Genomic DNA, 57,671 nt, shown 5'->3' on the forward strand with positions numbered 1-57,671 from the left:
TGCATTTGCAGCTGCCATAAGTGTAATAGTTATCATTCTAGCCTTAACGGTCTTCTTAATACAAAAATATGTTTCCAATCGAAAAGCATTTTCCATGAATTCCCTGAATCCAATTCAAGCGAAAAAGGAAAAAGGTTGGAAAAACTTCTGGGCTCATTTTTACGTGTATTTATATGTGGCTTTAGCCTTTTTGCCCCAACTGTATGTGATGTATACCGCTTTTTTGAAAACGAGCGGAAGAATTTTTGTCAAAGGGTATTCACTCGATAGTTTTAAAATGGCCTATGAACGTGGAGGCGATGCGATTGCAAATACCTTTATGATCGGCTTTTCCGCCTTGGCATTGGTCATTCTTTTAGCAATTTTAATCGCTTATGTCACCGTTCGTCGCCGCAATTCCATGACAAATTTGTTGGATATTATCGCGATGATTCCTTACATCGTACCTGGATCTGTACTAGGGATTGCTTTATTGCTCAGTTTTAATAAGCCACCAATTTTATTGAGTGGAACAGCTTTCATTATGATTATTGCGTTTGTCATCAGGCGTTTGCCGTATACGATCCGATCGAGTGCAGCGAACGTTCTCCAAATTAGTCCGAGTATTGAAGAAGCATCGATGAGTTTAGGGGCATCCAATTTTAAAACATTCTTTAAGATTACATTGCCGATGATGTTACCTGGTGTTATATCTGGAGCTATCTTGAGTTGGGTGACGATTATTAGCGAATTAAGCACATCGATTTTATTGTATACAGCTCGAACGAAAACGATGACCGTTGCTATATATTCGGAAGTGATTCGTGGAAATTACGGTACTGCCGCGGCCTTATCAACTATTTTATCTGTCGTAACAATCGTGTCATTAATCATATTCTTTAAATTAACTGGGAAAAAAGATGTCAGTATTTAAGATTGTTCGACAAAAAACTTTGATACGTTTTCTTTTTCACAATATGTTACATTAATAATGACTACGTATGTTTAATAGAAAAGAGCGAGAACAGAAGGAATGGACGCCTATGATTTATAAAAGAAAAAACTTTAAAGAGGAAACGAAAACCCTTTTTCTTAAGTATGCTTTTATACCGGTTGTTTTATTGTTCTTGCTCTTTTTTGTTTTCTTAGTTTTCTTTCTGTTTGCTAAGCTTGTGTATGATACGAATCAGGCATCTAAACAAATTTATGAGGAATTTACCACAGTATATGATGAATATCTCATTGAAGTAGAAAGGATGGCAACATTGCCAGCTGTTCAGGAATATTTACAAACGGGTAGGAACAGCAATCTTGTTTTTGAAGCCTTTTATGATTTTAACAATGAACAAATGATTCGCAGCGTATTTCACCTCGTTGATTCCAGCGGGGATTTTCTACTTTCATCTAAAACCCCTGAAAATGATACGACAGATTTTAATTTGACGAATTTTATCCGAAGGTTAAAAAACTATCCGGAGGAAATTTTAATTGGTACGGGAGAAACGGCGTATACCCACGGGGAAGTGGCTGTATTTAGTATAGGAAAGGCGATTATATATGGAGGGGAAGTCCGTGGTTTCCTTATTTTTCAATGGATGGAAAGTGACCTATTAGATCTATTATCCAAAGATTATTCGGACATTTCTGTTGTAACAGATCAATATAACAATATTATCGTTACGACAAATCGATTAGCGAAAAATTTTATTAATAAATTTATTCCTACTTATACTTCCGATCAATTCGTCGATATAAAAAATAGTAAATATTTCATTCGCCTCGTTGAAACAGACAAGTATCCTTTTAAAGTTTATTCTTTGAATATGCTCATTATTGAACCTTTATACATCCTTTTGTACATCGTATTTGCCGGTTTAATCGGATTGACCCTGTATTTTTTCTTGAATTATTTGGCGGAAAAAATGTCCTCCCAAAATAGTCGTTCGATTGAAAAGTTGATGGAAGGTGTCAATCGCCTGAAGGAAGGGAAGCTAGATTCGTATGTCCATTTAAAAACAGGGGATGAATTTGAAGTATTAGCGAACCAATTTAATAATATGCTTGACCATTTAAACTCATTGATGAAACGAAATGAAGAACTGTCGAATATTCGAAGAATTAATGAAATTAAATTTTTAGAAAGCCAGTTCAATCCCCATTTTTTGTTTAATGCTTTAGAAACGATTCGTTATACGATGTTTATGGATACGAAAAAGGCAGAACATATTATCTTAACCTTATCGAAATTGTTGCGATACAGTATTAATAAAGATCAGCAAATCGTTTTGTTTAAGCATGATTTGGATTATATTGTTGATTATTTAAGTTTGCATAAACTGCGATACAATGAACGGCTAGAATATGAAATCCGTGTGCCAGAATCTATCCAATATTCCTTCGTGCCGAAATTATTGTTACAACCAATAATTGAAAATTCGATCAAATTTGGCTATCGAACGAAATCCCATTTAAAAATTTCGATTGAGGGGATTCAAGAGGGAAATGAAATTCTTTTAAAGGTAATCGATAACGGGAGCGGGATTAGTCAGGAAAAAATGGAAGAAATTCAAAAGATTCTTTCTGGTAAGAAAAAATCAGGCGAACATATCGGTTTGTTAAACGCACATAAACGGCTTGCTTTACAGTATGGCGAGCATTACGGACTTACCATTCATAGTGATTTTGGGAAAGGAACGGAAGTAATATTAAAACTCCCATTTAAAAATAGTATGTGAGTCCAACAATTGAAACCAGATTTAACGATCAACTGTTCATCGATTAATGCAATCAATCGAGGATTCGAGTCAAAAGGACAAAAGTGAATGCCAAATCAGGTAGGGGGTTAAAAATGTTTAAAATCGTTTTAATTGAAGATGAAGACATCATTCGAAATGGATTAAAGTTCTCTATCGATTGGGCAGCCCTCGATTGTACAATCGTTGGGGAAGCGAAAAACGGGGAAGAAGGAATTTCTGTGATCGAGGCGTGTAACCCGGATATCGTTTTTTTAGATATTAATATGCCAGTTAAAAACGGTCTTGAATTATTAGAGGACTGTGATGGAAAGTTTTCCTTCAGTACTATAATCATATCCGGTTATAACGATTTTAAGTATGCACAAATGGCCATTAAGTTTGGAGTGACTGAATATTTATTAAAACCGGTGGATCGAACGGAACTGGTGGATGCATTAAATCGGGCAAAGTCAATCGTCGAATTACGCAAAAACTACCGTTTAGTTGAAGAAAATATCAAAAACCCAGAAAGTATAGAAGTACTTCAAAAAAAATGGCTATTACGTGAACACAATCAAACTTCTAAATACGTTGCGGAAATTATTCGATATATTCAATCCAATTACGATCAAAAAATTAGTATGAACGATTTGGTCGAACCACTCGGAATGAGCATCACATTTTTAAATCAAAAATTTAAAGAAGAAACAGGAATTACTTTTAACGACTTTTTAAATCGATATCGGGTTCATAAAGCGATGGAGATTTTAAAAAAAGGGAATATGAAAATTACAATTTTAGCTACGGAAGTCGGATTTAGTGATTATCGATATTTCATTCAAGTTTTCAAAAAATATACCGGAATGAATCCGAGCGACTTTGTGGAATATTTTAAAACGAAGAATGATGAAAATCGATCTTTTTTTTAAAAAACCTTTACAAAATAAGAAATGTCATTTATATTAGAAGTGTAGAAGGTGGTTATAACCAAAAATAACTACTATAGTAGGAGGTAATTACCATTTTACAAAGGGGAAGTAAAGTTCCTTTATATTATCAGTTAATGGAAGATATAATTAAAAAGATTGAAAATAAATTTTATAAAGAACATGATCAATTGCCATCTGAACGGGATTTATGTTCAATGTATGGAACGAGTCGAATCACCGTTCGCCAAGCATTACAAGAATTGGAGCGAGAAGGATATATTTATAAGATTCAAGGAAAAGGTACGTATGTAGCTTCAAAATCATACAATCAAAAGTTGATTAAATTATATAGCTTTACCGATGAAATGAAAAAACTAGGGAAAAATCCGTCGACGAAAGTTTTATCTTTTACAATTATGTCCGTCGATGAATATTTAGCGGAGAAAATGAACCTGTTACCGAAAGAGGAAGTTTTTAAAATTGTTCGTTTACGGCTTGCTGATGGGGAACCGATGATGTATGAAACCACTATTTTACCGAAAAAATGGTTTCCACATTTAACTGCGACAGACCTAGTACAAAGACCGATGTATGATATTTTCTTACACGATTACCAAGTGAAGGTAACGAGGGCAATTGAACAATTTTCTGCAACAACCGTTCGCCAAGAAGAAGCAGAATATTTAAATTGTCGTACCAATCAACCAGCCTTGTTCCTTAAACGGTTTGCTTACTCCAACAGGGAATTGATCGAATATACAAAAAGTGTAGTTCGGGGTGACAAGTTTGTATATACTGTAGAGTTAACATAAGTATATACACCCCTTTTTTGTACAAACTGGTTATGATAACATTACCAAAAAAGGATTAAATGGAGGGTCAGCGATGTTTAACTTGACAATGGAAGAGTTAACGGAGAAAAAAGGAATATTTACAGCTAAGGAAATCGTTCAACAACCTGAAGTGTGGAGGAAAGTTTACGAAGATTTTATCGTCAAAAAAGAGCTTTTCAAAATGTTTATGAATGAAATTATAGAAAAACATGAGCGTATACGAATCATCTTTACCGGGGCTGGAACATCTGCCTTTATTGGCGACACTATCGTCCCGGAATTAAGGTGTCAAGGTCAAAGTCAATATGAATTTGAAGCGATTCCGACTACCGACATTGTTGCATCTCCAAAAAAATATTTAGTTGAGACGGATCCAACAATTCTCGTCTCCTTTGCACGATCGGGCAACAGTCCAGAAAGTGTGGCGGCAGTAAAAATCGCAAAAGAATATATTAATGATTTGTATCAAGTGGTTATTACATGCAATAAACAAGGGGAGTTAGCAAAAAATACCGTTGATGATCCAAAGAGCTTTCTATTCCTTTTGCCAGATGAAGCCCATGACAAAGGATTTGCCATGACAAGTAGTTTTTCAGGAATGGCATTGGCTGCATATTTACTGTTTTCGAGCGATTCTTCTTTTACGGATGAGGATATTGCACGACTTATTGAATCTGGAAAATCTATTATTCCCATTGTTGCAAATACGGTGGACGATCTTTTATCTTTCGACTTTAAAAGAATCGTATATTTAGGATCGGGCTCGTTCGGTCAGTTATCCCATGAAGCTGCTTTAAAAATGCTTGAGTTAACGGCTGGTAAGACTGTAGCGATTCATGAGTCATCCCTCGGTTTTCGCCACGGACCAAAGTCGATTTTAAATGAAGAGACGCTTGTCGTTCTATTTGTATCCCAAGACGAATACACAAAAAAATACGATTTGGACATGTTAAGAGAAATTAAAGGTGATGGAATGGCCAAAGTAGTTGTGTTGATGCCTAAAAAGGATGAAGAAATGGAGACATTTGCAGATTGGTTGATCCCGATTGAGCCGAAAAATGATAAGTGGAAAAATGATTTCCTATTAACAATTCAATATATTATTTTTGCTCAAACACTCGCTTTAAAAAAATCCCTTTCCCTAGGTATTACCCCAGATAACCCCAGTCCTGAAGGGAGAGTAAATCGTGTTGTGAAAGGTGTCACAATTTATCCGTGGGAAAACTAATCGGAGTTTTTTATAACTTGCAATTTTCTCCTGTTTTTCAAAAGTAGGAAGAAAATTAAGAAAAAATGTTTTCAAAACTGAAGTAAACTGGGACTTTCGACTGGTTAATTGATGGCGAGAAATACAATCTTAGGAACTGGAAGACTTCAAGTAAATCGTATGGTAGTCACCGATGGTAAGATGAAAAGGTTAAATTTTCAATGTGAAAACTATAAGTAAATGGTACTAGCTAAGAACTATTAGGGGGAACGAAATAATGGCTTATTTAATGAATTCGAAAGATCTTTTACGAAAAGCACAGCAGGAACGATATGCGGTTCCAGCGTTTAATATTCATAATTTAGAAACGATACAAACCGTTGTTGAAGCAGCAGTGGAACTTCGGTCTCCTGTTATTTTAGCAGCGACTCCCGGGACGATGGATTTTGCTGGTAGAGCGTATATACAAGCGATTGCAGAAACAGCGGCAAAGTTGAATGATATCCCAATCGTTTTGCATTTAGATCACCATCATACGTATGAATCGATCGAGGAATCATTAAAATTAGGAACGAAATCTGTCATGATTGATGCGTCTCAAAAAAACTTTGAAGAAAATATTTCTATTACAAAAATGGTTGTAGAAACTGCCCATAAATACGGTGCAACGGTAGAGGCTGAATTAGGAAAATTAGTTGGACAAGAAGATGATTTAATCATTGATGATTGTGATTCAGCTTATACCGATCCTGATTTAGCCGTTGAATTTGTCGAACGAACGGGTGTGGACTCTCTAGCAGTGGCAATTGGAACAGCCCACGGATTATATAAATCGGAACCAAAACTTGACTTTGAAAGATTGACGAAGATTAGGGAGAAGGTTAGCGTTCCTCTCGTTTTACATGGTGCATCCGGCGTTCCCAAAAAAGATGTTCAAAAATGTATTGAATTAGGCTGTACGAAGGTGAATATTTCAACCGAATTAAAGATTCCTTTTTCTTCCGGATTACGGGAATATCTTATCAATCATCCAGAAGAAATGGATCCGAGAAAATATATGAAACATGCAAAACAAGAAATGAAAAATGTCGCGATTGAGAAAATCTTGATGTGTGGAAGCGCTGGAAAAGCATAATTTTTACAAACGGTGGGGACAAAAATCTCCACCTTTTTTATCAATTAATATGTAATTAGGAGTGAGTTATATGATTTTAACTGTAACGTTGAATCCCTCTGTCGATATTCGATACATGTTACCGACGTTTTTATTGGATGAAGTGAATCGAGTAGACAATATATCGAAAACAGCAGGTGGGAAGGGATTGAATGTTAGTCGAGTATTAAAAATGTTAGGGGAAAAAGTTTCAGCGACCGGTTTCCTTGGCGGTGAATGTGGTGAATTTATAAGAAAAAATATCGTAAAAGAAGGAATAATAAACGATTTTGTACCTATTTCATCAGAAACTCGCAATTGTATCGCAGTAATCCATGAAGGAAAACAAACGGAAATTTTGGAATCGGGTCCTGTTATTACCGAAAGGGAATTAAATATGTTTTTAGAAAAATTTTCTTCCATCATTCATGATTTCCGCATCGTTACGGTTTCAGGGAGTCTCCCAAAAGGGATGCCTGATGATTTTTACTCGAAAATAATCGAAATATCGAATAAAGAAAATATACCGGTTTTATTAGATATTAATGGCCAATTGTTACAAAAAAACTTAGGGGGCAAATACAACCCAATTTTAATTAAGCCAAATAAAAAAGAACTAGAAGACTTTATCGGATTTCCAATTTTAAAGGAAAATGATATTTATAAAGCGATTCGAACACCGATTCTAAATAATATTGAATGGATTGTCGTTACTCTCGGTGCTGAAGGGGCCATTGTTAAACATCGGGATGCATTGTATCGAGTATATCCTCCGAAAGTAAATGTAATCAATCCAGTCGGTTCCGGTGACTCTGTTTTGGCCGGTTTTGCCTCTGGAATTAGGAAAAACTTAGAAGATATACCGTTAATCAAATATGGAATAACAATGGGCGTGTTAAATGCGATGGAAAAGGAAACCGGTCGAATTAATCTGCATAAAATTGATTGGTGTATCCAAAATATGCGAGTCGATCGAATAGATGGATCATTGGGCCGGTAAGGAAAATTGAGGTTTTTCTCCAGTAGGATTATGCTAATGATAATTCGCTTTTTACATCCAATTGTGATAGAAATGTTATTTTGTCAGATAAACTCTTTTACGGTAAATGATTTAGGCAAACAGTTTACCATATTTGTCCATCGAAAAAAGTGCCATTATTCACTAGGAAATAATTTAGTACAAAATTTTCACACATTTGATCCTTTAAATCCAACTTATGGATGCGTAGCCGATTATTTTATCGAGGATTGAATTCGATCTTTTATTAACGTGTTCCGAAATAGGGGGACACGTTTTATAGTGAAAAAGTAATCTTTCGCATCATTTTTAATTTAGTGAAGGGGACAACCCTTCATTTCTTTGTAAATATAACGTTTGTTAAAAAATAAAAGATTTTTCGCTTAGACAAGCATTTCCTATTTATTTTTTCAAAAAAATATGATAATGTAATGAAAAGTTTTAATATGATATCTATAATTTTTTTAATTTTAAAATTTATTTCAAACTGACTTTTTTGGGATGAGGAGGATCTTTCTTAATGGAAAATCGAAATGTTACGATGACATCTTATGTTTTTATCGGAATTATGCTCTTTGCTTTATTTTTTGGTGCAGGGAATTTAATATTTCCAGCCACGTTAGGTCAACATGCGGGAATGAATGTGGGAATTGCACTCCTCGGTTTTTTAATTACCGGCATTGGATTACCCTTTGTTGGGATTATGGCAATCGGCGTTTCAAAAAGCGATAGTTTGCAACAATTGGCGAGTAAAGTCCACCCAATTTATGGTGTTCTTTTTACCGCCTTATTATATTTGACGATTGGACCGTTTTTTGCCATACCGAGAACAGGAGCGGTTGCTTATGAAATCGGGATTGTTCCGTTTATTGGCGATGGGGCAGGTACCTTGGCTTTATTATTATTTACTTTTTTATTTTTCGTTGCTACATTGTGGTTATCTTTGAGCCCTGGAAAACTTGTAGATCGGATTGGAAAATGGATGGCGCCAGTAATTATTGCTCTAATTTTTATTTTAATCGTCCTTTCCCTTCTAAAACCAATGGGTTCGCTCCAAAATCCCCAAGGAACCTACATGGACGGTGCCTTTTTAAAAGGATTTTTGGAAGGTTACAATACGATGGATGCACTCGCTTCCTTAGTTTTTGGTATTGTCGTTATCAAAGCAATTCGCGATTTAGGGATTACTACTGGAAAAGGTATTTTGTTGACGACGATGAAATCGAGTTTGTTAGCTGTATTGTTATTAGGAGGAATTTACTCAGGTATCGCATATATTGGGGCAACGAGTGTGGAAAAATACGGTATATTTGATACAGGTGGTCCGATTTTAAGCCATGCATTTGCCCATTATTTTGGTTCCTTTGGGATGGTCGTTTTAGCAATCGTCATTATTCTCGCTTGTTTGACGACAAGTGTTGGACTAATTGTTGCTTGCAGTGAATATTTTGAACAATTATTTCCGAAAGTTGGATACAAATCCTTTGTGTTTTTCTTTACGATTTTTTCTTTCATCATTGCCAATTTCGGATTGTCGAAAATTATATCCTATTCCATACCGATGTTGATGTTTCTATATCCCCTTGCTATCGTATTAATGATTTTGGCCTTTTTATCGCCTGTTATTCATTCATCGCGATTCGTTTTTTTTACAACGATTTTTGTAACCTTTGCCGTAAGTATCATCGATGGATTGAAGGCACTATGTAAATCTTTACATTTGGAATATTTCGATTGGTTGGAGGCAGTGATGTCTTTTTATAATCGTATTTTACCCTTTTATGAGGCGGGACTCGGTTGGCTCGTGCCTGCGATGATTACCATGATTTTTACAACAATGATTGTAAAGATACAAGATGTAAGAATAGAAAGGAAAGTAATCAATAAAATTTAACTGTATTGATTAAAGAGAAGATGTCGCTGATCAATGGACATCTTCTTTTTTTTATCCATCCATACGCTTCTTGTGTAAAAAAATTAAAAAATAAACCTAACTGTATCAACATTTTCGGCATATTTTTCAATATCGATAACAAAAAAGTTTTGATACAATAGTACATAGTTTGTTTAGTCTTTTTTCGAAACGGTGAAAAAAGTAGGAACGTTTAAGGGATTATATGGGGGCGTTGAATATGGGGATGAATCGTTTGTTACAACTCATGATAACAATGGTCACCGCATCTATAGGTGGATTTGTTTTTCATATTTTACATACACCCCTTCCTTGGGTGCTAGGTGCTTTATCTTTCGTGACGATTTGGCAAGGGTTTTTAAAACAGAAAGTATATTTTCCCATTTTCTTAAGAAACATCGGCTTTATCATTCTCGGATTGTATTTTGGCATGTATTTTACGACAGAAACTTTTCTATCGGTTAAATCGTATTTTATTCCATTCTTTCTTTTGACGTCCATTTTAATTTTTACAAGTATGAAATTAGGGAGCTTCGTTTCGAGATGGATTCCAATCGATGAAATTACGAGCGTTTTTTCCAGTATTCCCGGTGGTCTTTCAGAAATGACGATCGCAAGTGAAGATTTGAATGGAAAATCTTCCTATGTGGCGATTTTCCAGACGATTCGGCTGTTGACCGTTTTATTTATCGTACCTTCCATTATGATGACATTTTATTCTGGAGAGGGAGGGGAAGTTCTACAGGGAAGTATAATCACCAGTTTTGAAGGGAGTCGTTGGAACTATCTTTTTTTCTTTCTCCCCATTTTAACCGCATTATTTTTACAGAATCGGATTCCCGCGGGTGTCATTATCGGGTCTCTTGGTGTAACGGCGATTCTTAGCATTAGTCCGATCTCTTTGCCCCCGATTCCTTCTCCAATTGTACATATGGGTCAAATTTTCATCGGCATAGGGATCGGAAAAAATATTTTCATTGAAGATTTAAAGAAGGCGGGTAAATACGGTTTTGTTTATTTCGGAATTTCTTTGATCATTATTATGATTTCATTTGTTTTTGGAGGAGTTATGGCTTCTTTCAGTTCTTTAGATATGAAAACATCCATATTAAGTTTTGCTCCTGGTGGCTTATTTGAAATGGTTTTAACGGCATATAGTATTGGAGGTGATCCGGCGATTGTCAGTTCACTACAGTTAATTCGAGTTCTTTTAATCATCATGGCAATTCCCCCCCTGTTACGCATTTTTTTCAAAAAAAGATATATCCTTTACGATGAACAGAAAAGAATGGATAAATAAAAAATGCTGCAAACCAACTGCAGCATTTCAAATCGTCATCGTACTGTTTTTAATGATTTTGGATCTTCTGTATCGTTTGATTTCGACAATTCAGCAACCGTTGTTCCTGCAAGTGCAACAAGGGTAAGGACGAAGAAAATTAAGCCGATTGCATAGGAATGGTTGAGACTAAAAACATAGAATACAAAGGAAAAAATTAAAGAAAGCAGGAAAAATGTTCTCAATTTTGCCACCTCTTTTCCGTTTAATCAAATAACCGCCAATTTATTGACACATAACCGACACATTTAATTTATTATTTGTCTTTATTTTAAAATTTAGTGACAAAATTGTAAAGGTATTTGCTCATATTTTAGAAAAAAATGTCCATTTTTTATTTGCGTTTTTTCTTTTCAGGGAGGAGATGATAGTAATAAAGGAATGTTTCAATCGAAGCATCTTCCTTTGATATCGTTTCGATTTTTTTCAATGTCTTTTTAAATTGATGGAGCTGTCGTAAACGTAGTTGAGGGCATTCTGGATTCGTCTTCATCCAGGCATATTCTTCCCCTATGTAAAGGGATGAGTGGTTGTTACAAATGGGGCAGGTGGAAATGGTGTAATTTGGATCAATTTCCCGGAGAAGTAGCTCTTGGTAGTGTCTGTGAAATTTCCCACATTTATCACATTTATATAATTTATTGTATTCAGCCAGCTCAATTTGTTTTGTATAGATCGTATTGGTTATTTTATAACCGATGGATAAAGCGAAAAATACGGATAGTATAAGCCACCACATATGTATTACCCTCCAAGTAAGGAATTCTTTTTCGTTGAAAAATAGTTCCCTATCCTCTATACGATTGGCAAAGGCAAATTGTTTCGGGATTCTTTTTTTACTATACGAAATTAGGTATAATAAAGTCACTTGAAAAAAGTGGATGGTGAAAAGGGTGGGGATCATTCATCAATTCTGTTGATCAAATCGACTCTTAAAAAAATCGTTTTCGGAAGGATGGATAAAGTGAAAATCATCGAGTATGAAATGGAAAAATTAAACGATCCGACTGGAATTCTAGCCGGGGATCGTTTTGAGTTTTTATTGGTCGTACAAGTATGTGAAGACGATGAATTGTATTCAGAAAATGGTTTATACATCAAATTGATTTATTCGTGGGAAGAAAATTTTGGTCGAATTGCTCAATACCAAATTTTTGAAAAAGTGACAGACAAATACTTACCGTATTCATTAGAAGAGGATGAACTTGAAGCAATTAGGCAGTTTTGTAAAAGGGCAATTGGTAATGAATCCGTATAATGGTTTTTCCATTTTAGAAAACCGTTTATTTTATAAATTCTTTTTTTTTTAATATATTTTGCCAATGATTTTAACATGTTTTGGGAGTGAACGAAATGAAATTAAACTTAAGTCCAGCAGCAATCCAATGGTTTAAGAATGAAATGGAATTACAAAAAGGGGATATGGTGAAATTTTTTATCCAAATATACGGATCATCTCCTGTTCAAAAGGGCTATTCCCTTGGCTTTACGAAGGACAATGAACCGATCGATATTGGTGTCCAATATGAAGCGGATGGAATCGTATTTTATGTGGAGGAAAGTGATCTCTGGTTTTTTGATGGTCATCATTTGAATGTGGATTACAATGAGGAAAAGGACGAATTGGAATATACGTATGAAGGGGTCAGTCCCCAAAAGCGATGAAATAGTTTTTTCCTGGTCCACTCAATTTTCCTTTGAACAGTTTCTCCTCTAATTTTGCGATGGCACGGGCAATTTTCCCGATATTTTTCGGGTTGGTTGGCTGGGATGAGTGACCGCCAGTTCCCTCAACTGTCAAGGTCGCTGTGGCAAATCCCTTTTCAGAGATTCCGACAACCCCAACTGGTTGCTCTATCCCAGGAACCATTTGTTCGACAATTGCGCCACCTTCATCTAAAAGGAATTCAAATCAAATGCCCCTTGATTTTAAGGTTTCGGCTATAGCCTTTGCCCTCATTTCTCCACCAATTTCTTCATCGAATCCGAACATAAAATATAGGTCCCTCGCCGGTTGAAAGTTTTCATGGAGTAAATATTGGACGGTTTCAAAAAGGGCGATGACACTTCCTTTATCATCTAATGTTCCCCCACCCCAAATGATGCCATCTTTTACTTTTCCACTAAACGGCACTCTTCCTAATCGGCTTCCGTCCCTTCTAAAACGGGAACCACATCGTAATGTGCTGTAAGCCAAATCGGTTTTTTCACCGAATCTTCCCCTTTCCATTTGAGAAGTAAAGCATATTGATTAATCATCTCTACTTCCAATCTTTCAAAACAAGGGGGTAAGTATTTTTTATAAAATCTAGGAATTGTTTAAATGGTTCGGGTTCAAAAAGAGTTTGATCTTCATAAGAAATGGTTTTATATGTAATTCCCTCTGATAAGTGGGAAACGGCAGCGTCGTCATCTAAAAAAACAGTTGTTTAAACGGGAGTCGGTTGTTTAGAATGAACTGTTAGGGCATTGAAAAGGGTAATGCTGAAAAAGATACCGATTATAGCAAGGATAGAAAAAATCGCTATTTTCATCAGATTTCATTCTCCCAATCATTCATTGATTTAATCGATTCTACAATTTATGAAGGATGAAAAAAACAAAAATATGCGTGGAAAACAAAATGAAATTCATAATCGATTTAGTTGCTAAATATTGATCTTGCTTCTAGATGATTCGTCCTTTCATCCATATTAAAGGATTAATGAATAAAAAAAAGAAAATTTCTAATTAATAAAAATTGTACGTCTATGTTTTTTCTTGTCAATAAGTTCATTCATGAATGGGAGAAAGTAATCGTTTTATTCAGCCCGATTTAATAAATGATTTAATAGCCTTTCATGATCCTCAAAAAACTGTTTCATTAATCGATAATGTCCGGTTTCCTCCAAAGTCGTTTCCACAATTCCTTCTTCTGTAAATTCGATTATCGTTGAATTGGGATAGGCCATGATGATCGGTGAATGGGTGGCGATAATGAATTGGGAGCCTTGTTGGACGAGTTCATCGATTCGTGCAAGCATGGACAATTGACGAGGGGGAGAAAGGGCTAAAGTGGGTCAAAGGAACCGAAGTGGGTCAAAGGAACCGGAACCTCGACCCACAATTTTGTAAAAAAAAGATTAAAACGGTTAACTCTTTCAACTTGATGTGGTATTCTAAACAATATTCATTTGAAATGCTCGAAGATTTAAAGACAAAAGGAAGTATATAATAATGAAAGAAATAGTCGTGTTCCGATGCAATGAGGAAATCGATGCACCGATCGATGTCGTTTTTCAATATTTAAATGAAGATGAAAAAATAAAATTATGGAATCCATTACTAATCGAGAACTTATATGAAGAAAATCGAAATGATCAGGCACAGCCAAAGCCTTCGGGAAAATTTAAAACTGTACAAAAAATTGGAAATCATAAAATTACGGTAGATGTTGAATTAAAGGAATATAACCCACCCTATAAAGTGGTACTCCAATCCCATTCGAAAGAGGGAATTAGTATTACGAAATATTATTTATCCAAAAAGGATACGAAAACCCATCTATTTGTGGAAGAATCGATTATTCCGAGCAATTTATGGTATAAACTTGTGGCAAAATTGTTTAGTAAAGCAGGGCTTATTCCTTTTAAAAAGCAATATAAAAATTTAAAACTGTACGTTGAAACACTATGAATCACTCTGTACATACATAGGGATCCATTGTTTATCCATTCTAGTCAAAAAAAAAGTATCACACTTTCAGGGGGAAAAGAGGATGAACGAACAATTTTACGTAGGATGGGGTACATTAGCATTAATTAATGCAGGTATTGCACAAGGAAAAAACCGTAGTGGTCTAAATTGGTTTTTGCTTTCATTGTTATTAGGACCGATCGCGACGTTTATTTTAGTTGCCTTTATGGAGAAAAAATGAACGGGTAATGGTTGAAAAAGTGTTGTAACATAAAAATTGAATCACTAATGAATTGAAAAATATACATCCCCACTCTGGACCGTTTTAGTAACTCCACATTTTTTGGACATCATTTGTAATTAGAACTTCTACACCGTGGGGGTGTTTCTTTTTTAATTTTCCAAATACGCGGGCACTCATATCAATTTTTGGAATCAGATCTTTCGCAATCTCTTCATCAACGGTTCCAATCAATTGATAGTTGCTGTCATACACCCCAACGGTAGCGACCTTATTTCCTTCTTTCATAATATGGTCGATATAAACATATAGTCGATCGTTCACATTCATTTTCGCCAATTGTTCCGCTTTTAGATCCTTCGATATATCCTTTATATGAACGATTTTGTGTACATACGGTTCCGTCAAATTCCATCCGCAGTTATTACAAAGTTTATGAAGACTATTTTTGTTCACATAATTTCGTTTACGGCAACGTTCACAAGTCATGTATGTGTAGTCTGCCTGTTGTATTTTTGAATTTGGATTTGAGAAAAGTCGGTTCGTTGGATCATCCACTGCTTTTTTCCGTTTTCTGATGAAAATCATCGTTATAAATACAATAAGAAAAACAATGAGAATACTGACACCTACGATATATTTTGTCACTTGACTCCCCTCCTAACACATTTATTTTCTATATGTAATCGTGCTAAAATCGATTTACATTTTTATTAAAAGAAACCGTTTTCATTATATACTTATTATAACATGAAAATAAAATTGACAAAGGTTTCCTTTTCATACAATTATGTGAAAAGAAAATGGAATATTGAAAAAAACCAAAAAACACCATAATTTGGAATAGAAATCCAGTGATACCATCCTTTTTTAAACGAAAAAATCGGTAGCCCCTTTTGATTTGGAAAAGATCCTGATCCTATTTTGGACTTAGCTAAATTTTTAAAAAATACATGTTCATCCTATCTTTGGATAAAATAGACATGATTGAAGCTAGTTGAATGGAGGGGTAGTCAATGGAAGAAATCGAAATTGGTGAAGTGTTTACAATTACTGATGAAAATGATGAAGAACAGGAAGTGGAAGTGATCGCAAAGGCAACGATTGATGGAACCGTTTATGTCGCTGTTAGTTTTGTTGAGGACCTCGATGATGAAGATTCAGATGAAGATATTGACGTATTTTTCTTGAAAATGGATGAAGAAGGAGATTTGGAAGAACTAGATACGGAAGAGGAGTATGAAAAAGTATTTCAAGTGTTTGATGAAATGTTTGAAGATGTTGAATGATTTTCAAAATATGGAACCTTTTTCAGTGGAAATGATGTAACCTGAAAAAGGTTCTTTTTTATCCCCTTTAGGAGACGCAATTTCTTTTGTTTCATGCACTTAGAATTGGCATACAGTTATGAAATTTTTAAGTATATGTATATTGTGTACATTCGCTCATTTTATTCGATTCCTTGTTAAAATAGATAAAAAGGAACTTCAGGGGAAATATACGTTGCAGGTTCATTTGAAGGTAGTGAAAAAATGGCGGTGTTTTCTTTTATGAGTGGGAAGTTTCATTCCTTGAAGAAACTAGGTGACCGAGTAAACGAACATTCACCATACAAAAGGGAAGATATATACATTTGATTCCTATTCAATCGAATTGTTTCCAAAAAATATATGGTTTATTGTTACTTTAGATATCCAAAAAAATGATAAAGTTCAGTACTATTGTAATATACGCATGTTACCTGTTTTTTCAAACAATGAAATAAACTTGATTGTGATCTCCGTACCGTCGATGGTTAATGGTTAATTGTTGTAGATGGGTCTATTCAGTGCAAAGAAAATTCCATATCCTTTAAAAAACGCGTAAAAAATCTTTAAATGAGCTTCTATAAAAATAGAAGAAAATCATTTTCCTTTCACACATATATGAAAAGAATAGGAAATGGAAGGATTAAGAAATAGAAGGGAGGAAAATATGTTTAAGAGTCGTTTTAAATTTGAATTGAAATGACCAAGATTGTTCTTGGAGACCGTACGATTTATAGATCCATTGACGGAACGAAGGGCACGATTAAACATTCCAATTTTTGTCCAAAACGTTATACATAGGAAGAAACAAAAATATTATTGATCCGTTATAAAACGTTCAAGGGAAGAAGAGTCTTTTTATTTTAAAGGAAGTGAAATCATGGGGAAAAGGAAAACGAAGTATTATGTAGTCTGGGTAGGGAAAAAGACAGGTATTTTTTCATCTTGGGATGAATGTAAACAACATGTATTAGGAGTATCCGAAGCAAAGTATAAGTCATTTTCATCTTTGGAAGAGGCAAAACAAGCTTACCATAATGGTTGGGAGAAATACTACGGGGTTTCAAAGGAGAATAAACGATCGCAACAAATAGCTGTTCCGGAAAATAAGGAGAAGACATATATTGAAGAGAGTATATGTGTAGATGCGGCATGTAGCGGGAATCCCGGACAAATGGAATACAAAGGAGTATACACGAAAACTGGAAAAGTATTGTTTCACTACGGCCCGATTCTTGGAACAAATAACATTGGAGAATTTTTAGCAATCGTTCACGCCCTATCCTTTTTAAAGAAGTATAGAAAAGATAATCCGATTTATTCAGACTCCGTAACAGCGATGAAATGGGTGAGAGCGAAAAAAGCAAATACTACCTTAATTAGAAATAAAGATACCGAACGGGTATGGAAACTTATTGAAAGGGCAGAACTATGGCTCCAAACGAACGACTACAATAACCCAATTCTTAAATGGGAGACAGACATATGGGGTGAAATTAAGGCGGATTTCGGGCGGAAATAGAATCTACATTCAATTTAATTATGATTTAAAAATTCGTTCTAGTAATATAATGAATGTAACAAGATTTGAAAGAGGTGTATTCAATGACTATACCAGACTATCAAAGTTTTATGCTACCTTTTTTAAAAATTTTAGGAGATGGACGGAAACATAGTTTGAGGGAAATAAAAACGATATTAGCTAAAGAATGTAATCTTTCCGAAGAAGATATAAAAGAGTTATTACCTAGCGGAAGACAATCAAAATTTGAAAACCGCGTTGGTTGGGCAAGGACATATTTAAAAAAAGCATGTCTTCTAGAAAATGTTGGGAGAGGAGAGTTTGTTATAACTCAACGAGGGCTAGATGTTTTAAAAAGTAATCCTGAATATATAGATGTTAAATTTCTAGAGCAATTTCCTGAATTTATTGAGTTTAGAAATATTAAACATCCAAATAAACAGAATGGGCTGAAAGAAACGAAACCAAATATTCATGATATAGATGAAACTCCTGAAGAAATTCTTGAATCAAGTTATCATACTTTAAGACAAGAATTAGCAAACGAATTGTTGGAACGTGTAAAACAGTGTTCCCCATCATTTTTTGAGAAACTCGTCATCGACTTATTAGTGGCAATGGGATATGGTGGTTCAAGAAATGATGCGGGTCAAGCCATTGGAAAAAGTGGTGATGAAGGTATAGATGGTATTATTAAAGAAGATAAACTTGGATTGGATGTGGTTTACATCCAAGCAAAGCGTTGGGATAATTCGGTGGGACGTCCGATTGTCCAAGCATTTGCAGGCAGTTTGGAAGGTAAAAGAGCAAGAAAAGGGGTTTTTATTACTACGTCAAGATTCACAAAAGAAGCAAGAGACTATGTAAAAGTCATAGAGAAAAAAATCGTTTTAATTGATGGAGAAAGACTTGCTCAATTAATGATCGATCATGATATTGGTGTTTCTGAACAAGCAAGATACATTATTAAAAGAATTGATACGGACTATTTTGGTGATGATGTTTAAATTGTAATAATCTTTAATCTATGTAATCATAGGAAAAACTAAAATTCGAAAATTATTTAATCATTGTTTGATGTACGTTATAGAAAGGGATTTTAGATGCATATGTACTTACTATATTTTAGGATAAAAAATAATTCATTTTAAGAAATGACCAATGAATGTTTATTTACCATTGGCATTGCAAAACATTTAAAAAAAGAGCCTGTATTGATTATACTTCAAATTTTGGAATGTGAAGTGTGATAAACATAAACGAACTTTCTTGCGGTAATCTGATTGGAAATGGTTTTGTTGAGGTTATCATGTTTTTCTCTGGAAAATATGGTGATAAACCTTAAATATAAGGAGGTGATTTAAATGGCAAACAACCGAAAACCAAACCAACTGATCCATGAAAAATCCCCTTATCTTTTGCAACATGCGTATCAACCTGTCGACTGGTATCCATGGGGGAAAGAAGCCTTTGAAAAGGCAAAAAGGGAAAATAAACCACTACTTGTGAGCATCGGCTATTCAACTTGCCATTGGTGTCACGTGATGGCCCGTGAAACCTTTGAAGATGAAGAAGTGGCAAACATATTAAATGAACGGTTTGTGGCGGTAAAAGTTGATCGGGAGGAGCGCCCGGACATTGATTCCATCTATATGAAAGTATGTCAAATGCTCACCGGTCAAGGAGGTTGGCCCCTTCACGTATTTATCACACCGGATCAAAAACCGTTTTATGCCGGTACGTATTTTCCAAAGGAGAGTCGTTTCGGTCGTCCAGGGTTTGTCGATGTGTTGTTACAATTGTCTCAAATTTATCACCATGAACAAGAAAAGATCGAAAAGACGACAACAAGAATTGTGGAAGCAATCCATCAAAAGGCGAACCGAAATAAAAAAGGGGAGCTGAAATCCTCAGTTCTTCATCAGGCATTCCATCAACTATCCAATCTGTTTGACCCAATTTATGGTGGCTTTGGTCAAGCACCGAAATTTCCCACACCGCATATGTTACAGTTTTTACTTAAATATTACGTATGGACAAAGGATGAACATGCCTTATATATGGTGAATAAAACACTTATGCAATTGCGTAAGGGAGGAATTTGGGATCATATTGGCTTTGGGTTTTCAAGATATTCGACAGATCCCATGTGGTTAGTTCCCCATTTTGAAAAAATGTTGTATGATAACGCCCTTTTACTGTATACATTTTCAGAGGCTTATCAGCTGACAAAAAATCCACAATATCAAAGGATTGCCGAACAAATCATTACATTTATTGGAAGGGATATGCAACATGAATCGGGTGCTTTTTTTTCTGCAATTGATGCAGATTCCGATGGGGAAGAGGGGAAGTTTTACGTTTGGACAAAACAGGAAATCATCGAAATTCTCGGGCAAGAACTCGGTGAAACCTTTTGTCACGTGTACGGTATAACGGAAGATGGGAATTTTGAAGGGAAAAATATACCGAATCTAATTTTTACGAATAAAGAAAAATTGGCAAAATACAATCAAAAATCGTTGAAAGACCTCGAATGGAAACTGGAACAAGCGAGGAAACTCCTTTTAGAAAAACGAAGTCAAAGACCGTTCCCCCTTGTGGATGATAAAGTACTCACTGGATGGAATGCTCTCATGATCGCTGCCCTTGCAAAAGCTGGAGCGGCTTTCGATCAGGAATCCTATATCCAAATGGCGAAAAGGGCGCTCGATTTTATCGAGCATCGGTTAATTGTCGATGGAAGGGTCATGGTACGTTATCGGGATGGTGAAGTGAAACAAAAGGCGTTCATCGACGAGTATGCATATCTTCTTTGGGCGTATATCGAAATGTATGAAGGGACATTTGATATAACGTATTTGCATAAAAGTAAACAACTTGTAAAAAAAATGATGGATCTTTTTTGGGATCAAGAAAGTGGTGGCTTTTTCTTTACAGGTACTGATTGTGAGACAATGCTTGTTAAAGAAAAAGAAATTTATGATGGTGCACTTCCTTCAGGAAATAGTGTAGCGGCTTTTTCCTTTTTGAAATTGAGCAGACTAACAGGGAATATAGATTTATATAAAAGAGTTCAAGGAATGTATTCTGTATTTAAGGAAGAAGTGGAACAAAACCCAATTGGTCATACCTTTTTCTTACAAACTATTTTAATGGAACAATTTCCACCAAAGGAAGTTGTCATTATTGGTTCGAAACATTGTAATAAAAGAAAGAAATTATTGAAACAAATCCAGCAAGCGTATACTGTTAACCTATTTTCATTAGTAGTGGAAGATCCAAAAGATTTGGAACAGGTGGCTGAATTTGCCAAACATTATCGTCCAATCAATGAAAAAACGACGGTTTTTATATGTGAAAATTTTGCCTGTCAACAACCAACGACCAATATAGAAGAAGTTCGTACATTCTTGAACGTATAAAATGGGATGTTTTATAACTGCACTTGTTCAATTTCCATTTAATAGTAAATAAATGGAAATCTCGCCCTTGAACGTCAGCTTAGGGCAACTTTTCTCGTCATACAATGAAAAACAACTTGTATTGTCTTTTCAAATGGTGTACAATTTAAACATGAGTTCATTAAACAAACAATTGTTTAATGGCAAAAATCGGTTCGTTCGTTTTAAACGAACTAAATCCAACACGGAAGGGAAGGCTATGAACGAAAAGGAACGGCAAATATTCGAATTGATTCAAGGAAATCCGTATATTACACAAAATGAATTGGCACAAAAGTTGCAATTATCAAGGCCGGCTGTGGCAAATTATATTTCTTCTTTAATGAAAAAGGGATATATTGTCGGCAGAGCTTATATCGTCAAAGAAGATGGGAAAATCGTCTGTCTAGGCGGTGCGAATGTGGATAAAAAGATGGTCATTCAAGGGAAAATGCAAATGTACACGTCCAATCCGGTTAAGTCCTATAAAACGGCGGGTGGAGTCGCTCGGAATGTGGCAGAAAATTTGGGCCGGCTCGGCGTAAACGTATCCCTCATTACCGCTTTCGGAGACGATTCGGAAGGTAAATGGTTATTAGAAGAATCGGAAAGATGGATGGATATTACCCCATCTTGGACCGTTCCCAACGCATCTACTGGGAATTACACGGCTGTTTTAAGTAATGAAGGAGAAATGATTTTGGCCCTGGCGGATATGGATATATATGACCAAGTTGATTTTTCCTTTATCGACTCCCGTTGGAACTTTATCGGCTCATCTTCATACGTTTTTTTGGATACGAATTTTCCAAAAGAAACGATCGAAAAAACGATTGAACGATGTAATCAAGAAAACATTCGACTTTGTGTCAACCTCGTTTCGGCACCGAAGGCAAAAAAATTGCCGGATGAGCTCCATGGGATTACGTTACTGATTGCCAATCGGGATGAAGTAGAAGCAATCACCGGATTTAATCTCGAAATCCAATTGGAAGAAGCTGTATCCCAACTATTGAAAAGGGGTGTCGAACAGATGATTATCACCTTTGGAAAGGAAGGAGTTCGTTATTTTTCCCAATCTGAGGGTAGCGGCCACCTTCCTGCTCCAAATGTCGATGTAAAAGATGTAACTGGAGCGGGGGATTCTCTGGCTTCAGGTGTCCTTTATGCATTGAACAAACAAAAGGATTTAAAAACTGCTTGCCGTTACGGACTCGCTTCTTCCTACATCACGTTACAATCGAATGACACCGTTGCGAGAGAATTAAATGGAGCATATCTTGAAAAAATTTATACAGAGCTATTCGAAAAAAATGATTGATTGGGATTAAAGATTCATCCAATCGTGCAAAAGGAATCAAACCTTTCCTAAAGGAATAACACACTGAAGAAAGAAGGAGCATGGAAAATGGATTTGCAAAAATGGATCGTTTACTCAAAGGAAGTACAAGAAGCAAAAGAACAAGGTCGACCGATTGTAGCATTAGAATCAACGATCATCTCCCATGGGATGCCGTACCCCGCAAATGTGGAAACGGCTCTTGCAGTCGAAGAGATTATTCGCGAAAAAGGTGCAACACCTGCCACTATCGCAATTATCGAGGGGAAGATTCATATTGGCTTAACAAAGGATGAAATTGAATTTTTAGCTAATTCTTCAAACATTGAAAAGGCGAGTCGGAGAGATTTACCTTACTTACTTATGAAAGGAAAACACGGAGCAACAACGGTCGCAGCAACGATGATTTGTGCAGCACTTGCGGGAATTAAAATTTTTGCAACCGGGGGGATCGGTGGGGTTCACCGGGGCGCAGAAACGACGATGGATATTTCAGCGGATTTGGAAGAGCTGGCCAATACGAACGTTGCTGTAGTTTGTGCCGGAGCAAAATCGATTCTTGATCTCGGTTTAACGTTGGAATATTTGGAAACAAAAGGTGTACCTGTTGTCGGATACAAAACGGACGTTTTACCAGCCTTTTACACTCGGACAAGTCCGTACCCTGTCGACTACCGAATTGACTCTCCGATCGAATTAGCAAAGATGATCGAGACAAAATGGGGACTCGGATTAAACGGTGGAATTCTTATTACGAATCCGATTCCGGAAGAACATTCCTTGGAAGAATCATTCATTAATGGAATTATCGAAAAAGCATTGGAAGAAGCGAAAAAAGAAAAGATTCATGGAAAAAAAGTCACCCCATTCTTATTAAGTCGTGTAAAGGATCTAACGGAAGGAAAGAGTTTGGTTGCCAACATTGCGTTAGTGAAAAACAACGCCCGACTCGCCGCTGAAATTGCTGTCAATTTCACGAAGGAATGATAAAAGTATATGACCTGGTTTCTGTCAAAAAAACGTCCTCCGATTATAGTTGGAGGACGTTTTTCCCGTATAAACAATGGAAGGTTGAAAATTAATTAAGGATATTACGTAAAATTATTTCATTCCATTAATGATGATTTGGACAACTTGTTCAATTTCGTTGTCAATAGGTGTATCTTCATTGTTTTGGAGAAACATGTGGGTAAAGAAAAACCCGAAAATGATGGTAAAAGCCGTTCTTGTCAAAATTTCTGATGGAATAGATTGCGTGATTTCCCCTTTTTCTTGAAATCGCTTGATGGCATCATTAATCCGTTTTAATACATTTTGTTCAAACAAAACTTTTACCTCTTGTTGAAACGGTTCAGTATAAACAAATTCCTTTACTAATATTTGAAAATATTCCTTGCTTTCTTTAAAAAATTCATACCGATTTTTTATCAAAGCGCGGAAAAAGGATTCAGGGGAATCCCCGTATGAAGCTAACATTTCTGAAAAAACATCTTCCGAAAGTGGTGGCAACGATTCTTTTAAAAAAGGGAGAAGAATCGAACGCAATAATTTTTCCTTCGTCTGGAAATGACGGAAAATCGTTCCTTCTGCAACATCGGCTTTTTTCGCAATTTCGCTCGTTGATGTGTTTGCGTATCCCTTTTCTGCAAACAGTTGTGCGGCAGCTTGAAGGACCCGCTGTTTTTTATCCGTCGTTTTCGTTTTTTTAGAATATTTAACGATTTCTTCCATTAAGCTGTGATTCAAGAATGAAGCCCCCTTTTAAAGCTTTCGATATTTTTTCAAGGCGAATAAGTTTAACGTAATAAAAATGAAAGCAAACGCCAGTAAAATGAGAAGATCTCCTTGAATATCGGATAAACCATTTCCTTTATACATAACTTCTTTCAACGCGTCTCCTCCATAGTACATCGGGAAAAATTTTGCTAACACTTGTACCCATTCTGCCATCCCGTCAAAAGGAATAATGCCGGAGAAAAAGATTTGCGGGATGATTACGACAGGAATGAATTGAACCATTTGGAATTCCGACTCGGCAAAGGCAGATAAAAGTGTACCGAGGGAAAGGGCGACGAGTGCTAGAAGGACATTTATGAGCAATACGTCCCAAATCGATCCTACTAAAACGATATCTAAAACCGTTATACCATAAATGACGACAAACACCGTTTGTAAAACAGCAAAAATACCATAACCGGTTAAATATGCCGTTAAAATTTCCCATCTTCGAATTGGAGTAGACATCATTTTATCTAAAGTTCCGGATGTTCGTTCCTTTAAAAATCCGATTCCAGAGATTAAAAATACGAAAAAGAAGACGAAAAATCCAATTAAAATTGGGCTTAAAACATCGAAAAATTCTGTATCCTCATCACCAAAAATATAAACGGTTTCCATATTGAGTTGAGGGAGTTCCATATTGTTCATTTGTCCCATTGCTTGCTGTTGCGTGGAACTGGCCAATATTTGATTGACTTTTGCATAAAGTGAACGGGCGGTTAATGGATCATCATTGTGCAAAATTAACGTAAAGTTTGTACCGTCCATTTGAAGTAAGCCGTCTAAATCCTCTTTTATAACGAGATCTTTCAATCCCTCTGTCTTTTCGAATTCTTGAATGGAAAAATTTCCTTCTTCCTGTTCGATAATCTGTTCATTGACATTTACGACACCGAGATTTATGTCCGTCGATTCGGTGGTAAAAATGATGTACATAAGGGATAAAATGAGAAGGGGGGCGATAAAAAGAAGTGCCAATGTCCGTTTATCCCTGACCATTTCTCGTATAATTCTACGGATTAAAGCGGTAACCCTCATTTTTCATCCCTCCCTGCAAGTAAAAATACACGATCGAAATTTTCCGTCCTATATACTTGTTTCAGTTCCTTTGGCGTACCTTGTGCGATCAGTTTACCATTTCTTACCATTGTAATCGAATCACATTTTTCCGCTTCGTCCATCACATGGGTTGTAATTATAATCGTTCTTCCTTCCTCTTTTAACCGAAACAATTCATCCCAAATTTGTAGTTTTAATTCAGGATCGATTCCCACAGTCGGTTCGTCTAAAATCAACAAATTTGGATTATGAACTAGTGCGATAGCTAAAGATAGTCGCCGTTTCATCCCTCCGGAATAGGCTGACACCTTTTTTGAAAGGTCTTCCGTTAAGTTGACGAGATTTGCTACATAATCGATCCGGTCATTCATTTCTCCTTTTTTTAATTTAAACAAGGAACCGAAAAAACGTAAATGTTCCAAACCTGTTAAATTTTCATATAGGGCATCTGATTGGGCCATGAAGCCGATTTTTTGCAAAACCTGTAAATTAGGCATTCTTTCATTAAATACGTTTACAAATCCTCGTTCAGGTGTTTCCATTCCAGCGACGAGCTTTACAATCGTTGTTTTCCCAGCACCGGACGGACCGATTAATCCGTGAATTGCTCCTTCTTGAACAGATAATTGAATATGATCTAATACGGTTTTTTTTCCATATTTTTTTTTGACCTTTTCCATTTGGACAGCTTGATTCATGAAATCCCCTCCTATATAAAAAGTGAGTACTTACTCATTTAATTTTAATACCGTAGAAGTACTTTGTCAACACGGTAAAGTGTAAAGGCAGGTTCGGGTAAATCAAGTGTTCTTTATTCGGGAGATGGAAAGGGAATGATGTAATTTAAGGGAAAAAGGGAAATGAGCGTTTTGAATAAAAAAGATACCTTTTTCTTCTTACAAATCCAATAGTTTATATTTTTGAGCCATCTTCAGCCATTCGCTTTTATTTTTTGTACCGAGTTTTTTGCTAATGCTTCGTCTATGGTTTTCCACAGTTCGAATACTAATATGCATCGTTTCTGCGATTTCCTTTTGTGTATATCCTTTTACCGTTAGAATGAAAACTTCCTGTTCCCTGGGTGATAAAGGAAATTTCCAATTGTCATCTTCTTTTATCGGTTGATTGGTATACAATTTTCCATTAACAATTTTCTCCCCTTTAAGAATCGATTGAAGGTAATGAATAATTTCATCGCTTTTGAATCGTTTCACTAAATAACCATCTGCTCCGTATTCCATCGCTTTCATTTGGTATTCCACTTCATCGTACATGGAAAAAATAACGATTTTTGCTTTCGGTAGAATGCCTCTTAATTCTTTTAACGTTAGGAGACCGTCCAGTCCATCTGGCATGGAAAGATCCAGTAAAACGAGATCGAAGGAATTTTGAAATGCCTTTTGAATCGCCTCTCTACCTTCTGATGCAAATTTGAGCGATTGAATAGGGAAGGCATCTTTTAATAAGAGCGCCAGTCCTTCACGAACAATTTCATGGTCATCAACGATTAATACATTCATTCTTTAATCTCCTTTCTAATTGTAATAAATCCTTCCACTCGAGTGGGACCCCCTATTTCTGTTATCCACTTTATATCGCCCTCGAGCATTTTTACCCGTTCCAACATATGTTGCATGCCGAGTCCGTGGCCTTTCGAATGTTGTGGATGGAAACCACTCCCATTGTCGGAAATTTGGAAATAGATGTTTTCATCGTCAATGGTTCCGTAAAGTTCAATGGTAATTTCAGTCGCTTTTCCGTGGCGGACGGCATTTGTTACCGCTTCTTGGATGACTCGAAAAAGATGCAATGAACTTTCGTTATCCAATTTATCTTCATTGAGTACGTTATATTTTATATGAAAATTCACATGATAAAGCTTTTTCCAGTCGTCAATGGATGAACGTAAAGCCGCTTCGAAACTTAAATAATCGAACATATTCGGTCGCAAAATTTTCGTTAACGATTGGATATTTTCGACCGTTTTCTCCATTACCGAATATAATTTTTCTAGTCGTTCGCTTTTTTTCTCATCATCGATTTTCCGTTTTAATAAATCTAATCCTAGAAAAATACTGTAAATATTTTGCCCAATATGGTCATGAAGTTCCCGTGCAATTCGTTTTCGTTCCATTTCTTGCGCTCGAATCGTTTCGTGTATTAATAACTCTTGGGTTTTTACTTTTTCAAGATGACTTTCCAAACTCGGATTGGATATTTGGAGTACTTGATACGTATTTTCATCCATTTTCAATTTGGTCATTGACATGTCGAAATCCGCATCTGAATCCACGTAATTTGGCATATGGGAACGAAAGCTGGGCAATGGATTGTCGCTAGCGAGAATGCATCGTTCCTCTCCCTCTTGGACTTGTCGCAATTGGCAGTAGCTACAATAGGGAACGTTTCCCCCCTTTTTCCATCCAGTAATTTCAATCGCCTTTTGATTCATATAATGAATTTTTCGATTTTGATCCATGATGACGATACCGATGGGGAGTTGGTCGATTACTTGTCGAAAGTTCGTTCTGTCCATTTTATTCACCTTCGTATTATAAAAATCGATTCAATATTCATTTTATCAAAAGAAAGAGGCATAAGATATGAGAAATCAAGGGAAAGAACATCATTGTGGAAAATATTTGTGTACAGGAGAGAACATTATTTTTAACAGGTAAGTTTCTTTCATTTATAACGTCATGAATTCGTATATTTGTGATGAATTTTTACCAAAAAAAAGAGGATTCGAAAAGGGGAAATAAGCCCCTTTACAGAATCCCACGAAAATTAACAGTGGTCATTTGATAAACGGAATGAGCCTACTTTTCATGTTTAGGTGGAAATTGGGATACACGCAAGATTTTTGAATTCAATCGAATAAAACGATAAAATTGGTAAATTTTACATTTTCTTAAAAACAACGTCTTTTTCGTCGGTTTCATTTCATTGCTTAATTGCATCTTTCCAAACCTCCGATCTTTATTCTGGAATGAAACTCCAACCGGGATTACCTTTCATTTTATAAATAAACATCGTGTGTAGCGTTCGTTTAATCCATGCGCCAGCAAGTCCGATTTCTAAACCGGATGCTTTTAAATCACGTCCGTAATCTGGATATCTTTCATAATCTGGTACGACAGGATACATGATAATCGATGCGGCAGAACCGTTCCAAATCGATTTTCCAATGGAAGCGATACAAGCGCCGGGCATTTCTGCCATCGATTCCTTATGACTAGGCTCCCTTCCTTCAATCATATCTACGATGTTTAGGGCTGCAACTTTACCAATGATACCCGAAGCCATTCCCGTTCTAGGAAGTGTAGCGGTAATGACTGTTCCATTTTTCGTCGTGTGAGGCTTCGAAACAGATCCAGGTGGTGCAAAGGCAATCCCTGCTGCAAACATATTTTTGTAATAGGGGGATTGATACGTCCTCGGCCAATCGGATGCCTTTAACTCTTCCCAAGGTTTTCCGTAATTTCCGTCCACTTTTAAAAACCCTGCCGGATTGGTTAGTCGATCCGTTATATCCTGTCCATCCTTATCGATATATTTAATTTTCGTTCCTTTAAATTGAGGGATCAGCATCGCAAAATCAAATTCCGTTTCGCCAAATTCACCATCGTAATTTTCCCAGTACACTTTTCCTTTTTCTACTTTTTTCACGGCTGTCTGTACTTGATAGTAAATATTTTGTTCTGCAAAAAGGGATTTCATAAATTGTTCCGATTTCATAATGTAACCGTGTTTGGAAGCGCATACACCGCCAACCCCAAGATCTCCCAACTGAGGTTCATTGGAAATCCACATAATTTTCGCCCGATCCCGTAATCCACGTTTAACAAGATCGTTATGAATATTCGTAATGTATTCAAGGGCAGCACCTTGGCACGTTGCTTGTCCGTGTCCTGTTCCGACTAATATTTTTACTTTTTCACCTTTTTCCATTCGTTTTACTTGTTCTAAATATGCATCTCGAGCAAGTTTTGCGTGATGAATATTACAAATGGAATGGCTATTTCCTTCATCAGGACCTAATCCTTCTGTCCCTTCAAAATTTAAATGGGGTCCTGTTGCGTTAATCACATAATCGTAATCGACCTTTTGAATTTCTCCATCCTTTGTTTCAATCGTAACATATTGATCGTCTGGATGAATGGATCTTGCCCATGCTTGGATGAAATTAATCCCCTTTTTCTGTAATACAGGTGCAAGTTCAAACATCACTTTTTCCGGTTTCATCCGGTCGATACCTACCCATACGAGGGAGGGAATGTAGGTGAATCTCGGCCATGGACTGATCATCGTAACATTATGTTTAGCACCGAGTTTCTTTTTTAAGTAAAGGGCGGCGGTTTGACCGGAAAATCCAGCTCCGATCACTACTACTTTTGCCATAAATGCTCTCTCCTTTATTCGATAGATTAAATACCACATAGGGTATAAAGAAGATAAAATAATACATGTATTATTTCAAATACCTTACAATTAAAAAATAGCACGATTTTCAAAAATATAGAAAGAGATTTGTACTGTTTTTGAAAAAATTAGGGGATTTCACTTAATTAAAAATAGAATAATTGAAAAAATGATGGAAACTTTTTGACAATAACATGGCGATACCTTTGAATTCCTTTTTTCCATGGAATTTCGATGGAATGGTATAATGAAAAAGGATAAATAAGGAAAAGTCGTGTATATCATCGAATGAATAATGAATGTAGAGGTTTGGAGAATATGGAATACGGTCAAAATGAGGTTGGTACCTTTATGCATCGGGTGAACCGTTTTATAGCGGAGGTAAGTATTCGGGGGAAGATTGAAAGGGTTCACGTGAAAAATACAGGACGGTTAAAGGAATTGCTAATAGAAGGTGCAACGGTTTTATTAGAAGAGGCTGATCATCCGAATCGGAAAACGAAATATTCCCTCGTTACGGTGAAAAAGGGAGACAAATGGGTAAATATCGATTCACAGGCACCGAACATCGTTGTATACGATGCTTTAATGAATAAAAAAATAAAAGAGTTTTCTTCGCTGGACATTTTTCGCGTGAAAAAAGAAGTTTATTTTAAAAAGTCACGTTTTGATCTGTTTTTTCAAGGGGAAAAGACGAGAGGTTTTATCGAAATAAAAGGTGTCACCCTTGAAAATAACGGGGTTGCCATGTTTCCCGATGCACCGACTGTCCGAGGAACGAAACATATTTATGAAATGGTGGAAGCGGTGGAGGAAGGATATATAGGGATTTTGTTTTTCCTCATTCAAATGGATGGATGCCGTGTCTTTTCTCCCAATAAAAGGATGGACCCGTCCTTTACAAAGGCCTTACTTGAAGCAAGGGAAGCAGGCGTTCACATCCTCGCCTACGACTCGATTGTTACAGAAAAAGGATTGACGATTGGAAAATCCATTGGAGTTCAAATCGAATAAATTGAAATAGCCCCAATGCAATTAAAAAAATAATATTTAGTTATAAGAACCTTTCTAGTATATTTTTCCATTTCCTTCGTTTTCGTATATTTTTCTTTTTTCCGTTTATCATAATAAGCGAAGGGAAATACCGATAAAAAAATGGGGTGTTTGCCATAGACCATTTACTCGTTTGTAAAGGAAGTTTGAATGTAATCGATTGAACACTCCCATTGGAGTAAAAGGATCAACGAACGATTACCATTGAGAAAATGTTTAATCGAAGTTGAATCAAATCGATGCATCATGCGTCATCCCCATGATCCATTTCCCTTCATAGGAGCAAGGTCGAGTATGGCCTTGCTCTTTTCCTTTTTATCAGAAGGGAAAATATCAGCTCGTTATAAAAATATTCCTGATACAAGTAAGGAACACTTTAATCAGGAACATCGATGGAAAGGCCATTCCTTTCGTTCAGGAGAAGAATGTAATGGAATCTATCTATTTATGAAAAAAGATTGATCGGAGGAAGGCAGGAAATGGAGCAGAAACAGGAAGGGTCCACTTTTATATATATTCCTGTTCGATATAAATCTTTTACATTTTCACAATCGATTTGTTCGTATGGATTACATGCTTCCATTGAACAACTACAATCATCTTCATGTTTGAAAGCTAACAATTCTAAAATGGCACAATCCTTTTTCAATCCTTTGATTCGAAATAGAAAGGTTGTAAAGCAGTGGTATTTTACTTCATTGCAACATTTGCACCGAAATGTCGTTACCCCATCGGATTTAAATGGACATCCGTCCTTCGTATACAGGATAAAGGGAATTGTATTTTTTCGCTTTACACTCGGATTTAACAATTCGTTAATCGCAACTTCGCAACCATTTTTACAAATTTCTTCACTTTCCCTTTGATACTGAAGGATTTCCTTTAATGTATCCCTTACACATTCGTAACAACTGATCGGGGAATTTTTCATTTCCATAGACTCCTTTCGTTGCTTCCCTTTTTCAAATTAGACCGGATTTTCCGGATCATTCATTTTGAAAGAAGGAAGATTTATTAAACAATTGACAACATGAATGTGAATCGGTGCGAAGGTAAGTGGCACAAGTAATCATATCCGATTAGAAAGAGTCGATCCAATCGTTTCTATTTCGACATTTCCGTTTGGCGTCACAATGACAATGGCAATCACATCGTCGTTTTTTGCATTTTTTCTTATTGCAGTCAATCTTTTTATGTTTTTCTTCCATTAGGAGAATCATCACGATCTCTTTTAATATGATTTTTCGAAGGGTTTGATCAATGAATTCGAATAGTTGTAAAAGAGCCTTTTCGTCTTTATGGGAGGAGTTTTTAATCAGCATCGCTTCGGCTTCGAGGACTTTGGCTAGGGATTGTTCCATATTTGCAATGGATTTGATAAAAGAATGGTGATCGCTTTTATTCCTGTGCTTTAGTAGTGATTGATCTTCTAAGAAATCATCGAACAACTGACTTGGTTGGCGTTTTCGTTCGTTCATCCCATTTCACCTCAAAAAACTGGAATCATTGTATTGTATGCTTGGTGAAATAAGAACGTATAAACGGTTACCCCACATTTTGCAATGTCTTTCTTTACTGTCAAAACTCGAGTTTTTTTCACACATATATTGTGAATCATTCGGTTCTATAGAGAGGAATTTGCTGCAAACGATTGAATCAAATTGGCTTCTTGAATCCCTTGCTAGGCAAAATCGATGTAGGTGTCTAAAACGATCGGTTCGAATCATGGGATTTCTATCATTTAAAAAAGGAAGCCGACGGGAAAATATTTAGAAGGGGATTCCAAATTTATTCATAAACCAATCGTCATCATACGTTCGTTTTTCAAAATATCTTTTTCTTTGTTCCAGCACATCACTTTTTAATAGTTCGCGAATGATTTGGTCTGGATTGGAATGTTTGATCTGTTTTTTACATTTTTCGATTCTTTTTTCATTAAAATGACTATAGGCCATTCGCATGAAATTGTAATATACATCATCCCACGTGAAATGAAATGGAACCTCACTTCCTTTACGGAAAACGTGCTGAATTTTGACGTGGGGAATGACTGCACAACGATAGCCGAACAACCAAAGTTTCAAAGATATTTCATCATCATTTCTTCCCCAAACGCGAAACCCCCGATCAAAACCGCCAATATCATCAAAGGTACTTTTTTTCATTGCTAAGCATCCTGCAGCTAAAAGGGGAGATTCAAACATTTTCCGTTTTGGTCCGTTCCATTTCACCTCTAAATTTTCGTTCCACGTATACCCATAGCCAATTGCTTGAGGATTTTTCGCGTTGGCAATTCCCGGATTCGTCGCGTCTGCCAATTTTTTTTCAATGGGATACAGTAGGCGATCGATCCAATACGGTTCAAAAAAAAGATGGGCATCGCAAAAGATGACGAATTTTCCCTTCGCCCGTTCAGCCCCAATATTCCTTGCCATCGCAACCCCCACATTGTCAGTAAACAAAACGTGAATCCGTTCGTCTTTATTCTTTCTTAGAAAATCACAACATCCGTCTGTTGAATGGTCATCGACGACAATGACTTCAAATGGGTATCGGGTTTTTGATTCAAATAAAGATTGAATGGTATTTTGAATATGAATACCTTCATTTTTCACGGGGATAATGATTGAAACGAGACCTCTTTTTTGTTTTTGATTCAAAAGGACTCCCCCTTTTCCGTTCACTAGTTTCAATTACTAATGGATTAATAAGATTGTAAAATATCCTCAACCATCTTTACGAATTGTTTCACCCTTACTTCCGTGGAATGGTTTTTGCGTATAAATTCATAACCTTCGTCGGTAATCCTTTGTCGTTCTTTATCATTCTTCAAGTAATATTCAGCCTGTTCGAGGAAATTCGTTTCATCGATGGCGACAAAGTTTTTACCTGGGATAAAGCCTAAATCACGGAGTTCGTTACTATATGGAGCAAGCAGTAACGTTTTACATGCGGGAGCTTCGAAATATTTTAAAATCGGATATTGGAAGATGGAATCACAAGTAAAAAAGATCTTTGCTTTGTTCAATTCCCTAGCATATCTTTCCCTTACAAAACCTTTCTGTTTTTTATCCATATATCGGGATGGGGGAGGCGGATGGTAGGTAAAGTTCGGATTATCTTTCAACGTTTCTTTTATTTTATATCGAAGGGGATAGATCGATTTACTAATGGTTCCCATCATCAATAGATCGATTTCTTTCTTTTGATTGTAATCTTTATATAGATCCGTCGGTACATGCTGGGGTAACCATTTCATTCGATCGGAAAGTTCAGGAAATCGCCGATAAAAACTGTCTCGATAAACGGAAAAAATATGTTGTACATTGTCTTCCTTTACAGCCTTTCGAAATTGGTGGAGGTTGTGCAAGTCCATGACATAGACGCCAAAAGGGATGTGTAACGAATTTAATCCAGTAATTGGGGGACAAATTAACGGGTTAGACCGATAGTACATAATTAATATAAAATCCGGTTGAACTCGAAGTTTTTTTAAAATTTCATGGATGTTTCCCTCATTATGCCAAATGACAAGGTTTGTTATTTTAGCCAATTCTCGTGCGAAATAATATTGTTTCGGGTTGTTCCACTTACGAAAATCACGCATAATTAATAGCAAATTCAATTTTTTCAAATTCTATTCGCCTTCCTTTGTTTGTGAGTAGGGAGGGGATCTATTTCTTACAACATATCTAAATATGTTCTTTTGAATCAAATTGAACAAAGTTTAAGGAATAAATGAAAGCAGTGGGGAAATTAGATTACCAATGATGTTTTTCAATGGCTAATCTAACATTTAAACCGTTGCAAAAAAATGTTCCCATTCTTTCCAACAAACTTCTCACGCCCAGTTTTTAACAATGGTTTTTCGAATTTCAATGGCCATTTTTTCTTTTACACTTTGATGGCGCATGATATATTGGATTGCTTTTCGAAATGCTGCAGGAGTTCGATCGACAATCATTCCGTTTTGATATGATTTGATAAGTTCAGGAACAATTCCCACTTTTGTTGAGATAATCGGAACTCCGCATGCAGCGGCTTCAAATACAGGTAGTGGTATGTGTTCTGATCGGCTTGCACAGAGAAAACAATCAAGCCCTTGATAATACGTAATCATTTCATCTCGGGAAACGAAATGTTCTGTTTTTGTACGGATATCAAGTTTCACCGGGAGGCCTAATAATGCTTTTTCAACAATATGATAACCTTTCAATTCGTTATCTTTTGATGATCCAACCCATCCAACGGTGAAAACGGGATTCTCCTTCCGTTGCTTTAACGGTTTGAATTGATGAATATCCACACCGACCCGAGTTTTATGAACTGGACGATATCGGCTGAAACGTTCGACAAATTCATCACTAGCTGTATTGACTGCCCTTAGTCCCTTGAAAAACTGTAAAAATTTTTTTGACAATTGTTGATTTTGATTTTGGAAAAACCGAAATTGCCTTTCAGATGAGATGCCTGCTACGAGTTTATTCAAGGGGATTCCTTTCTGATAAAGGGAATGGGCCATAATCACCGCCATCGGATAAATAAATTCGTACTGGTTCGCATCTTCCTTTTGTACTTCATGTTGATATTTTATATCTAATTGAACCCGGTTAGAGGGCATGGCCATCATATCCCGAGCATGGTGATCAAACGCCCAACCTGGTACATCTGGAACGAGTAATATTTTTCGAATATTTTCCCTTTCCTTTGTCATCCTCTTCATCCTTTGCTATCCTTTTGTCTCGCTAGTTTATACTATTCAGTGGGTATAAGTTGTTGCAGTTCATTATCCCAAATCAAAGGAAAAAAGGCGGAAAATAAACGGTCTGATTGCGATCGATTCAAATAACAATTTTTTTCGATGAAAGATCTGTTCGTTGGAATCGATTTTGTTTGGCGAGTTCTTTCTTTAAGAGTAAAAAAAGGTGTCTCAACCCCCGAAAAGGGAAGGGAAAAGACACCTGAATATGGAGAACATAGTCATCATTCCTTTGAGCAAAAGTTCGATATAGGAGATAGATATTTATACATGTTTTTCTATTATTTCATTACTCTAAAGATAGAGCTTCATCTAATAGCAACTCTAAAATAATTTCTTTTTTTATAATTAAGCGTAAGATTGCTTCGATTTGCTCCGGTGTACCATAAGCATTCGCTGCTTCTAAAGCTGCAGCCAACGCCCCTTCCATTTGTGCAATTGCGTCGATTAAATTTTCCTTCCCATTCATCAGTTTTCTCTCCTTTTCATATAATCGAGTTGTTTGGAGTGGTAGACTTAAACTTTTTTAATGCATTTTTCGGATCGATAACCTTTCTTGCATGTTTCAAAATGAATTCGTACGGAAGCATTCGGTGATCGGTTAAGATTAATGTGCAATCCGACTCCTTTAATTTTTCCTCTGAAATGGTAGAGGAGTGGAGAAGGTGATTTTCAATATGAATAAAAGGAACATACGGATCATGGTACGTGATGGATGCTCCTAATTTGACCAAACGCTCAATGATTTCTATCGCTTTTGATTCACGAATGTCATTCACATCCCTTTTATACGTAACGCCGATGATAAAAAGCTTTGATTTCGATAACGGTTTGTTTAAAGCTGCTGTTACTTTATGAATGATGTAATCAGGCATTTCCTTGTTGATCATTTCTGCACTTTCAATCATGGTCAAACGTTTTCCAATCATCTCTGCTTTCCATCTCAAAAAAACAGGATCGACAGGAATACAATGTCCTCCTGCACCAATACCCGGTTCAAAAGGTGTAAAGCCAAAGGGTTTTGTTTTACATGCTTCAATGACTTCCCACGGATCGAGATTCATTTTTTCACACAACATGGCCATTTCATTAATAAATGAAATGTTGATCAATCTTTGTGCGTTTTCGATCAGTTTTGCCATTTCAGCAGCCTTCGGACTGGATACTGGAACGATTTTCCGAAAGACGGTTCGATACAATGATTGCGCCTTTTTTGTACAAACATCGGTTACCCCTCCGATGATTTTTGGAATCTCTTCAGGCAAATATGTTTTTTGTCCCGGATCGATTCGTTCGGGAGAATAGGCTAAATAAAAATCTTTACCGACAATAAATCCTCTGCTTTCAATTTTAGGCATAATGATTTCTTCTGTCGTTCCCGGATAAGTAGAACTTTCTAAAATCATCAGTTGATCTTTGTTTAAATAGGGTAAACAGGAACAGACGGCTTCGTCAATGTAAGAAATATTTGGTTCTCCTTCTTTTGTCAAAGGAGTCGGAACACATAAAATGATTGTTTCTGCCTCTTTTACAAAAGAAAAGGAAGAATCGACATGGAAACGGTTCGATGCCCGAATCGATTGAAGATCGTCACTTTCCACATCACTGATAAAACTTTTTCCTTGTTTGATTAAATTGATTTTATTTTTGTCTGTATCGATTCCATAGACGGTGTGTCCTTTTTTATGAAATAAAAGTGCCAAGGGTAAACCGACGTAGCCTAGACCGATAATGGCGACTTTTGCCAAATTGAGTTCACCTTCTTTCTTGGTAAACAATATATGGACATCGACATGTGAGGGAAACGGCGAAAGCGGAAGGGAAGATAGGCATGTTTTTAACGGGATGAAAAGATTAGTGAAAATAGGGAACCTCCCTATGACCATTCGTCCAAACCCCTTTTTGGAAAGGACATATTTTGTATTGAAGGGACAGATTTATAGGGGAGATTGCTTGAAAAAACGGAAAAAGAAGGAGAGTGACATATGGTTTGTAATGCGACATTAACCGGTTCCGTAGAGGGATTCCCCTTATCTGCAACCGTGACCACAGAAGTGATCAATAGTGGTCAAAGTATTCGGTTTGAAGTGACGAATTTGACGCCTGGAACGTTAATTGATGAGTTTTTTATTGAGTTGGATGGCCCCTTTTTGAATGGATTAATGATGGGGATTGGAACGGAGGAGGATTGGTATTTCGAGTCAGACCCGGACTTTATAACACCTGCTTCCTGTGGCCAGTTCCGTTACAAATTTGGAACGAATGTACCGGACGCGAGGATTGCCTTTAATCAAACGGCTACCTTTTTTTTAGCAGCACCGATTCCCGGGACGTTTACAGAAGATGTACTAGATGGAGAACAGGCATGTGTTCGTGTTCAACAAGTTGGACCAAACGGGGAATTAAGCGGATGCGCCTGTGGTCCGTACAATTGTCTAGAGCCGACTCCAACCCCCACACCGACACCAGCGCCCACACCAACTCCCACACCTAGTCCACCTATATTGGATTGTCCAATGATGGAATCCATTATCGATATGGAAGCTGCCCTAGCAGAAACGTTAAATATCTTTGTACAGTACGGCGATTTGGATGCCTTAACGAGAGTAACGAAATTAATCATCGAGAAGGAAATTTTACTAGGATTGTTAGCGAATCGATGCTCCCAAATGGAAGAAGATGGATAGGATGAATGTAAATAATTTAGTGAAGATGTATAAAAACGTTGAACCTTTGCAGCCTTTTATATGATTTTTTGAGAGAAAAGTTGACGGCTTATGGAATGTGATAAAAATTGGTGATCAGTTCAATTAGGCGGACATGCAAACATCATCATTTTAAAATGATCAATTTTGACAAATGAATTTGTTTTAAAAAAGTTTCCATACACGTGGATGTATATAAAAAATTCCAACCATTACAAAGAAAGCTAAGAATTTGGAGGAAATCTCATGGGAATCATCGTAACGGGTTGTGCGGGTTTTATCGGGTTTCATTTAACGAAGCGTTTACTGAAAGATGGAAATTGGGTAATCGGCATCGATAATATGAATGATTATTATGATCCTTCTTTAAAGGAGAAACGATTAGCTCAGCTTTTACCCTATGAAACATTCACTTTTTTTCAAATAGATCTAGAAAATAAAAAAGGTTTGGAAAACATATTCGATACATTTAAACCGGAAGTCGTCATTAATCTCGGAGCCCAAGCAGGTGTTCGGTACAGTTTGGAAAATCCACAAAGTTATATTGACTCCAATATGACCGGATTTTTAAATATTTTAGAAGAAAGTAAACGATTAAAAGTCAAACATTTGATTTATGCTTCCTCTAGTTCGGTATACGGATTGAATAAAAAGATGCCTTTTCGAACGAGTGATCGAGTTGACCATCCGATTAGTATCTATGCTGCAACGAAACGGGCGAATGAATTATTTGCCCACGCCTATAGTTATTTGTACAATTTGCCAACGACTGGACTTCGTTTTTTTACTGTTTATGGGCCGTGGGGAAGGCCGGACATGGCATTGTTCCGTTTTACAGAGGCAATCTTTCAAGGAGAGACAATCCAACTGTATAATTATGGAAATATGAAAAGGGATTTTACTTACATCGATGATATTGTGGAAGCGATCGTACGATTGATTCCTCAAGCCCCAGTCGAAAGAAAAGAAAAGGAATTATCAACTTCACAGGTCAGTGTCGTCCCATTCCGCTTATACAATATCGGTAATAATCAACCGGTGAAATTAATGGAATTGATTCATGCAATTGAAGAATATTTGGGTAAAAAAGCAATAATCCAATATTTGCCTTTGCAACCAGGGGATGTACCGGAAACATATGCGGATGTCGATGATTTGTATGAAACGATCGACTTCCGTCCCAAAACATCTGTCAAAGAAGGGGTTCGTAAATTTATCGACTGGTATTTGGAATTTAAAAGGGAGAAGAACATCGATCGTAACGACTAGTTGAATAGACACACTTAATTAATTAAGAGATGGTTAATAAAATTACCGAATAAAAAATGAAAACGTGTAAACAAAAATTGATAAAATGAAACAAACGAAACATTGATTTCAAGAGAATGGGATGTAAAAAGGCAAATTCCAATAATTTATATATAGGGGAGAGCCGATTTTTTCGGCGCTCTTCCTTTTTTTGGTTGGGAATAAAGAAACATAGAAAAATTAAGAAACAAATTGTTATTTTTCGAAAACGTGTTATGATGAATAACAGGGCAATAAATTGCGATTTAGGACGTTTGTGAAGTACGGGAAGGAGCGGTTTTTGAAATGATTATTTGAACATTAATTTTTCAAAAAATTAATTATTTTCCCCAAAAGGGAGGGATGATGTTGTTAGACGTGGTGAATTTATCAAAGAGGTTTAAACATGTTCAAGCGGTGAAAGAAGTGAACATGCATATTCAACAGGGTGAAATTATCGGGTTACTCGGACCAAATGGGGCGGGTAAGTCGACAACCATTTCGATGATTTCCACTTTACTGAAACCGACTGGCGGAGATGTATATTTTAATGGTAAAAGTATTATTAAAGACCCGAAATCCATCCGTAGAAAATTAGGTGTCGTCCCACAGGAAATTGCTTTGTATCTTGATTTGACAGCGGAAGAAAACTTGCAATTTTTCGGTAAAATAAATGGAATAAAGGGTAAGAAATTAAAATCGCGAATTGAAGAAGTATTAGAATGGATTGGCTTAGCGGAACGAAGGAAAGATGTGGTAAAAAAATTTTCCGGTGGTATGAAAAGAAGGCTGAATATCGGTGTTGCTCTTTTACACGAGCCTGAAATCATTATTATGGATGAACCAACAGTCGGTATCGATCCCCAATCTCGGAATTATATTTTAGAAACGGTTAGACGGCTCAATCAACAGAAAGGCATGACTGTTTTGTACACGAGTCATTATATGGAGGAAGTCGAATATTTATGTGATCGAATTTACATAATGGATCAGGGGGAAGTTATCGCTTCTGGAACGAATGAAGAATTAAAGGACATCCTTTCATCAGAACAAACGATTACTATTCAAGTAGAGCGATTACATAAATCCTTTATCGATGCTCTAATTGCTGATTCTGCATTAAAGAAAGTTGATAACAGAGATAAAACGGTAACGGTTATTGCTCCAAAGAAATACCCTTTCTTCAAAAAAATTACCGGTTATGCAGAACAAACAGAAACATCCCTCGTATCCGTGGAAGTAAAGGCACCGACTTTGGAGGATGTTTTTCTCCACTTAACGGGTCGTGCCTTAAGGGATTAAAAAGGAGGGGATGGACATGATCGGACAATTTATAAAAAAGGATTTGTTGATGCTCATTCGAAATCGAAATGAACTCCTCATTTTATTATTAATGCCCCTCGTATTAATTTCCATCCTCGGTTTCGCCTTAGGTGGTTTTATTAGTGGTGGAAATTCGACGTTTCATGCGAAGGTTGCCATTGTCGATTATGGAAATGAACAAAGGGATATGGAAATATTCAAGGAACAGTTGCAGTCGTTGCCATTGGCTAGTGAAGCGAAAAATGAAATTGCTGAAGGGTTGGAAAATTTTCGTCCGATACGAATATTAATCGATGAGATGTTCGGAAGTGAGGAGCTGAAGCAAATTATTCAACTAGAACAGGTTTCTCCTGAACAAGTGGATCGGATAAAAAAGGAAGATGAATATTCAGCAATTATTGAAATCCCCGAGAAATTTACATATCACGTCTTTACTTCTGCTTTTCTAGGTGAAAAGAATGAAAAGGCAAAGCTATTATTATATAAAAATGAAGGACGTCAAATTTCGTCGCAAATCGTTGAGGAAGTATTAGAACAATTTCAAAGGCAATTATCTAATGTAACGGTGATCGGAAAGAGCGGAATTGATCCGGAAGCGGTGGTTGAAACAGTTTCAGGATCGATTGAAACGGTATTAAAGAGGAAACCGATAAATTCCATTGCTTATTATACGGTAGGAATGAATGTGTTTTTTATTATGTTTGTTGCTTCTACCATTAGTTCATTTGCGTACCGAGAAAAACGATTACAAGTGTTTAATCGGATTTTATTAACGAATGTTTCTCGATGGTTTTATTTTTTCGGGATTGTTTTTTCAACAATTTTCATCGCTTTACTGCAACAAATTATCTTGTATGGCATATCGACAATTGTTTTTCAAGTACGCTGGGAAAATGTTTTAGCATTTTTGGTTATCAATATGACTCTTAGTTTTGCAATCGGAGGATTTAGTGCGCTTCTTACATCAATGAACTTCCGATTAGATTCTGAAAATGCATCTAATGTTTTCAACAGCATTATCGTGACGCTGTTCGCCCTTCTTGGAGGAAGTTTTTTACCGATTAGTAGTTTTTCACCAATGTTGAATTTGATAGGGAATTTGACTCCAAACGGTGCAGGCATGACAGCTTTATTAAAATTGCTGCAAGGATATGAATGGGGAGATATATATATTTATGTCGTATATTTATTGGTGATTGGATTCGTCCTTTTAGCTGTGGCGGTAATGCTTTTTCCTAAGAGGAGGGCTGAAATATGATTGCCATTTTACAGACAAAATTTCGATTACTTTTGAAAAAACCGCTCATGTTTATTGGTATGACTGGAATGGGTTTATTATTTGCCTTCTTTCTAGGTATGGGACAGTATTCAAAAATGATGGTACCCGTCTTTTCAAATATAGAGAATTTAGAAAAAACGGAGATTTGGGAACAACTACAGGAATCTGAATCCATTGCGTTCTACATTGTGTCTGAAAAAGAAGCGAAGCGGGCAGTTAGTGAAGGAAAAGTAGAGGCAGCCGTTTCCCTTTCAGAAGATTCATATGAAATATTCGTTGTCTCAGGAACTCCGAATGTTCAGTTCATTCAGCATTATATTCATTCGATTTATTCGGATATTTTATTGAAAGAAAATATTCGAAAAGAATGGAAAAATGATGAAGATGGTGCAGAAGCTTTAATTAATCAACTTGAACAGGTGCGAGAGAATCCCTTATTTCAAATTCAAACAGGGACGTTTCAAATGGAAAATAGTTTTGTTTATGACAATCGTTTACAGTCCCTTTTTGGCATGTCCCTTTTTTTCGTCATTTACACGATCGCTTTCAACGTGGTTCATATTTTACAAGAAAAAACGGAAAAAGTATGGGATCGAATGATTTTGTCACCCCTTCGGAAATGGGAAATGTATACGGGGAATTTGCTTTATAGTTTCCTAATTGGATACGTTCAAGTCGTATTGATCTTTACCGTATTTAAATATTTAACGGGTGTAAATTTCTACGGCGGTTTTGGAAAAACACTCCTTCTTTTAATCCCGTATGTGTTTGCGATCATCGCCCTGTCGATGTTTATCGTAAGTGTTGTGAAAAATATACAGCAATATAACGCAATTATACCATTCATTTCTGTAAGTATGGCGATGCTCGGGGGAGCCTATTGGCCATTAGAAATTGTTTCCTCACCGATTTTGTTGACATTATCGAAATTTGTACCGATTACATACGGAATGGAATCGTTGAAAGGAGCAACGGTTTACGGGGCATCTTTAAATGAATTGATTGAACCTGTCAGCATTCTTATACTCATGGGTGTCCTATTTATTAGTTTGGGTATCGGTTTGATCGAACGCCGAAGCGAATAAGCGAAGGTGGGTCGAGGTTCCGGTTCCTTTGGCCCACTTATTTACGAAGAAAGGGGCTGTACTTTTGACAGCCCCTTCGTATGTTAGTCGTTTGAAATAATGACTTTCATCGCTTCGTTTTTCGATGCATTTTTAAATACTTCATACGCTTCTAAAATTTGGTCAAAGGTAAAACGATGGGTAATTAATTGCTCCGGTTGTAATTTCTTTGAAGTGACGGTTTTTAATAACATTGGTGTCGTATTCGTGTTAACGAGCCCGGTTGTTAATGTAATGTTGGAGATCCATAATTTTTCAATATGGAATTCGACTGGTTTTCCGTGAACACCGACGTTGGCTAAGAATCCACCTGGTTTTACAATTTCTTGGCAAATGTCGAAGGTCGCCGGAATTCCGACCGCTTCAATAGCCACATCGACTCCTTTTCCTTCGGTTAATTCCATAATTTTTTCAACTGCTTTTCCATCGCTACTATTGACCGTTTTCGTGGCGCCAAATTTACGGGACATTTCTAGCCGGTTGTCATCTAAGTCAACCATAATAATTTCCGCAGGAGAATAGAATTGGGCAGTTAAAAGAGCAGCCATTCCAACCGGTCCTGCACCGATAATTGCAACCGTTTGTCCCGGTTGTACTTGTCCATTTAAAACACCAATTTCAAATCCCGTCGGCAAAATATCGCTTAACATAACGAGTGCTTCTTCATCAGCACCTTCCGGAATATGATAGAGGCTATTGTCACCGTGGGGGATTCGAACATATTCAGCTTGCGTACCATCGATCAAATGGCCTAAAATCCAACCTCCGTCTTCGCAATGGGCATATAAACCTTTTTTACAATTTTCACATTTTCCGCAGGATGTAATACAGGAAATGAGTACTCGGTCACCTTTTTTGAAGTTTTTCACGCCATCACCGACTTCTTCGACAACTCCGACTCCTTCATGACCTAGAGTTCTGCCTTTCGTAACAGCGGGAACGTCACCGGATAAAATGTGGAGGTCGGTACCACAAATGGTCGTCTTCGTTATTCGGACGATCACATCCGTCGGTTTTTCAATTTTCGGGATCGGCTTTTCTACTACTTCTTTTTTTCCTGGTTCCACAAACGTTAGTGCTTTCATTTGCTCATCTCCTCCATAATTAAATATTTAACTGATTATAAAAATCAGTAGATCACAGAAAGAGTAAGGAAAAATTTTTAAAATAGATTTTGTAATCGCTTTAATAATAGGTAAACACTGTTATAGTGTGAAACCGCTTTCTTCCATACTTATAGATTTTATGTTTGTAACGGGTTTTATAGTAATAAGGAAATAAATCAACTAACCATTGAAAGATGAATGGAAAAACATAGTAGGGATTGATGAAGGTTTACTTTAAACTAGGAAGATGATTTAAGAATTCGTAATTTCTAAAATAAAGTATACTGGAAGAGAAATGTAAAATCAATATATATGTGAAAAATTTCACAATAAAAATTTCGACATTTTTCGACTTTCATACGACAAAAGCTTATTTATATGTTAAAAAAGGAGATATATTCACATTTGAAGAACTTAGTTTTGAATTTGCATTTTTTTACAAACGGAATTCGTTATGGGTTGTTTAGTAATGATTGGAAAGAAGTGGATAAAAAAGAACCGACGTAATTGTCGAGTTCTTAAAAGAGGATGAAGATGAAGGACTTTTCTATTATTTTTTCGTTATTACTAGACGGGAAGACGATAAACTACAGAAACTATTAACCTAACTCAATTTGTTAATGTACGCCATTTTCATAAAATTGTCGAGAATGATTGCATTGTTCGGATACAGTTTTAAAGAACGGGCGATTTGGGAAGTATCGATTTGGAATTGATTTTGAAATTGATCATTGTAATATTCAAGCAATGTTTCAAATTCTTGACCGGTAAATTCAGGATGAAATTGGGTACCGAAACAACCGAGATCTTGATTTTCAAAAGCGTTGATAAACTGCATCCCTTCTTTTTTCACTTCGGACAAAAGGAAAAGGGAATCATTTTGAATTTGGTTGTAATGGAAAGCGTATGCATAAAAATGATCCGCCACGTTTTCAAACAAAGGAGAAGGATGGCAAAGGGTAACCGGTTTTTCACCAATTTGGGGTTCATGTAAAAATTTCACAGACCCCGGTTGAATCACTTCACTAATAAGTTGTGCACCAAAACAAATGCCAAACAGGAATGTTTTTTCGCAAACCGGTTTTTGTTTATTGCTTTCGATGATTTTTCCTATAAATTTTTTCGTTTCGATTAACCACTTTTCTTGTGCAAAAACTTCCGTCATGCCTCCGGAAATGATGATCGGTTTCCCATTCGGAATCGATTGAAGTTCCCTGTACTGTTCCTTTAGCGGAATGACCTTCGTCGAATATCCAAATGTCTGTAACCGGTCAACGATTGGCTTTGCATATCCTTCCTTTCGATGATTTATATATCCAGTCGATTCCAATACGTATACGTCAAACATCGGTTTCCTCCTAAATATCGTTAAATATGTCTTTTTATACTGTATTGAAATTGAAAGGGGAGATCAAACCAAGTTTGACGTGTCAATGGGAACTATACATCGGTATCGTTTTACTAATGATATGTTTCCGATTACCGAACAATATAGCCAAATCAACGAAAAAGATGGATTCCAACATAATCCAAAACGAATGGAATCCCTCTTATAATATTCATAGATTCCGAAAAGAAACGGAGCTTGAATAGCAACAAGATTAATCATGAAATTATTATTCAATATTGCCTTTGGATTGATTGTACGTAAAATAAAGATACAAATTATCGATACTATCAAATAATCAGAAAAGGTTCGGACAAACCGAATGGCCGTTAGTAAGTGAAAACGAAACAAATTGGTTACGGGCAGCTCATTTTTTTTCGAAATTGAATGATTTTGTTTTGAAATTAGGAAAAATTGGAAAGAAATCCGATCTAATAAATAAAGGAATAGCCAAATTAAGCAAATGAATAGAAAAATGAGAGCAAAAACGAATATCCATCGATTTTGAATGTCAATAAAAATCCAAGAAAAATATTCGGAAAACAAAAGGATTCTAACTACTTGAACCAATATGTATACGTAGATGAAAGAAAGGTTCCACCTGTTTCCTTTGTCTGTAATGAATGCTGAAGAAACGAATAGGAAGATATTAAAAAACTTCCCAACAATTATCCCAAACAATACTGATGATAAAAAATAGAAAATACCTTTGACAAATGAAATGTCCATACTAATCCAAAATGTGAGCGAGTACATAATATATGGAATAATGAGGATACTTAAAATCTTTCGTTCTAATGAAAGAAATAATTCGCTAGATTTTAACCCATTTATTGGGTTTTCAATATTCTTTGTTTCTCAAATCCAAGGTACCATTGTGTTTGGTGCTTTATTGAGTATAGGAACTGCTTATATTTATTATAATCTTATAACAAAAACCTTCTATATACCAAAATCATGATAAATCCTCCTAGAATAGACGAATTAATATTTATAATAAACTGAAAAATCAATTTATAAATATAATACTATAAAATTCGGAAAGTAAAATCAAAACATCCGTATTTATCCATTATTTCTTTATTCTTCTAAAGTTATAAAATATTACCTATTACAATTATGGTGGAATACATTTTATAAGAGGATGAATCGATTGAACTAAACCTAATTAACTCTCATATAGAAATCACTATTGGTTATTAGAAAACAGAAATAGTTCCTAAACTTTATCTTTGGAAAAATAGATTATCTAAATCCAACTGTTTTTTATATAAAAATGATTGTTTTTTATTTTTATTAGGGTATAAAATGGTAAATAAGAAAGGGAGGGATTATTTTGAAATACAATAACACTTGGGATTTGGAGGCCATATTTCCTGGAGGTACGAAATCCCCGGAACTTAAAGCGAAACTCGAATCGATCAAGGAACAAATGAAAGATTATGAAAAACTTATTCAAAATTTCGATGTTTCGAATGACGGATTGGCCCGTTCGTTAAAAACTATTATTAAACAATACGAGATGATTGAAAAAGGACTTGGCCAATGTTCTACATTTGTCACCATGTGGCAATCAGCATACATGAATGATGAATATGCCAATGTTGCACTTGGTCAAGTGATGATGATTTACAGTGAATTACAAAAAATGACAACTACTTTGGAGAAAAAACTCGTAGCCATTTCTGATGATGATTGGGAAAAATTGTTTGAAGATACGGAATTGAAAATTGTTTCCTTTGCTTTGAATGAAATCCGGGATCAAGCAAAGCGTCTGCTTTCGGAAAACGAGGAAAAAATTATTACCGAACTAAATAAAGATGGAATTCATGCGTGGAGTCAATTGTACGATACGGTCGTTTCCATCATGAAAATTCCGTTTACAGACAAAGATGGCAATCAAACGGAATTATCCGTTGGTCAGGCGATGAACCGGATGTATTCGGATCCAGATCCAGCCGTACGGAAACAACTGTTTGACAATTGGGAAGCAGAATGGACGAAATATGCACCGATTTTCGCTGATACGTTAAACCATTTAAACGGTTACCGGTTAACGGTGCAAAATCTCCACGATCGGAAAGACTTTTTAGAAGAACCCCTTGAATACAATCGGATGACAAAAGAAACGTTAGATGCGATGTGGACAGCGGTTGCCAATAACAAACAACCCTTCGTCGACTTTTTGAATCAAAAGGCTAAAGTTTTAGGTATGGAAAAGTTGGCATGGCAAGATGTGGATGCACCAGTCAATGTCGGTGATATGAAACTGAAACAATTTACATATGATGAAGCGTGCGATTTTATTATCGAGCATTTTTCAAGTTTTGGTCCGAAACTATCAAATTTTGCAAAACATGCATTAGAAAACCGTTGGGTGGAAGCGGAAGACCGGCCAAACAAACGTCCAGGTGGCTATTGTACGAGTTTACCGGAATGGAAAGAGTCACGAATTTTTATGACGTTTACCGGTTCTTCCAGCGATGTAAGTACGTTGGCTCATGAACTTGGGCATGCTTTCCATAGTCACGTAATGAGGGATTTGCCTACATTGAATCAAAATTATGCGATGAATGTGGCAGAAACCGCAAGTACCTTCGCCGAAACGATTATTGGAAATGCGACGGTGGCAGCCGCTCAAACGAAGGAAGAAAAGATCTCGTTGTTAAATGCAAAATTGGAAAATGCAACGGCGATGTTTTTAAATATTCATGCCCGATTCTTGTTTGAAAAAGCCTTTTATGAAGAAAGGAAAAAGGGAATTGTCTCCGAGCAACGGTTGAATGAATTAATGTTAAATGCGCAAAAAGAAGCCTATAAAGACAGTTTAGCTACTTACCATCCGCATTTTTGGTGTAGCAAATTGCATTTCTTTATCGATAGTGTTCCGTTCTATAATTTCCCGTATACGTTCGGCTATTTGTTCAGTCTTGGTATTTATGCGGAATATTTAAAACAGCCTGAAGGATTTGAAGAAAAATATATCGCCTTGTTGAAAGATACCGGGTCGATGAAAGTGGAACAATTGGCGATGAAACATTTAGGTGTCGATTTGACGAAACCGGACTTTTGGGAAGCAGGCATTAAACTTGCAGCAAAGGATGCAGAGGAATTTATCCGATTGACGGAAGAATATGTTCGAAAATAACTTTAAGAATTATACTTCCATTGGATAAAGGAAGAGACAACAGGAACAAATCAATATATTTTTAAATGTCAAGAAAACCCTTCGTACTGTTTATGAAGGGTTTTTCGTTTCACCCGAAGAAATATCCGTGTTCATAGATTTATAATGATGTTCTTCTTTCCAAGGAATTTAAAAGCTTTCAAATATCGTTTTCACGACGGATCATTACATCCTAGGATTCAATGAGATCATTACATTCATGCTTTGGTATGAAGATTTATTAAATAAAATAAATTCATTTTGCAACAAAAATCTTGCAAAATGAATTTGCCAGTGATAAAATAAAACTACATTGTATTGCAAGTTAGATTTGGAACAATTGAATACTCATTATTATTTTTTAAACCAAACCTTGCAATGCAAGATAGTTTGTGTTAAGTTGTATATGGATTGTCTATTTTTTTACTCATATAACTTGCAATGCAATATAGTTTGGGGAGGTGTCTTCGTGAATTCAAGCCAAATGCTAAAGGGAATTTTGGAAGGATGTTTGTTAGCTGTTATTGCAAAAGGAGAAACGTATGGTTATGAAATGATTGAAAAATTGCAAACGTACGGATTTTCGATGGTGAAGGAAGGAAGCATTTACCCACTTCTTTTACGAATGCGCAAAGGAAAACTTGTTGAAGTGAAAGAAAAATCGTTGCCATCCGGTGGGCCTCCTCGGAAGTATTATACGATTACTAAACGGGGGTTGGAAGAGCTTGAAGTGTTTAAAAAAAATTGGGCGGATGTTTCCAATGCCGTGGATAATGTATTAAAAAACTAAAGGGGGAAAAAATATGCAACTGTCTAAAAAAAGTGAACAGTTTTTGGAAAATTTACGATTGTATTTAGTAACGAGTGGAAAAAAAGATAAGGAAATTAACGACATTGTGAACGAATTGGAAGACCATTTACGGGAAGCAGAAAAAAGAGGAAAGAATGTGGATAAAATCATCGGTCGTTCTCCAAAGGAATATATGGAAAATTTGGCTGGAGAGATGACAACGGACCACAAAATGATTATGAAAATCTTGCCGGTTTTTCTTATCGGATTTTGCGCCTTTATTGCTTTAGGAGATTTGATCAAGGAAGGTATTCGTTATACTTGGCTTGAATTGATTGGGTATCCAGTCACTGTATTGATTCTCTTAAGTATTATAATCGTATCGATTAAAGGGATGGCCGCAAACCAAATCGGTGAAAAAGCCCAGTTAATCATCATGTCCATGTTAGTGTTATTACAAATTGGTTCTTTTATAACACTTATATTTTTAAAAGATCAATTTGGCCCTCCAGTTTTCATTTTGAATGAAGTAGGAAATTGGATCGTAGGGATTATAGCAAGCCTTGTATTAATCACTATTAGTATTTGGTCAAAAACATGGACTCCAATTTTTCTCCCCTTTGCCGTATATGTTCCGGAAGTCGTACTAGAGCTAGATTGGATTGCCGAACGAACTGGATGGAGTGAAGTAACGAATGTGTTCGTTTCTACGGGTATTACGTTCGGGCTGATCCTCATCTATATCCTCATCGTTTTCAGAACACTTAAACAGAAATAGAAGAAAAACCGCGTTTTGCGGTTTTTTTAACAGGATTGCTTTTCCAACAAATGACTTTTTTGTTAATTTTTCAAAAACCATTGCTTCATTTTGAAAATATTGGTACGGTTGAATTGGAAAATTCTAACTAATAGTATGTTTCTAAAAGAAGGGAAATTCATTTTTGTGAGAATATGCTTTGAAATAAAAAAGCCCGGTAGTTAGATGAGATGTTCTAACTAGTCGGGGCAAAATCTGCAAATTGTATTTGTATTAAAGACATTTTAACAATTATAAGTCATAACGATAATGAATACTTTCTTTATATTGTTCGAATAATTTCTTATTTTGCTCATCTCCACCGTCTAAGTTTGCACTATAAAAAATTGGTGGAGGATTGACTCCTTGATGGACTAAGTTTCTCACTACTTCTACGACAATAGTATTAACAATAGCTGCGCCAATGACAGTTGATGTCGGTCCGATCTTTTGGGGTACACCTTCTATTTCACATGTAGCATCTCCAATGTCCCCATGGTTATCGATTACGACATCAGATATCTCATACAAATTTTTCCCCGATTCGTGGCGGGAGGAAACGGATCGAGAATAGGCAAGATTTGTTATGGAAATGGTTGAAACACCTTTTTTTCGTGCTTCCATTGCTAATTCTATTGTTACTGGATTACGTCCTGATACCGAATGAAGGATTAACACATCACCCTCAGTAAAGGGCGTTTTTTTTGCCAATATAGTTCCATAACCTAGAAGCCGTTCTAACCTGGAAGTATGGGTTATCGGTTCTGTATCTAACATCAAGTCACGGGCAAAGATGGGATTTATATTTATCAACCCTCCTGCTCGATAAAATAATTCTTGTGTTAAAATTCCTGCATGGCTTGCTCCAAAGGCGAATATAGAGTGCTTTTTTAAAATAGCTTCTGTAATCATTTCTACAGATTGACGAATAGCATCTTTTTCATATTTTTCTACCGTATCTAAAATTTTTCTAATTCGGTTTAAGTATTCGAACATCAACCTATCACTCCTGAGAATAAATCCGCAATTAATTTTGCAATGGGACCAAATAGTGAGAAATCATTTCCTCCGAATACTAGCAACCAATTTTGAATGGTATCATTATAAATCATAACAGAAATCCCCATGATTAATACCATAAATATGGATGCGACAAATGTACCAATAATTGCACCACGAATACCACCTTGTCCTTCACCGATGACTGCAGCGGAACCGCATTCAAAGAACGACGTAACTACTAGAGGAATTAAAATTACACCGAAAACATTGAAGGAATTTGCAATGATAATCATTACAGTAGAAGTAATCATAGCTACAATAAAACCGATTATGACTGCATTTGGTCGATAGTTGAAAATGATTGGGCAGTCGAATGCTGGAATCGAACCGGGAATAACCTTTTCAGAAATACCTTGGAAGGCAGGAATGATTTGGTTGATTAATAAACGCACACCATATAACATAATTAACAAACCTGCAGCAAAAGTAATAGCTTGTTTTAGTGATAAGAAGAACATGTTTTCTCCTTCACTTACAATACTAGGTGCAATGATAGTAACGACAATGTACATAATAAAAATGACTATACCACCTGTTACAGAAATTTCACGGAAGAATGACAGACTTTGAGGTAATTTGATATCTTCTGTAGAATGTTCTTTGTTCCCAAATTTTCGAGCAACGATTCCAGAAATAATGCTTAAAATACCAGTTGGATGTCCTATCAAAAATGATTTGTCTCCCGTTACATCCCAGACGAACTTTCTCATAATCCAAGGCATGAATGACCAATATAAAGCTGATGTTACTGCACCAAAGATCACTAGTGGCATTCCGGAAAGTCCACCTTCAACACCTGCTGCAACGAAAATGAAGGGGAACCACCAAAGCATATGACCAGTTAGAAAAATCGTTTTAACCTTTGAAAATCGAGCGATGAGAAGATGTAAAATTAATCCTAAAAACATTGCTAGCCCTACGTCTCCACCATAACTTGAGGTAAATGTTGCATCATTAAGAGATTCACCTACAGACGTTGAACCAGTAATTGCCTCTTGAAAAGCTGAGTTAATTGGTGCAATTGTTCCAGCGACCAATCCAACACCAGTGTCAAGAATAAACATTCCGAAAGCTGCAAGGAACGCTCCTTTTACAATGTCGGCAATATTTTTCCGTTGAACGATTAAACCGATGGCTGCGATCAAGCCTAACAGTACTGGGGGATTTCGTAAAATGTTTGTAGTGATAAATTCCATCATTTTTGCATACCTCCTTTTTTATTGATTTTCTAAAAATTGATTAATAGCTTGTTCTACTTCTTTTTGATCCATATACTTTTTAATTCCAAAAACTGGACATTTTAATGTTTGTTTTAAATCCATTGCTATTTCTGGACTTGTAAAAACCGCATCTGCTTCCATACCTTTTACGGATGTCAAGTCAGTATTTTGTACTTCACAATTAATGTTTCGAGCACGACAAACTTTTTCTATCGTCATTTTCAGCACCATAGATGATCCAACACCAAAACCACAAACAGCTAAAAATTTCATGATATTCCTCCTTTTAATAACAATTGATAAATTTCATCTGTATTTCCATTTAAGATCACATCAAAATTTTCCTGTTCCATCATCAATTTTGTAATTTCACTCAATGCTTGTAAATGGCTTGATGAATCATAGGCTGCCAACACTAAAAATACTTTAACTGGATGACCTAATAAATCGACTGGTTCTGTAAGAGTTAAAAGAGCCATTCCGCTTTTGTTAACACCGATTCCTGGTTGTGCATGGGGAAGAGCAAAGTAATCATTTAAAACAATGTAGGGACCATTTGTATAAACATTTTTGATCATATTATCGATATATTTCTTTTCGATCACCCCCTTTTTAAGTAATGGTCTACTAGCAATCTTTATAGCTTCTTCCCAGTTTTTTACTCGTTCCTCATGTTGTAAATGGTCTTTTGGTAAAAATTTAGTTAACATTTCATTTTCCTCCATAACAAGCTTGTGTGAGAAAATATTGATAAATTTCTTTTGAAGATTTTTTTATAAACACTTGTTCAATTTTTTCACGACTTGAAAGTAAGTCATTAATTTGCACAAGAATAGGTCCTACTAATTCTTTGTCTTCTTTTGCAATGGATAAGAGTAAAATAACATCTACACGTTTTTTACCCCACACGATTTTTTTTTCATTAACTAAAATAGATAGTTTAGTTTTATGTACATATTCTGGGTTCCCGTGTGGGATGGCAACACCGAACTCAAAAGCAGTAGATGATAATTTTTCTCGTAAATATAATGATTTACGATATCGTGGATCAACAATATTTTTCTCCTCTAATTTTGTTATTAAAAAATTTAACACCATGTTCATCGAACTCATAGATTGATTAGAATAGATTAAATCGATATCCAAAATATTAATGATTTCAAAATTATTTTTGTATGGTTTAATTTTACTAAGAATTGTTTCAGTATCAGTAGAGTTAGCGATAACCTGAGATAGGTGAAGCAATTCTTGGTCACTTGGGATGGGAGAAAGATGAAAGACATTATGTTGTTCCTCGTTATCCATCTCGATTGGGACTGTGGTAATGATATAATCATAGGCTTGTAGATTATATGAGTCTATTTCGTTAGAAGAGGTGATTTCATAAACAAACATCCCTGGAACAAATTTTCGCAATCTTTCTTCTAATAATTTCCATGTGACAAGACCAGTCGGACAGACAATTAAGATTTTTTTTAAACTAGTATTTCTTTCAAGGGCAGATTGAAAATGAACGAGAATAAAACCAATCTCATCTTCGGGTAAGTGGATGTTTAATTCCTGTTCAAAGTCGATAAGAACAAACCAAGTAATGTTAAACATTAAAGAGTACTGTCTTTTTATTTCACTAAGAAGAGGATTTTTTAACTGAATCCCGTGATCTAAACGGTATATCATCGGAATAATATGATTAAGCAGATTAGTAAATAGTTTTTTATCGTTATTTAAATCTATATTAACTACATTACTGAATCGTTTAATGAGTCGTTTAACGGCTCGATGGTATCGATCTTTTCCTACATACCAAATAATTGGAGTGATTCCGTTTGCAACTAAATTTTCATTTAAATAAATAAGTTCGTTTTTCGTAAAATTAATCTTTAAGACGCTTTTGATTTTGTCAGCAATTTCGCTAGCTATATAATAATTTTCCAACTCTTGGATTTTTTCAAGAATTGAGCCTTTATATGCTTCAATGTGTTTGTTTAGTTGATTCCTCTTACAAAGGATGAAAAGAGTATTGTATAGATTGATACTATAATGATTGTCTAACTTATGTTTTGTAGCTATATTAAATATTAAATTAAAGGATGTTTGTAAGATTACAGGATTAATTTCGTCTGTTTTTAGTAAAAAATGATGGTATTCATTAAGATAGGCCGGGTATCGATTATATTCTAATTTAAATTTTTCCAAATATAGTTTTTTCATTAACGATTGGATAGCGCTTTCATATCCGGAAATATAAGTCCCAGAATTATCATATTCAAGTCGAACATGCACTTTATTGCATAAATTTTTAATCCACTTAAAGTCACTTGCGATGGAAGAACGACTTACCCTAAAGGTTGCTGCTAATTGGTTATAGGAAAGTTTTTTCCCATCTATTAACGATTGTAAAATCGTGATTTTTCTTTGTAACGGTGTCAAGTCAATTTGGGATAATTGGTCCAAGTGGTTCAGTAATTTTTGCTTTTGCGACTTTGAACCTATAAGTATGATTCCTTTATTCGGTCTCTTATCAAGTCTACATAAGGAGCGTTTAACAACATCCTCCAGTTGTTTTAAATCGGAATGGATGGTCCTTTCAGATACGTCTAAAAGTTCAGCATAATGTCTAGTTGAAACATATTTGCCATTTTCTATCAATTTTTTCAGTAATACAGCTTGTCTTTTTGAAACCATTTCAATCCCCCTTCCATTCCTCTATTATAATTATATAATTTTTTCACAATTTTAAGAAGAACAGGAATGTTAGTTTTAAATGTTGAAATCAGCTGAACACCTATTGCTTATTATAGTAATTTATTAATTATCTTATTTTTGTTCAAATCTTTAGTTAACTGCTTAAATAGGCATATTTCTTCTCAAAATTTTTCAAGTCTGTTGAAAATACTTTTCATTAATGATTAGATATCACGAATAATACTAAAAATTGATTACTGCTAAGCAAAAATTGAATATGAAGCTGACTGAATATATTTTCGAATAATTTTAAAATGGTAAAAAAACAAAAAACTGGTATAGTATTAAGTAAAGTAGATTGAAAGGAGGCGTCCCATGGTTTTAAAAAAGGTGACGGATCACCTCGGTCGTTTAGTTGAATTTTCCTATCCTCCAAAACGGATCATTTCAATCGTTCCAGCAATTACCCATACCCTTTATACACTACAACTACAGCCATTCATCGTCGGAAGAACGCGCTACTGTATTTTCCCGAAAGAAATGGTCAATAAAGCAGAGATTGTTGGAGGAACAAAACGTATTTTTCTTGAAAAAATTCGTTCTCTCCAACCGGATCTTATTTTTGCTGAAAAAGAAGAAAATACGAAGGAAATCGTCGAACAATTAGAAAAAGATTTTCCAGTTTATGTCGCAGAAGTACAATCCGTTGCAGATGTGTATAAATTAATCAATGACTTAGGGGAATTAACGGATCGGAAAAGGGAGGCACAAAATCTCCGTTCAGCGATTGAAAGTCACATCCAATCTATGCCGAATCAACATGGGAAAAGGATCGCCTATGTCATTTGGAAAAATCCGTACATGGTCGTCGGGAAAAATACGTATATTCATTCCCTTCTAAATGAACTAGGATTTGTTAACGCTTTTTCTTCATTTGATGGAAGATACCCGGTCGTGGCGGAAGAAGATTTTAAAAAAGCTCAACTCGATGAATTGTTTTTAGCGACTGAACCGTTTCCCTTTGAAGAAGAGCATGTGAAGGCATTTCAAAAAATGTTACCGAATGTGAAGGTGAGGTTGATTAATGGTGAAATGTTTTGGTACGGGCCGAAAATGATTGAAGCGGTAGACTATTTTCAAACGATTTTCAAATAAGTGGGTCAAGGTTCCGGTGGGTCAAGGTTCCGGTTCTTTTGGTTCACTTACTTCCAGGAAATGGTGGGCCAAGGTTCCGGTTCTTTTGGTTCACTTACTTCCAGGAAATGGTGGGCCAAGGTTCCGGTTCCCTTGGCCCATTTTCTAGAAGTTATTTCATTAAGAAAGTTCCAGTTCCTTCCTTTTACTTGTTTCTAAAATGAACGAATGTTGGTTGCCACAATTTCTTTTTCAAGAACATGTTGAAGCAATGCGCCTTCCTTTTATGGAAGGTTTTTTCAATTCATTTGAAAGTAATCAATAATATGCATTTGACAATAATGTGTAATACACAGTATTATACGTGTAGGAGGTTTTTTTATGGTTCCAAAAAAGGATGAAGACTTGTATCAAAGTTTATTGCATGAATTGCGGCGGGGGACGATCGTTCTCACCGTTCTTAGCCAATTACAAACGCCTCAATATGGTTATTCCCTCGTTATGCTTCTTGAAAAAAAGGGGATTCCCGTTGAAGCGGGAACATTGTATCCTCTGTTGAGGAGATTAGAAAAACAAACCCTTTTGGAAAGTAGTTGGCAAACGGATACATCGAAGCCGAGAAAATATTATCAATTAAGTGAAACTGGAAAAAAAGTCTACGAAAATCTTCGAAATGATTGGTTTCAAATGGTAAAAAATATGGATGAACTTTTAAAAGGATAGGATTGATTAAAATGGATTATATAAATCGGTACATATATGCCGTGACGAAATATTTTTCGGGAAAACAGCGAGAGGAGATTGAAAAAGAACTGCGGGCGAACATTATGGATATGATTGAACAACAACAAGGGCCGGAACTGTTTGAAGAAAAAGTAAAGCAAGTTCTATTGAAATTAGGAG

At 36.0% G+C, this 57,671-nt stretch carries 57 protein-coding genes and 1 pseudogene (2 of these 58 only partly in view); 31 read left to right on the top strand and 27 right to left on the bottom strand.

Annotated elements, in window-relative coordinates; translation table 11 throughout:
• The 9 genes from OE105_RS02930 to OE105_RS02970 all read left to right on the top strand — a co-directional run.
• On the top strand, window positions 1-913 hold the 3' portion of the coding sequence (locus tag OE105_RS02930) for an ABC transporter permease (protein ID WP_420842562.1). Its footprint begins 743 nt before the window's first position; only the last 913 of its 1,656 coding nucleotides appear in the window; its start codon lies beyond the left edge, outside the window; its stop codon occupies window positions 911-913.
• Window positions 914-1,022: 109 nt separating this feature from the next.
• A complete protein-coding gene (locus OE105_RS02935; protein WP_275421241.1) occupies window positions 1,023-2,714 on the top strand; it encodes a sensor histidine kinase in 1,692 nt (563 codons plus the stop codon).
• Between the two features lie 113 nt (window positions 2,715-2,827).
• Window positions 2,828-3,643, top strand: a complete 816-nt coding sequence (locus OE105_RS02940) for a response regulator transcription factor (protein WP_275421242.1) — start codon at window positions 2,828-2,830, stop codon at window positions 3,641-3,643.
• A gap of 134 nt (window positions 3,644-3,777) precedes the next feature.
• Entirely contained in the window at window positions 3,778-4,455 is a 678-nt protein-coding gene (locus OE105_RS02945) for a GntR family transcriptional regulator (RefSeq protein WP_275421243.1), read from the top strand.
• A 73-nt stretch (window positions 4,456-4,528) separates the two neighbouring features.
• Entirely contained in the window at window positions 4,529-5,704 is a 1,176-nt protein-coding gene (locus tag OE105_RS02950) for an SIS domain-containing protein (RefSeq protein ID WP_275421244.1), read from the top strand.
• Between the two features lie 256 nt (window positions 5,705-5,960).
• Complete coding sequence (locus OE105_RS02955) at window positions 5,961-6,818, top strand: tagatose-bisphosphate aldolase subunit GatY (RefSeq protein ID WP_275421245.1); 858 nt, start codon at window positions 5,961-5,963, stop codon at window positions 6,816-6,818.
• A 70-nt stretch (window positions 6,819-6,888) separates the two neighbouring features.
• A complete protein-coding gene (locus tag OE105_RS02960) occupies window positions 6,889-7,836 on the top strand; it encodes a hexose kinase (protein WP_275421246.1) in 948 nt (315 codons plus the stop codon).
• Window positions 7,837-8,374: 538 nt separating this feature from the next.
• Entirely contained in the window at window positions 8,375-9,748 is a 1,374-nt protein-coding gene (gene brnQ / locus OE105_RS02965) for a branched-chain amino acid transport system II carrier protein (RefSeq protein ID WP_275421247.1), read from the top strand.
• A gap of 238 nt (window positions 9,749-9,986) precedes the next feature.
• On the top strand, window positions 9,987-11,066 hold the full coding sequence (locus OE105_RS02970; protein WP_275421248.1) for an AbrB family transcriptional regulator: 1,080 nt from the start codon (window positions 9,987-9,989) through the stop codon (window positions 11,064-11,066).
• A gap of 35 nt (window positions 11,067-11,101) precedes the next feature.
• On the opposite strand, the gene OE105_RS02975 is transcribed toward OE105_RS02970, so the two are convergent.
• Window positions 11,102-11,290, bottom strand: coding sequence for a hypothetical protein (locus OE105_RS02975; RefSeq protein WP_275421249.1), 189 nt, complete (start codon window positions 11,288-11,290; stop codon window positions 11,102-11,104).
• A gap of 149 nt (window positions 11,291-11,439) precedes the next feature.
• Window positions 11,440-11,844, bottom strand: a complete 405-nt coding sequence (locus OE105_RS02980; protein WP_275421250.1) for a hypothetical protein — start codon at window positions 11,842-11,844, stop codon at window positions 11,440-11,442.
• Between the two features lie 216 nt (window positions 11,845-12,060).
• On the opposite strand from OE105_RS02980, the gene OE105_RS02985 reads away from it, so the two are divergent.
• Together OE105_RS02985 and OE105_RS02990 are read left to right on the top strand one after the other, a co-directional pair.
• Entirely contained in the window at window positions 12,061-12,363 is a 303-nt protein-coding gene (locus tag OE105_RS02985; RefSeq protein ID WP_275421251.1) for a DUF6509 family protein, read from the top strand.
• 95 nt (window positions 12,364-12,458) lie between these two features.
• The gene (locus tag OE105_RS02990; protein ID WP_275421252.1) at window positions 12,459-12,770 is read left to right on the top strand and encodes a HesB/YadR/YfhF family protein; all 312 of its coding nucleotides are present in this window, start codon (window positions 12,459-12,461) and stop codon (window positions 12,768-12,770) included.
• Here the strand turns inward: OE105_RS02990 and OE105_RS02995 are convergent.
• The 3 genes and pseudogenes from OE105_RS02995 to OE105_RS03005 form a co-directional block, all read right to left on the bottom strand.
• A complete protein-coding gene (locus tag OE105_RS02995) occupies window positions 12,751-12,975 on the bottom strand; it encodes a peptidase dimerization domain-containing protein (protein WP_275421253.1) in 225 nt (74 codons plus the stop codon). The two genes, OE105_RS02990 and OE105_RS02995, sit on opposite strands and share 20 nt — an antisense overlap.
• A gap of 42 nt (window positions 12,976-13,017) precedes the next feature.
• Window positions 13,018-13,239 carry a M20/M25/M40 family metallo-hydrolase gene (locus OE105_RS03000; protein ID WP_275421254.1) on the bottom strand — a complete coding sequence of 74 codons (222 nt, stop codon included), beginning with the start codon at window positions 13,237-13,239 and terminating at the stop codon, window positions 13,018-13,020.
• Window positions 13,240-13,906: 667 nt separating this feature from the next.
• Window positions 13,907-14,164, bottom strand: a pseudogene (locus tag OE105_RS03005) (AAA family ATPase); the annotation flags it as partial.
• 157 nt (window positions 14,165-14,321) lie between these two features.
• On the opposite strand from OE105_RS03005, the gene OE105_RS03010 reads away from it, so the two are divergent.
• Together OE105_RS03010 and OE105_RS03015 are read left to right on the top strand one after the other, a co-directional pair.
• Window positions 14,322-14,780, top strand: a complete 459-nt coding sequence (locus OE105_RS03010) for an SRPBCC family protein (protein WP_275421255.1) — start codon at window positions 14,322-14,324, stop codon at window positions 14,778-14,780.
• 82 nt (window positions 14,781-14,862) lie between these two features.
• Window positions 14,863-15,021: a hypothetical protein gene (locus OE105_RS03015; RefSeq protein WP_275421256.1), complete on the top strand. Its 159-nt coding sequence runs from the start codon at window positions 14,863-14,865 to the stop codon at window positions 15,019-15,021.
• An 84-nt stretch (window positions 15,022-15,105) separates the two neighbouring features.
• Here the strand turns inward: OE105_RS03015 and OE105_RS03020 are convergent, their stop codons facing one another.
• Window positions 15,106-15,669, bottom strand: a complete 564-nt coding sequence (locus OE105_RS03020) for a hypothetical protein (RefSeq protein WP_275421257.1) — start codon at window positions 15,667-15,669, stop codon at window positions 15,106-15,108.
• A gap of 368 nt (window positions 15,670-16,037) precedes the next feature.
• On the opposite strand from OE105_RS03020, the gene OE105_RS03025 reads away from it, so the two are divergent.
• The 6 genes from OE105_RS03025 (at window position 16,038) to OE105_RS03050 (ending at window position 23,619) form a co-directional block, all read left to right on the top strand.
• Window positions 16,038-16,310, top strand: a complete 273-nt coding sequence (locus OE105_RS03025; protein WP_275421258.1) for a DUF1292 domain-containing protein — start codon at window positions 16,038-16,040, stop codon at window positions 16,308-16,310.
• An 898-nt stretch (window positions 16,311-17,208) separates the two neighbouring features.
• Entirely contained in the window at window positions 17,209-17,850 is a 642-nt protein-coding gene (locus OE105_RS03030) for a ribonuclease H family protein (RefSeq protein ID WP_275421259.1), read from the top strand.
• 83 nt (window positions 17,851-17,933) lie between these two features.
• On the top strand, window positions 17,934-18,857 hold the full coding sequence (locus tag OE105_RS03035; protein ID WP_275421260.1) for a restriction endonuclease: 924 nt from the start codon (window positions 17,934-17,936) through the stop codon (window positions 18,855-18,857).
• A gap of 357 nt (window positions 18,858-19,214) precedes the next feature.
• Complete coding sequence (locus OE105_RS03040) at window positions 19,215-21,275, top strand: thioredoxin domain-containing protein (protein WP_275421261.1); 2,061 nt, start codon at window positions 19,215-19,217, stop codon at window positions 21,273-21,275.
• 238 nt (window positions 21,276-21,513) lie between these two features.
• On the top strand, window positions 21,514-22,614 hold the full coding sequence (locus OE105_RS03045) for a carbohydrate kinase (protein WP_275421262.1): 1,101 nt from the start codon (window positions 21,514-21,516) through the stop codon (window positions 22,612-22,614).
• 87 nt (window positions 22,615-22,701) lie between these two features.
• Window positions 22,702-23,619 (top strand): pseudouridine-5'-phosphate glycosidase, encoded by a 918-nt coding sequence (locus tag OE105_RS03050; protein WP_420842563.1) that lies wholly within the window; start codon window positions 22,702-22,704, stop codon window positions 23,617-23,619.
• Between the two features lie 114 nt (window positions 23,620-23,733).
• Here OE105_RS03050 and OE105_RS03055 read toward each other — a convergent pair whose 3' ends face one another.
• The 7 genes from OE105_RS03055 to OE105_RS03085 all read right to left on the bottom strand — a co-directional run bounded on the left by OE105_RS03055 (window position 23,734) and on the right by OE105_RS03085 (window position 29,871).
• A complete protein-coding gene (locus OE105_RS03055; RefSeq protein WP_275421263.1) occupies window positions 23,734-24,378 on the bottom strand; it encodes a TetR/AcrR family transcriptional regulator in 645 nt (214 codons plus the stop codon).
• 15 nt (window positions 24,379-24,393) lie between these two features.
• Window positions 24,394-25,449, bottom strand: a complete 1,056-nt coding sequence (locus OE105_RS03060) for an ABC transporter permease (RefSeq protein WP_275421264.1) — start codon at window positions 25,447-25,449, stop codon at window positions 24,394-24,396.
• Window positions 25,446-26,168, bottom strand: coding sequence for an ABC transporter ATP-binding protein (locus OE105_RS03065; protein ID WP_275421265.1), 723 nt, complete (start codon window positions 26,166-26,168; stop codon window positions 25,446-25,448). Before OE105_RS03065 ends, OE105_RS03060 begins: the two co-directional genes overlap by 4 nt.
• Window positions 26,169-26,366: 198 nt before the next feature.
• The gene (locus OE105_RS03070; protein ID WP_275421266.1) at window positions 26,367-26,990 is read right to left on the bottom strand and encodes a response regulator transcription factor; all 624 of its coding nucleotides are present in this window, start codon (window positions 26,988-26,990) and stop codon (window positions 26,367-26,369) included.
• Window positions 26,987-28,006: a sensor histidine kinase gene (locus OE105_RS03075; protein WP_275421267.1), complete on the bottom strand. Its 1,020-nt coding sequence runs from the start codon at window positions 28,004-28,006 to the stop codon at window positions 26,987-26,989. The genes OE105_RS03070 and OE105_RS03075 overlap by 4 nt, the downstream gene beginning before the upstream one ends.
• A 283-nt stretch (window positions 28,007-28,289) precedes the next feature.
• Complete coding sequence (locus OE105_RS03080) at window positions 28,290-28,430, bottom strand: hypothetical protein (protein WP_275421268.1); 141 nt, start codon at window positions 28,428-28,430, stop codon at window positions 28,290-28,292.
• Window positions 28,431-28,449: 19 nt separating this feature from the next.
• Window positions 28,450-29,871 (bottom strand): NAD(P)/FAD-dependent oxidoreductase, encoded by a 1,422-nt coding sequence (locus tag OE105_RS03085; RefSeq protein WP_275421269.1) that lies wholly within the window; start codon window positions 29,869-29,871, stop codon window positions 28,450-28,452.
• A 339-nt stretch (window positions 29,872-30,210) separates the two neighbouring features.
• Here OE105_RS03085 and sfsA point away from each other — a divergent pair, with 339 nt between their 5' ends.
• The gene (gene sfsA / locus OE105_RS03090; protein ID WP_275421270.1) at window positions 30,211-30,906 is read left to right on the top strand and encodes a DNA/RNA nuclease SfsA; all 696 of its coding nucleotides are present in this window, start codon (window positions 30,211-30,213) and stop codon (window positions 30,904-30,906) included.
• A 484-nt stretch (window positions 30,907-31,390) separates the two neighbouring features.
• Here the strand turns inward: sfsA and OE105_RS03095 are convergent, their stop codons facing one another.
• The 7 genes from OE105_RS03095 to OE105_RS03125 form a co-directional block, all read right to left on the bottom strand.
• Window positions 31,391-31,876, bottom strand: a complete 486-nt coding sequence (locus OE105_RS03095) for a CotY/CotZ family spore coat protein (protein WP_275421271.1) — start codon at window positions 31,874-31,876, stop codon at window positions 31,391-31,393.
• Between the two features lie 148 nt (window positions 31,877-32,024).
• Window positions 32,025-32,423 carry a hypothetical protein gene (locus OE105_RS03100; RefSeq protein WP_275421272.1) on the bottom strand — a complete coding sequence of 133 codons (399 nt, stop codon included), beginning with the start codon at window positions 32,421-32,423 and terminating at the stop codon, window positions 32,025-32,027.
• 291 nt (window positions 32,424-32,714) lie between these two features.
• On the bottom strand, window positions 32,715-33,605 hold the full coding sequence (locus OE105_RS03105) for a glycosyltransferase family 2 protein (RefSeq protein WP_275421273.1): 891 nt from the start codon (window positions 33,603-33,605) through the stop codon (window positions 32,715-32,717).
• Window positions 33,606-33,649: 44 nt separating this feature from the next.
• Window positions 33,650-34,579 (bottom strand): glycosyltransferase, encoded by a 930-nt coding sequence (locus OE105_RS03110; protein ID WP_275421274.1) that lies wholly within the window; start codon window positions 34,577-34,579, stop codon window positions 33,650-33,652.
• 207 nt (window positions 34,580-34,786) lie between these two features.
• Complete coding sequence (locus OE105_RS03115; protein WP_275421275.1) at window positions 34,787-35,668, bottom strand: glycosyltransferase family 4 protein; 882 nt, start codon at window positions 35,666-35,668, stop codon at window positions 34,787-34,789.
• A gap of 325 nt (window positions 35,669-35,993) precedes the next feature.
• Window positions 35,994-36,173, bottom strand: a complete 180-nt coding sequence (locus tag OE105_RS03120) for a hypothetical protein (RefSeq protein ID WP_275421276.1) — start codon at window positions 36,171-36,173, stop codon at window positions 35,994-35,996.
• Window positions 36,174-36,189: 16 nt separating this feature from the next.
• The gene (locus OE105_RS03125; RefSeq protein ID WP_275421277.1) at window positions 36,190-37,452 is read right to left on the bottom strand and encodes a nucleotide sugar dehydrogenase; all 1,263 of its coding nucleotides are present in this window, start codon (window positions 37,450-37,452) and stop codon (window positions 36,190-36,192) included.
• 237 nt (window positions 37,453-37,689) lie between these two features.
• Here OE105_RS03125 and OE105_RS03130 point away from each other — a divergent pair, with 237 nt between their 5' ends.
• From OE105_RS03130 to OE105_RS03150, 5 genes are all read left to right on the top strand, one after another.
• Window positions 37,690-38,391, top strand: a complete 702-nt coding sequence (locus OE105_RS03130; RefSeq protein WP_275421278.1) for a hypothetical protein — start codon at window positions 37,690-37,692, stop codon at window positions 38,389-38,391.
• Between the two features lie 264 nt (window positions 38,392-38,655).
• Window positions 38,656-39,678: an NAD-dependent epimerase gene (locus OE105_RS03135; RefSeq protein WP_275421279.1), complete on the top strand. Its 1,023-nt coding sequence runs from the start codon at window positions 38,656-38,658 to the stop codon at window positions 39,676-39,678.
• Between the two features lie 387 nt (window positions 39,679-40,065).
• Window positions 40,066-40,998 (top strand): ABC transporter ATP-binding protein, encoded by a 933-nt coding sequence (locus OE105_RS03140; protein ID WP_275421280.1) that lies wholly within the window; start codon window positions 40,066-40,068, stop codon window positions 40,996-40,998.
• Between the two features lie 16 nt (window positions 40,999-41,014).
• Entirely contained in the window at window positions 41,015-42,277 is a 1,263-nt protein-coding gene (locus OE105_RS03145) for an ABC transporter permease (RefSeq protein WP_275421281.1), read from the top strand.
• Window positions 42,274-43,383, top strand: coding sequence for an ABC transporter permease (locus OE105_RS03150; protein WP_275421282.1), 1,110 nt, complete (start codon window positions 42,274-42,276; stop codon window positions 43,381-43,383). Before OE105_RS03145 ends, OE105_RS03150 begins: the two co-directional genes overlap by 4 nt.
• A gap of 83 nt (window positions 43,384-43,466) precedes the next feature.
• On the opposite strand, the gene OE105_RS03155 is transcribed toward OE105_RS03150, so the two are convergent.
• On the bottom strand, window positions 43,467-44,507 hold the full coding sequence (locus OE105_RS03155) for a zinc-dependent alcohol dehydrogenase family protein (protein ID WP_275421284.1): 1,041 nt from the start codon (window positions 44,505-44,507) through the stop codon (window positions 43,467-43,469).
• Between the two features lie 625 nt (window positions 44,508-45,132).
• Window positions 45,133-45,876 (bottom strand): type 1 glutamine amidotransferase, encoded by a 744-nt coding sequence (locus OE105_RS03160; protein WP_275421285.1) that lies wholly within the window; start codon window positions 45,874-45,876, stop codon window positions 45,133-45,135.
• 1,375 nt (window positions 45,877-47,251) lie between these two features.
• On the opposite strand from OE105_RS03160, the gene OE105_RS03165 reads away from it, so the two are divergent.
• The 3 genes from OE105_RS03165 to OE105_RS03175 all read left to right on the top strand — a co-directional run bounded on the left by OE105_RS03165 (window position 47,252) and on the right by OE105_RS03175 (window position 50,649).
• Window positions 47,252-49,063: a M3 family oligoendopeptidase gene (locus tag OE105_RS03165; protein ID WP_275421286.1), complete on the top strand. Its 1,812-nt coding sequence runs from the start codon at window positions 47,252-47,254 to the stop codon at window positions 49,061-49,063.
• A gap of 487 nt (window positions 49,064-49,550) precedes the next feature.
• The gene (locus OE105_RS03170; protein WP_275421287.1) at window positions 49,551-49,871 is read left to right on the top strand and encodes a PadR family transcriptional regulator; all 321 of its coding nucleotides are present in this window, start codon (window positions 49,551-49,553) and stop codon (window positions 49,869-49,871) included.
• Between the two features lie 13 nt (window positions 49,872-49,884).
• A complete protein-coding gene (locus OE105_RS03175) occupies window positions 49,885-50,649 on the top strand; it encodes an HAAS domain-containing protein (protein WP_275421288.1) in 765 nt (254 codons plus the stop codon).
• A 270-nt stretch (window positions 50,650-50,919) separates the two neighbouring features.
• Here the strand turns inward: OE105_RS03175 and OE105_RS03180 are convergent, their stop codons facing one another.
• The 5 genes from OE105_RS03180 to OE105_RS03200 are packed head-to-tail and all read right to left on the bottom strand — an operon-like array spanning window position 50,920 to window position 55,634.
• A complete protein-coding gene (locus OE105_RS03180) occupies window positions 50,920-51,663 on the bottom strand; it encodes an SIS domain-containing protein (protein ID WP_275421289.1) in 744 nt (247 codons plus the stop codon).
• A complete protein-coding gene (locus tag OE105_RS03185; protein WP_275421290.1) occupies window positions 51,663-52,928 on the bottom strand; it encodes a PTS ascorbate transporter subunit IIC in 1,266 nt (421 codons plus the stop codon). Before OE105_RS03185 ends, OE105_RS03180 begins: the two co-directional genes overlap by 1 nt.
• Before the next feature lie 18 nt (window positions 52,929-52,946).
• A complete protein-coding gene (locus tag OE105_RS03190; RefSeq protein ID WP_275421291.1) occupies window positions 52,947-53,222 on the bottom strand; it encodes a PTS sugar transporter subunit IIB in 276 nt (91 codons plus the stop codon).
• A complete protein-coding gene (locus tag OE105_RS03195; RefSeq protein ID WP_275421292.1) occupies window positions 53,219-53,659 on the bottom strand; it encodes a PTS sugar transporter subunit IIA in 441 nt (146 codons plus the stop codon). The genes OE105_RS03190 and OE105_RS03195 overlap by 4 nt, the downstream gene beginning before the upstream one ends.
• A 1-nt stretch (window position 53,660) precedes the next feature.
• Window positions 53,661-55,634, bottom strand: a complete 1,974-nt coding sequence (locus OE105_RS03200) for a BglG family transcription antiterminator (protein WP_275421293.1) — start codon at window positions 55,632-55,634, stop codon at window positions 53,661-53,663.
• Between the two features lie 375 nt (window positions 55,635-56,009).
• Here OE105_RS03200 and OE105_RS03205 point away from each other — a divergent pair, with 375 nt between their 5' ends.
• The 3 genes from OE105_RS03205 to OE105_RS03215 all read left to right on the top strand — a co-directional run.
• The gene (locus OE105_RS03205) at window positions 56,010-56,789 is read left to right on the top strand and encodes an ABC transporter substrate-binding protein (protein WP_275421294.1); all 780 of its coding nucleotides are present in this window, start codon (window positions 56,010-56,012) and stop codon (window positions 56,787-56,789) included.
• Between the two features lie 360 nt (window positions 56,790-57,149).
• On the top strand, window positions 57,150-57,491 hold the full coding sequence (locus OE105_RS03210) for a PadR family transcriptional regulator (protein ID WP_275421295.1): 342 nt from the start codon (window positions 57,150-57,152) through the stop codon (window positions 57,489-57,491).
• An 11-nt stretch (window positions 57,492-57,502) separates the two neighbouring features.
• On the top strand, window positions 57,503-57,671 hold the start of the coding sequence (locus OE105_RS03215) for an HAAS signaling domain-containing protein (RefSeq protein WP_275421296.1). It continues 833 nt past the right edge of the window; only the first 169 of its 1,002 coding nucleotides appear in the window; its start codon is at window positions 57,503-57,505; the stop codon falls past the right edge of the window.

It is taken from the genome of Fervidibacillus halotolerans (genome assembly GCF_026547205.1).
GTDB classification, from domain to species: domain Bacteria; phylum Bacillota; class Bacilli; order Bacillales; family Caldibacillaceae; genus Fervidibacillus; species Fervidibacillus halotolerans.

Bases quoted from the DNA above. Each gene is read 5' to 3' on its own strand.
- OE105_RS03190 (WP_275421291.1), bottom strand. From the start codon at position 53,222: ATGAAATTTTTAGCTGTTTGTGGTTTTGGTGTTGGATCATCTATGGTG.
- OE105_RS03070 (WP_275421266.1), bottom strand. From the start codon at position 26,990: ATGAATGTATTAATCGTTGATGACCATGAAATTGTTCGTGAAGGACTG.
- OE105_RS03130 (WP_275421278.1), top strand. From the start codon at position 37,690: ATGGTTTGTAATGCGACATTAACCGGTTCCGTAGAGGGATTCCCCTTA.
- OE105_RS02950 (WP_275421244.1), top strand. From the start codon at position 4,529: ATGTTTAACTTGACAATGGAAGAGTTAACGGAGAAAAAAGGAATATTT.
- OE105_RS02990 (WP_275421252.1), top strand. From the start codon at position 12,459: ATGAAATTAAACTTAAGTCCAGCAGCAATCCAATGGTTTAAGAATGAA.
- sfsA (WP_275421270.1), top strand. From the start codon at position 30,211: ATGGAATACGGTCAAAATGAGGTTGGTACCTTTATGCATCGGGTGAAC.
- OE105_RS03065 (WP_275421265.1), bottom strand. From the start codon at position 26,168: ATGAATCAAGCTGTCCAAATGGAAAAGGTCAAAAAAAAATATGGAAAA.
- OE105_RS03205 (WP_275421294.1), top strand. From the start codon at position 56,010: ATGGTTTTAAAAAAGGTGACGGATCACCTCGGTCGTTTAGTTGAATTT.
- OE105_RS03050 (WP_420842563.1), top strand. From the start codon at position 22,702: ATGGATTTGCAAAAATGGATCGTTTACTCAAAGGAAGTACAAGAAGCA.
- OE105_RS03075 (WP_275421267.1), bottom strand. From the start codon at position 28,006: ATGGACAGAACGAACTTTCGACAAGTAATCGACCAACTCCCCATCGGT.
- OE105_RS03210 (WP_275421295.1), top strand. From the start codon at position 57,150: ATGGTTCCAAAAAAGGATGAAGACTTGTATCAAAGTTTATTGCATGAA.
- OE105_RS03100 (WP_275421272.1), bottom strand. From the start codon at position 32,423: ATGAACGAACGAAAACGCCAACCAAGTCAGTTGTTCGATGATTTCTTA.
- OE105_RS03115 (WP_275421275.1), bottom strand. From the start codon at position 35,668: ATGAAGAGGATGACAAAGGAAAGGGAAAATATTCGAAAAATATTACTC.
- OE105_RS03185 (WP_275421290.1), bottom strand. From the start codon at position 52,928: ATGATGGAATTTATCACTACAAACATTTTACGAAATCCCCCAGTACTG.
- OE105_RS03195 (WP_275421292.1), bottom strand. From the start codon at position 53,659: ATGTTAACTAAATTTTTACCAAAAGACCATTTACAACATGAGGAACGA.
- OE105_RS03025 (WP_275421258.1), top strand. From the start codon at position 16,038: ATGGAAGAAATCGAAATTGGTGAAGTGTTTACAATTACTGATGAAAAT.
- OE105_RS03150 (WP_275421282.1), top strand. From the start codon at position 42,274: ATGATTGCCATTTTACAGACAAAATTTCGATTACTTTTGAAAAAACCG.
- OE105_RS03180 (WP_275421289.1), bottom strand. From the start codon at position 51,663: ATGTTCGAATACTTAAACCGAATTAGAAAAATTTTAGATACGGTAGAA.
- OE105_RS02945 (WP_275421243.1), top strand. From the start codon at position 3,778: ATGGAAGATATAATTAAAAAGATTGAAAATAAATTTTATAAAGAACAT.
- OE105_RS03060 (WP_275421264.1), bottom strand. From the start codon at position 25,449: ATGAGGGTTACCGCTTTAATCCGTAGAATTATACGAGAAATGGTCAGG.
- OE105_RS03200 (WP_275421293.1), bottom strand. From the start codon at position 55,634: ATGGTTTCAAAAAGACAAGCTGTATTACTGAAAAAATTGATAGAAAAT.
- OE105_RS03015 (WP_275421256.1), top strand. From the start codon at position 14,863: ATGAACGAACAATTTTACGTAGGATGGGGTACATTAGCATTAATTAAT.
- OE105_RS02980 (WP_275421250.1), bottom strand. From the start codon at position 11,844: ATGTGGTGGCTTATACTATCCGTATTTTTCGCTTTATCCATCGGTTAT.
- OE105_RS02935 (WP_275421241.1), top strand. From the start codon at position 1,023: ATGATTTATAAAAGAAAAAACTTTAAAGAGGAAACGAAAACCCTTTTT.
- brnQ (WP_275421247.1), top strand. From the start codon at position 8,375: ATGGAAAATCGAAATGTTACGATGACATCTTATGTTTTTATCGGAATT.
- OE105_RS03080 (WP_275421268.1), bottom strand. From the start codon at position 28,430: ATGCAATTAAGCAATGAAATGAAACCGACGAAAAAGACGTTGTTTTTA.
- OE105_RS02960 (WP_275421246.1), top strand. From the start codon at position 6,889: ATGATTTTAACTGTAACGTTGAATCCCTCTGTCGATATTCGATACATG.
- OE105_RS03040 (WP_275421261.1), top strand. From the start codon at position 19,215: ATGGCAAACAACCGAAAACCAAACCAACTGATCCATGAAAAATCCCCT.
- OE105_RS02985 (WP_275421251.1), top strand. From the start codon at position 12,061: ATGGATAAAGTGAAAATCATCGAGTATGAAATGGAAAAATTAAACGAT.
- OE105_RS03145 (WP_275421281.1), top strand. From the start codon at position 41,015: ATGATCGGACAATTTATAAAAAAGGATTTGTTGATGCTCATTCGAAAT.
- OE105_RS02995 (WP_275421253.1), bottom strand. From the start codon at position 12,975: ATGGTTCCTGGGATAGAGCAACCAGTTGGGGTTGTCGGAATCTCTGAA.
- OE105_RS03135 (WP_275421279.1), top strand. From the start codon at position 38,656: ATGGGAATCATCGTAACGGGTTGTGCGGGTTTTATCGGGTTTCATTTA.
- OE105_RS03155 (WP_275421284.1), bottom strand. From the start codon at position 44,507: ATGAAAGCACTAACGTTTGTGGAACCAGGAAAAAAAGAAGTAGTAGAA.
- OE105_RS03010 (WP_275421255.1), top strand. From the start codon at position 14,322: ATGAAAGAAATAGTCGTGTTCCGATGCAATGAGGAAATCGATGCACCG.
- OE105_RS03030 (WP_275421259.1), top strand. From the start codon at position 17,209: ATGGGGAAAAGGAAAACGAAGTATTATGTAGTCTGGGTAGGGAAAAAG.
- OE105_RS02955 (WP_275421245.1), top strand. From the start codon at position 5,961: ATGGCTTATTTAATGAATTCGAAAGATCTTTTACGAAAAGCACAGCAG.
- OE105_RS03095 (WP_275421271.1), bottom strand. From the start codon at position 31,876: ATGAAAAATTCCCCGATCAGTTGTTACGAATGTGTAAGGGATACATTA.
- OE105_RS03035 (WP_275421260.1), top strand. From the start codon at position 17,934: ATGACTATACCAGACTATCAAAGTTTTATGCTACCTTTTTTAAAAATT.
- OE105_RS03085 (WP_275421269.1), bottom strand. From the start codon at position 29,871: ATGGCAAAAGTAGTAGTGATCGGAGCTGGATTTTCCGGTCAAACCGCC.
- OE105_RS03045 (WP_275421262.1), top strand. From the start codon at position 21,514: ATGAACGAAAAGGAACGGCAAATATTCGAATTGATTCAAGGAAATCCG.
- OE105_RS03175 (WP_275421288.1), top strand. From the start codon at position 49,885: ATGCAACTGTCTAAAAAAAGTGAACAGTTTTTGGAAAATTTACGATTG.
- OE105_RS03160 (WP_275421285.1), bottom strand. From the start codon at position 45,876: ATGTTTGACGTATACGTATTGGAATCGACTGGATATATAAATCATCGA.
- OE105_RS02940 (WP_275421242.1), top strand. From the start codon at position 2,828: ATGTTTAAAATCGTTTTAATTGAAGATGAAGACATCATTCGAAATGGA.
- OE105_RS03120 (WP_275421276.1), bottom strand. From the start codon at position 36,173: ATGAATGGGAAGGAAAATTTAATCGACGCAATTGCACAAATGGAAGGG.
- OE105_RS02970 (WP_275421248.1), top strand. From the start codon at position 9,987: ATGGGGATGAATCGTTTGTTACAACTCATGATAACAATGGTCACCGCA.